This is a genomic window from Eudoraea sp., from assembly GCF_039969275.1.
Taxonomy (GTDB): Bacteria; Bacteroidota; Bacteroidia; order Flavobacteriales; family Flavobacteriaceae; genus Eudoraea.
The window spans coordinates 115,344-172,526 of record NZ_JBDVOC010000002.1; the positions used below are offsets into that span (position 1 = coordinate 115,344).

Consider the following 57,183-nt stretch of genomic DNA (forward strand, 5'->3'; position numbering starts at 1 on the left):
CCGTCTCCATGCAGACTGTATACCAGGTGTTCATCCTTATTTAATTTTTTTGCCAATGCAGCACCTATAGCAACAGACATGCCCTGTCCTAAGGAGCCGGAAGCAATTCGCACCCCAGGTAGCCCTTCATGTGTTGCAGGATGACCTTGCAGGCGAGAATTCAATAATCTAAATGTTTGTAATTCTTCAATGGGGAAGTATCCACGCCTGGCCAGTACACTGTAATAAAGTGGAGAAATATGGCCGTTTGATAAAAAGAACATATCTTCATCACGTCCATTCATATCAAAACCTTCTTTTAAGTCCATAACATCATTATACAAGGCTACCACAAATTCAGTACATCCCAAAGAGCCTCCAGGGTGACCAGAATTTACTTTATGCACCATACGTACAATGTCTCTGCGAACTTGTGAAACGAGGTCTTGTAATTCCTTTAATTCTGACATTTTATCTCTGTTTTATCAGTGTCAAATGTAATTGCAAACTTTTGCCTGTACAAGAGGAGTTATAAGATTTTATTAACGTTACAACCATTAATGGAACTTTATTTTTTTGTTAAGTATTTTATGCTAGTCAGTTGAGTATATTTGCCATTGAAATCTTGCTTTGAAGTTTAAATTAGAACATACAGATTCTGGATCACAGGCTCGTGCCGGAGAAATAATAACCGACCACGGTGTAATTAAGACTCCAATATTTATGCCAGTGGGAACGGCCGGGACGGTAAAAGGTGTACATCAGAGAGAACTTCGAGATGAAATTGATCCCGATATTATTTTAGGTAATACCTATCATTTGTTCTTAAGGCCAAGAATTTCGATTTTGGAACAGGCAGGCGGGCTTCATAAGTTCATGGGTTGGGATAGAAATATTCTAACAGATAGTGGGGGTTACCAGGTATACTCGCTGTCTGCCAACAGGAAAATAAAGGAAGAAGGTGTAAAGTTCAAATCTCATATTGATGGCTCTTTACATATGTTTACTCCCGAAAATGTTATGGAAATTCAAAGGGCAATTGGCGCTGATATTATTATGGCCTTCGACGAGTGTACGCCATATCCATGCGAGTACAATTATGCTAAACAATCTATGAACATGACTCACAGATGGTTAGACCGATGCATAGAACATTTGGACAAGCTACCCTTTAAGTATGGTTTTTCTCAGTCTTTCTTTCCAATTGTACAAGGATCTACTTTTAAGGACCTGCGTATTCAGTCTGCAGAGTACATCGCAAATGCAGGGGCAGAGGGAAATGCCATAGGCGGACTTTCTGTAGGAGAACCGGCGGAGGAAATGTACGCTATGACCGAAGTAGTATGTAATATTTTACCTAAGGATAAACCGCGGTACCTTATGGGTGTGGGAACACCAATTAATATTTTAGAGAATATTGCGTTAGGAATAGATATGTTTGATTGTGTTATGCCTACCAGAAACGCAAGGAATGGCATGTTATTTACGGCACATGGGACTATTAATATCAAAAATAAAAAATGGGAGAATGATTTTTCCATGATTGATGAGGAGGGAACTACCTTTGTTGATAAAGAATATACTAAAGCATATTTGCGTCATTTATTTGCAGCGAATGAATATTTGGGAAAACAAATTGCTACTATTCACAACCTTGGTTTTTATATGCGATTAGTTAGGGAGGCCAGAAAGCATATTTTGGAAGGAACTTTTTCAAACTGGAAAGATCAGATGGTTCAGCAGATGGATAAGAGGTTATAAGTATGACAATTATAGATAAATACATACTAAAACGGTATCTGGCCACTTTTGGAACGATGTTGTTGTTGTTTGTGCCTATTGGCATCATGCTTAATCTGGCTGAACAGATAGGGAAGATGATCGACAATGAAGCTCCTCTAAATGAAATACTAATTTACTATCTCAACTTTACGATTTACATTGGTAGTTTGTTGTTTCCTATCTTTTTATTTTTGTCTATTATTTTCTTTACCTCCAAATTAGCCAACAATACGGAAATAGTAGCTATTCTGAGTTCCGGAGTTTCATATAGCCGCTTTTTGCGTCCCTACTGGATAGGAGCAAGTATAATTGCGGTAATGATGTTTTTTATGGGAATGTTCATTGTGCCTAATGCGAGCAAGAGGTACAATGAATTTAAGTTTGAATATTTAAAAAGAGGTAGAAAAGACCGGGTAACCAGTAATATTTTTAACCAACTGAATGAAAATGATTTTATATATGTCAGTAGTTTTGATCCTGCAAGAAGAATAGGTTACAATTTTACTTTTGAACACTTTAATGATCAAAATCAACTGGATTATAAGATATCTGCAAGTAATATTCGTTGGGTACCAAAAGACAGCTTATATAGATTAACCTCATACACTAAACGGAAGATAAGGGCAAATACTGAGATTATTGAGAAAAAAAGAAGACTGGATACTTTGTTTATATTTAATATTGAAGACTTAACCCCGGTTTCCTATGTAGCCGAGACCAAAAATTTATTTGAACTTAATGAATTTATCGAGGTTCAGAAGAATAAAGGAGCATCAAACATTAACACCTATATTTTAGTAAAATACAGAAGGTGGGCACTACCAATTACCGCATTTATTCTTACCGTTATTGGGGTGGCTGTTTCTTCGGTGAAACGCCGTGGTGGGATGGGTGTAAACCTTGCATTCGGAATTGGAGTAGCCTTTATTTATATATTTTTTGATAAAGTTTTTGGTACTCTGGCTGAGCAATCTGGCTTTTCTCCTTTACTGGCCGTAATAATACCTAATCTGGTATTTGGTATTTTAGGATTTTATTTGCTTAAAAATGCCAAACGATAAGTTCAAAAACTACCTGCACCTTCACCTGATTGTATTTATTTGGGGCTTTATAGGGGTACTAGGAAAACTAATTTCAATAGATGCCATACCTTTAGTTTGGTATCGAATGTTAATTGCCTCTTCTTTAATTGCGATTTTTATTTTATATAAACGATATTCCCTCAGGGTCACCAATAAAACTTTATTGGCAATGTTGACGGCCGGTGTTATAATAGCTTTGCACTGGGTCACTTTTTTTAAGGCCATTAAAGTGTCTAACGTATCTATTGCACTGGTAACTATGTCTACTGGCGCATTGTTTACTGCATTTCTCGAACCAATATATTATGGCAGGAAAATGCTTTTGTATGAAGTGGTATTTGGCTTGATGGTTGTTTTTGGTTTATACCTTATCTATAACGTAAACTCGTCTTATAGTCTGGGTATGGGCCTCGCTCTTATTTCTGCACTCCTGGGATCTATATATACCTTAATTAACGGACAGTTAATTAAAACAAATAAGCCGTCAACAATATCTTTTTACGAATTAATGAGTGGTACACTTTTTATCTCAATTTATCTGGCAATAAACGGATCCTTCAATAAAGCCTTTTTTACGCTTCAATTCAATGACTGGTTTTTCATTTTTATCCTGGCTTCTGTCTGCACGGCCTATGCTTTTATTGCCGCAATAAGAGTTATGAGATTTATCAGCCCATATACCGTTATGCTCACTACAAATTTGGAACCGGTTTATGGCATTTTTCTGGCGCTTTTAATCTTTGGGCAAAGCGAAAGAATGAGCCCGCTTTTTTATATTGGAGCTCTCATAATAGTTACCACTATAATCGCCAACGGGATCTTAAAGAACAGGAGAAAATCAAAGCATGAAAATGGAACAAGAGGTAAGCTTTTGTGATGTGTATATTAATTTAATGTATAAGACGACATAAAATTTTATATTTGTTCAGACAATCAAACTAATGCTATCTTTATTAATGGCAAAAACCTTTCATAATGGAATATTTGGAATTTGAACTACCTATTAAGGAATTGGTAGAGCAATTGGAGAAATGCCAGATTATTGGCGAGGAGAGTGAAGTTGATGTAACTGAAACTTGCCGGCAAATTGAAAAAAAATTAGACGAAACACGGAAAGATATTTATAAAAATCTTACCGCATGGCAAAGGGTACAACTTTCAAGACATCCGAACAGACCTTATACTTTGGATTATATTAAAGCCATTTGTGGGGATACTTTTTTGGAATTACATGGTGATCGGAATGTGAAAGATGACAAAGCAATGATAGGTGGTCTGGGTAAAATTGGGGATCAAAGTTATATGTTTATTGGCCAACAGAAGGGATATAATACAAAGACCAGGCAGTACAGGAATTTTGGGATGGCTAATCCTGAAGGATATAGGAAAGCACTCAGGCTCATGAGATCTGCTGAAAAATTTGGAATCCCTGTTGTTAGTTTAATAGACACGCCCGGTGCCTATCCGGGTATTGAAGCAGAACAGCGAGGACAAGGGGAAGCTATAGCCAGGAATATACTTGAAATGACCCGCCTTAAAGTGCCAATTATTGTAGTGATAATAGGAGAAGGTGCTTCCGGTGGTGCCCTGGGAATAGGAGTAGGTGACAAGGTATTGATGCTCGAAAATACATGGTACTCTGTAATATCACCGGAATCCTGTTCTTCAATTTTATGGAGAAGTTGGGAGTACAAGGAAATTGCGGCTGAGGCATTAAAACTTACCGCGACAGACATGAAAAAATTAAAAATAATTGATGAGATTGTTCGCGAGCCAGCTGGTGGTGCTCATAGTAATAGAGAAAAAACGTTTGAAATTATAAAAAATAAAATTTCTAAGAATTATGATGATCTCAAAAAGTTATCACCAAAAGAATTAGTTACTGCCCGAATGAATAAATACGCAAATATGGGTGTATTCAACGGCTAATCAGCGTTTTTATCAGGATAAGGAAAATTCGGGGAATTCATTCTTCGGATTTTTTTCGTTATCAACACAATTTCGTAACTTATCAACATACAAATTGTTAATTAACGGTTGATATCCGAAAAGCTTAATTTAAAGTTAACTTAAGGTTAATTGCATACTTTTACACCCATGGAAAAACCTAGTCCAATTATTGGTCATAAAATAGGCAAGCCGGCAATCATCAACCTTGAGAAGGGTAAAATACCTCCTCAAGCTGTTGATTTAGAGGAGGTTGTGCTTGGCGCAATGATGATTGATAAGAAAGGTGTGGATGAGGTTATTGATATTTTACATCCTGATGCATTTTATAAAGATGCACATCGCTATATATACGAATCTATCTTTAAATTGTTCGAAAGTTCAGAACCGGTGGATTTATTAACCGTTTCTAGCCAACTACGGAAGGATGAGCGACTTGAGGCCGTGGGGGGAGATTTTTATTTAATAAAATTGACTCAAAAAGTAGCTTCATCTGCACATATTGAGTTCCATGCAAGGATTATTCTTCAAAAATATATTCAGCGTAGCCTAATTAAGATTTCAAGTGAAATTATTGAGGACGCTTATACAGATTCTACCGATGTTTTTGACCTTTTAGACAACGCGGAAGCAAAATTATATGAAGTTACCCAGGGGAATTTAAAGCGCTCTGCTGAAACAGCTCAAAACCTGGTGATTCAGGCAAAAAAGAAAATTGAAGAAATATCAAATAAAGATGGTTTAAGCGGAACTCCTTCCGGTTTTGATAAGGTAGACAAACTTACCTCTGGATGGCAGCCAAGTGATTTGATAATTATAGCTGCTAGACCGGGTATGGGTAAAACTGCGCTCACTCTGTCAATGGCTAGAAATATGGCTGTCAACTCCAATATCCCTGTAGCCTTTTTCTCTTTGGAGATGTCTTCGGTTCAATTAATTACCAGGCTGATATCCTCAGAAACCGGTTTGCCATCCGATAAACTTAGAACGGGAAGACTGGAAAAACATGAATGGGAACAATTAAATGTAAAAGTAAAAGCACTTGAAAAAGCTCCCTTATTTATAGACGATACGCCCTCACTATCCATTTTTGATCTTAGGGCAAAAGCGAGAAGATTAGCATCACAACATAATATTAAACTAATAGTTCTTGATTATTTGCAACTAATGACAGCGGGTGGCAGCCAAAAAGGTGGAAATAGAGAACAGGAAATTTCGACTATTTCGAGAAATTTAAAGGCACTGGCAAAAGAATTAAATGTTCCGGTAATTGCCTTGTCTCAGCTGTCAAGGGCAGTGGAAACGCGTGGGGGTAGTAAAAGACCTATATTGTCGGATCTACGGGAATCTGGTGCTATTGAACAGGATGCGGATATCGTTTCTTTCATTTATCGCCCCGAATATTATAAAATTGATGAGTGGGATGATGAGGAACGAACACCTACTCAAGGACAGGCGGAGTTTATAGTAGCTAAACACAGGAATGGTGGTTTAGATAATATTAGGTTAAAGTTCATTGCACAACTGGGTAAATTTGATAACTTGGATGACTTTGATTCGCCATTTGAGTTTCAGTCAAAGATGAATATAGATGGGGATAATCCATTCATTACAAAAAACCTTCCCAACGCCGAAGAGGCTTTTGGAAGTACTATGAATGAGGATCCCGATTTAGACCCGGATGACAATGATGTACCTTTTTAAAACCTGCTTACCCCAATTTAGAAAGCCTGCCACTACTACCTTTCTGATTATAATTCTATTTCTTTTTTTGACTTCCTTTCAATCCAGCGCTTCTACAATTCTAATACCAATGGATGCGGAAAGTCAGGAAAACCATTTAAAGGCCTACGGTATTACTTACTGGGTATTAACCAAACAACAAAAAGTACAATGGTTACTCAACTACAGGGGAGGTTCATTTTTATTACCTGATGGCGAAAATATCAGGAAAGAGTGCCAGATTAGGGGTGTTACCTATGAAATCTTGTCGGACGGACAGACGCAATCAATTCTGGATGGGATAAGTAGTCCGTCTAAGAATCAGGAAGCGGTGATTCTCGAGAAAGCACCAAAAATAGCGGTCTATTCACCCAAGAATAATCAGCCGTGGGATGATGCAGTAACCATGGCATTGACTTATGCTGAAATTCCTTATATCACTATTTATGACGACGAAGTGCTTGATAATAAACTTGTTTTATATGATTGGCTTCATTTACATCATGAAGATTTTACAGGGCAATACGGCAAATTTTATGGGGCTTACAGAGCAGCTCCATGGTATATTGAAGGGAAACAAGAAGCTGAGGCCTTAGCGGCAAAACTTGGATTCAGTAAGGTTTCAGAAGAGAAAAGAGCGGTTGTACTTAAAATAAGAAATTATGTAATAGGGGGAGGATTTATGTTCGCGATGTGCTCTGCAACGGATAGTTTCGATATTGCTCTCGCTGCGGATGGAGTTGATATTTGCGAACCTATGTTTGATGGGGATCCATCAGATGCTGATTATCAAAGCAAGCTGGATTTAAAAAAGACCTTTGCCTTTACTAATTTTACATTAGAAAGAAACCCATTACGCTATGAATTTTCATCTATTGATATGACCAGTAAACGGAGCAATGTTGCAAAGGAAACTGATTATTTTAGCTTGATGGATTTTTCGGCAAAATGGGACCCTGTTCCAACTATGTTATGCCAGAATCATACCTCCTTAGTTAAAGGTTTTATGGGACAGACAACGGCATTTGCCAGAGATGAAGTTAAGGCAACTGTTCTCGTTTTAGGGGAAAATAAAATTAATGGAGAGGCACGTTATATTCATGGTATAAAGGGTAAAGGATTTTTCACTTTCTATGGAGGACATGATCCGGAAGATTACCAGCATAGGGTAGGGGATCCTAAAACTGAATTGGAACTTCATCCAAATTCCCCAGGCTACCGACTTATTTTAAACAATGTTCTGTTTCCGGCAGCACGCAAGAAGAAACAAAAGACCTAATTTTTATCCTTTATTAGTTTTTTCAGGATATGCTCTACCCCAAATTCATCATTGCTCAAGGTGATGTAATTTGCTGCTTTTAAAACATTTGGGTGCGAATTAGCCATAGCAAAACTGTATTTGGCCCGGGCAAGCATTTCCAGGTCGTTATTGTAGTCTCCAAATACCAGAGTTTCTTCAGGACCAATGCCGTGTTGCTCCTGTATCTTCTTTAATGCAAAACCTTTATGCGCATTTATATGAGATAAATCTACCCAGTTTTCTCCGGAGACTTTGACTTTAAGTTGCCCTTCCAGGTGTTTTACAAGCGGATATATATATTTTTCCGAGCCCCCATAGTGATATACAGCAATCTTCATTATTTCGTCATCAAACTTTTGCAAATCTTCTAAAATTGCATATTTGGTATAGTATTCTTTAAGAGTATCGATAAATTTTGGAGAGTCACCATGTATATATGCGTTATGTTTGGCACATAATACGGGGAACGCACCGTCAATCTGACCCAAAATCCCCAGAATTGTATTTTTTGAAATTGAATCCAAGGGAGTTGAAATCAGTTCCTGGTCATTGTGTATAGCCAATCCACCATTCTCCGCGATGATAATTATTTCACTTTGTATTTGACTTAGTTTTTCGGCAATACTGTTGTATTGACGGCCACTGGCTGCCACAAAAAGGATTTCCTTTTTTTTCAATTCCTCATATAATTCAAAAAAATGCTGACTCACTTCATGTCTGGAATTTAAAAGCGTTCCATCCATATCTGTAACTACCATTTTAATTGCCGATAAATTCATATCTCCGGTTATTGAGCGCAAAGGTATTTTTTATGTTTAAATTACTAGTAAATTTCATAAAGTTTTACACTAACATATTATATTGAGATGAATATTTATCAAAAAGAAATACGGTTAAAACCCTATAAGCGAGGATTTCATTTAATTACGGAGATTATTAAAGAAAGTTTTCCGGAATTACAAGGGATTAAGATAGGGATCCTGAATGTGTTCATAAAGCATACATCTGCAAGTTTAACTATTAATGAAAATGCTGACCCCACGGTGCGTTCAGATTTTGAAGCACATATGAATATCATGGTACCGGAAGATGCGCCATATTATGTGCATACCTATGAAGGTTCAGATGATATGCCTGCACATATAAAAGCTTCTCTAATGGGGTCATCAATTCAAATTCCGATTAGCAGAGGAAAGCTAAATCTTGGCATTTGGCAAGGGGTATATTTATGTGAACACAGAAATAACGCTTCGGGTCGTAGTTTGATCCTCAGCTGTTTTGGCAGTTAACTTTTTGTATATAGTATAAAAAAAGCCCTGACGGTTTTAGTCAGGGCTTTAAAGCGAGAATTCTTTTTACTATTTTACCTTATCTACAATGGCTTTAAAGGTATCTGGGTGGTTCATGGCCAAATCTGCCAGTACTTTTCTATTAAGTTCTATTTTATTGGCTTTTACTTTACCCATAAATTGTGAATAAGTCATTCCATGTAATCTTGCACCTGCATTTATACGCGTGATCCATAGTGCACGGAAATTCCTTTTCTTATTTCTTCGGTCTCTATAAGCGTATACCATTGCTTTTTCCACCGCATTTTTGGCTACTGTCCAGACGTTTTTACGTCTTCCAAAGTAGCCTTTGGCTTGCTTCATCACCTTTTTTCTTCTGGCTCTGGAAGCGACTGAATTTACTGATCTTGGCATTTTTTTACATTTTTTGTAGTAGGCGGTTCAAAGAATTATTCTAAAAACACTTTTATAAGCCCAACTCCACGGTTAATACTAATTACCTAAAGGACAATTTATTTTAAACCTAATTGTCCCTTTATATTCGCAACATCAGAGTCATGTACTAATGTCGCATGCGTTAGCTTTAGCTTGCGCTTTTTAGATTTCTTTGTCAAAATGTGACTCTTAAAAGCGTGCTTTCTTTTAATTTTACCAGACCCTGTAAGCTTAAACCGCTTTTTGGCACTGGATTTTGTTTTCATCTTAGGCATTTTCTTCCTATTTGTTTATTAATCTCGCTTCTTTTCTTTCTTATTTTTTTGTCTTAGGAGCTATGAACATTGTCATTCGCTTTCCTTCAAGTCTAGGCATCTGCTCCACCTTGCCATATTCTTCCAATTCCTGCGCTAGCCTCAACAAGAGTATTTCACCCTTGTCCTTATAAACTATAGATCTTCCTTTAAAAAAAACATAGGCCTTTAATTTAGCACCGTCCTTAAGAAACTTTTCGGCATGTTTCTTTTTAAATTCATAATCGTGATCATCCGTATTGGGGCCAAATCTAATTTCTTTCACGATTACTTTGGTGGCTTTCGCCTTCATTACCTTTTCTCGCTTTTTTTGCTCGTAAAGGAATTTCTTGTAATCTATTATCTTACATACCGGTGGATCCGCTTTAGGGGAAATTTCCACCAAATCCAGACCCTGTTCTTCAGACAGAGAAATTGCTTTAGCAATGGGATATACTCCCACTTCAACATTATCACCTACCAAGCGAACACTTGGTGATGAAATTTTTTCATTAATATTATGAGGATTCTTGTTTTCCCTCCTAGGTTGGGGCCTAAATCTTCTTCGTATTGCTATGGCTTATATATTTAATTAAACTTTATTATTCTTAAAACGACTTTAATGTACTACTTATTTCCTTTTCGACCAAGTTTGCAAATTCTTTTAGACTAAGCATACCCAAGTCTTCACCCCCGTGCTTACGGACCGAAATTGTATTTTGTTCCTCTTCATTTTCACCTACGATAAGCATAAATGGTATTTTATTCATTTCCGCCTCCCGTATTTTCTTCCCTACAGTCTCGTTCCTAACATCAACGAGCGCGCGAATTTCGTCATTTTCCAATGAATTTAAAACTTTTTCCGCATATTTTTCATGTTTCTCACTTACCGGCAGAATAATAGCCTGATCTGGTGTGAGCCATAATGGAAAATTTCCTCCGGTATGTTCGAGTAACAATGCTACAAATCGTTCCATGCTGCCAAAAGGAGCCCTGTGAATCATAACAGGTCTGTGTGCCTCATTGTCACTGCCTTTATAAGTAAGTTCAAAGCGCTCTGGAAGATTGTAATCCACTTGAATTGTGCCTAATTGCCAGTTTCTTCCAAGGGCATCTCTGACCATAAAATCTAATTTAGGACCGTAAAAAGCGGCTTCACCTTTTTCAATTACAAAATCCAAGTTTTTTTCTTCAGCGGCGTTAATGATCGCTTTTTCCGCTTTATCCCAGTTTTCTAGCGAACCAATATATTTTTCAGGCTTTTCCGGATCTCTTAGGGATACCTGAGCGGTAAAATTTTCTAAGCCTAATGAGCCTAAAACATAGAGTGAAAGGTCAATCACATTAATAAATTCCTGATGTAACTGATCTGGCGTGCAAAATATATGCGCATCATCCTGAGTGAAACCCCTTACCCGTGTAAGTCCGTGAAGTTCGCCACTTTGTTCGTAACGATAAACCGTGCCAAATTCAGCAAAACGTTTTGGGAGTTCCCTATAGCTCAACGGTTTAGAATTAAATATTTCGCAATGGTGGGGACAATTCATTGGTTTCAACAAAAATTCCTCATCTTCCTTAGGGGTATGAATTGGTTGAAAACTATCTTCTCCATATTTATCATAATGCCCGGAAGTAACATACAAGTCTTTTTGCCCAATATGTGGAGTAATTACCATTTCGTAACCAGCCTTTTTTTGAGCTTTCTTTAGGAAGTTTTCAAGACGTTCTCGCAAAGCAGCACCCTTTGGAAGCCAAAGAGGCAAACCTTGTCCTACTTTTTTAGAAAATGTAAATAATTCCAATTCTTTACCTAACTTCCTATGATCTCTTTTCTTGGCTTCTTCAAGTAATTCCAGATATTCTGTTAGTTCTTTTTGCTTAGGAAAAGAAATGCCGTAAACACGTGTGAGTTGCGTTTTATTCTCATCGCCCCGCCAATAGGCTCCTGCAACATTCATTATTTTAATCGCCTTAACGATGCCCGTATTTGGGATATGACCTCCCCTGCATAAATCGGTAAAAGTATCATGATCACAAAATGTAATGCTGCCATCCTCAAGATTTTCAATTAGCTCTACCTTGTATTCATTACTCTGGTCTTTATAAAATTGCAACGCATCCTTCTTGGAAACTGAACGCATTTTAAATTCGTGTTTTCCACGGGCAATTTCCAAAGCTTTTTGTTCAATAGCCGGAAAATCTTTTTCAGAAATTGATTGCTCTCCAAAATCGACATCGTAATAAAACCCATTTTCAATAGCAGGGCCAATAGTAAGTTTGATTCCCGGGTATAACTCCTCCAGGGCCTGGGCTATTATATGTGAGGAAGAGTGCCAAAATGCTTTTTTGCCTTCCGTATTGCTCCAGGTATAAAGGACAAGTTTACCATCCTCATTCAAAGATGAAACCATTTCCACCACTGTGTCATTGAATTTTGCGGAAATAACATTCCTGGCCAAACCTTCACTAATGCTTTTAGCAACATCTAAAGGAGTAGTGCCTTTTTCATACTCTTTAACTGACCCGTCTGGGAGTGTTATTTTAATCATATGCTGGTATGAGGATTTAAGTTTGCAAAGATAGCATCTTAGGAATATGAAGGCAAAATATCCTTAATTGATTTTCATTAGATTTAAAAATCCTAATATTTTGTTGATTGACTATTTATTACTGGTAAAAATACCTTCCATCAGTATTTTAATACTATAAAAACCCATAGCTATGGCGCCAATGGCCAGAATGAAACCAACGACGAGTACAGGAAGGTAAAATGAATGTTCGGTATTTTTGAATGCCTGATACAATACAATAGGTGCAGTAAACATAAGTACAAGTGTATAGGCAAGGTATTTTATTCCTTTAATAATTAATTCTTTGTTCGTTTTCATATTTGGCCTATACCAGATTGATCTGGTTAAAAATAAGAATATTGCGCTATATTTATACAAAAAGGGTTGAATAAACAGATATGTACATTTCAGGAATCAACCAAAATTAAGATTAGATTTTCCATTGGAATTATTTAAATCTTCATTAAATAAAACATATGAATTTTCTACTGGTCCCCGATAAATTTAAGGGATCTCTTAGCGCGAAACAGGTGATAGCCGCAATTGGGAGGGGAGTTTCTTCTATTTTCCCCAAAGCGGAGATGTACAAGGTTACAGCTTCCGATGGGGGAGATGGTTTTCTTGATTCAGTAAGACATTATATGCAATTAGAAACCATTAAAGTTAATACCTTAGACCCTTTAGGAAGAAAAATAAATACCGAATATTTATTAAACAAACAAACAGCAGAGGCATATATAGAACTTGCTAAAGCCTCCGGACTGGAATTATTGAGAAATGAGGAACGTGACCCTTTGCAAACCTCAACAATTGGTACAGGGATTCAAATTAAAGAAGCAGTTTTAAAAGGGGCAAAAAAAATATATATCGGTTTGGGAGGTAGTGCAACTAACGACGCAGGTCTAGGTATAGCAGCGGCGCTTGGATTTTCATTCCAGGATGAATTTGGAAATTTACTGAAACCGATAGGAGGAAATATATCTAAGATTAATACTATAAACCCTTCCGAATTCCTAAAAGATTATAAAAATTTGGAGATTTATGCTGTGAACGATGTAGACAATCCATTATTTGGGCCAACAGGGGCAGCTTACGTTTATTCGGCCCAAAAAGGTGCGAATAAAGAAGACATAGAATTGTTGGATAAAGGATTGAAACACTTGCATGCGACTGTCAAAAAGGAAATGGGAAAGGACTATGCTGATATACCCGGATCCGGAGCTGCCGGCGGTGCGGCTTATGGTTTAAAGACGTTTTTAAATGCAGATTTCATAAGTGGCACCAATTTTATATTCGAGCTAGCTGGAATTCATAAAATTTTAAAATCCACTACTATAGATTTTATTATTACGGGAGAAGGCAAAATTGACGAACAGACCTTAAGAGGGAAATTAATACATGGGGTTTGTCAATTGGGTAAAAGTTACAATATCCCGATCATTGTAATTTGTGGAGTATCAGAGGTAAATGCAAAACACTTAGAAGAAATGGGGTATGTTGAGGTCATAGAAATACGGGATACTTCTATGCCACTTTCCTATAGTATAGATAACGCGTCTGGATTAATTGAACTGGCCATAGCCAAGTTTCTTAAGAATCAAATTAAAAGATAAGGACTACTATTGGATATATAGCTAACTACCATGCTATGATTAAAAAATGATTACATTATTGGATAACCAGGGTATCCTTATATTCCTGAACTATGGCAAAATACCCTAATGGAAATACATTGGGCTGCTCAACATTATCAAATAAATCCATATTATCAATATCTGTTATATCAAATACATTCCCCCGAACGGTGGCTACCGGGGTGGAAAAAATACCGGCATCATTAGTGGTTTGCTCAATCAGGAGATCCATATAGTTAAAAAAAGTTTGATCTGCCCCCATTAGTCCGATCTCTATTTCCGTATTAGGTTCAAAAATTTGGTCATAGAAGTATGAAAAACTAAATTGCTGTCCTTTGTAAAACTCATCTTCTGTGACCAGAAATTCGCTAAAACTAAAATCGAAGAGATAAAAACTATCTCTGTCAGGATCATCGGTAAACGTTATTATTATTTCTGTTTCATCATCATTGAAAAGTGTTCCATCTCCTTGAATTAATGAATCTATTGGGACTGCTGGCACATATTCTGTAGTCGCAAGATATAGCCTGCCCTCATGCCTGATTAATAGGTTAAAAACTAAATTCCTATCTAAGATGCTGGTAGGTATTCTTTGATCCGAGGAGAAATTAGGATCAGGTGTGTAAATGCCCGATCCGGGCTCTAATTCCGCTAAATTCGAGAAAAATGAATTAATGATTGTTCCATCTTCATATTCATCATATTGGATCAATACACTTTCTGCCGAGGTTGGCGTATTATTATTAAAAAAATCACTGCTCAAAGATAATTTAACTTCCACAGGTATATAAGGTTCATCTATATCGACCCGTATCAGTCCATCCACTACCAGCCTTGGTTCCTCATTGGGAACTTCGACTTCTATAACCTCTTCACATGAAACGTTTAGTGCCAAAATCGCCAGGAGAAAGATATATTTTTTCATAGTACAGATTAAAATTTAAAATTATAGGTTACTGATGGTACAATTCCAAAAATAGAAGTACGTACAGCCTCATTGACGCCGGTATCCTGATTTTCCCTGAAATTAATGGACGCCGCGTTCATCCGATTATATACATTGTAAATACTGAACACCCATTCGGACTTCCATTTTCTCCCTTCATTTTTCTTTGGAGTCAGCGTAGCAGATATATCCAGTCTGTGGTAGTCTGGCAAACGTTCCTGGTTGCGTAATCCATAATAGGGCACAACAATTCCCTGAAACTCAAACTGCCCTATAGGATAATTAGTAGGCTGTCCGGTTTGATAAATAAAATTGCTATTGAAAGTCCATTTCTTATTGAGTGTGTAACTTCCGTACACCGAAATATCATGTGTTTTATCATATGGAGTACTATACCACTGTCCCAGATTAATGCCTGTTTCCCTATTAGATCTGCCATTGTCTTCAACAGGAGGTCTTCCCGGAGTCCTTTGTTCTGACCGTGATAATGTATATGCAAGCCAACCCTGAAACTTCCCCAGGTTTTTTCTAAACAACAATTCAAGGCCATATGCCCGGGCTGTACCATTTAAAATTACCTGTTCAATAGCATTATTGGCAATTAAATTCGCCCCGTCTATATAATCTATTCTATTCTGTATGTCTTTATAGAAGACTTCTGTCTCAAATGAATAATCACCGTTTTTTATGTTTCTGAAATATCCAAGTGCATATTGATCCAGCAGCTGGGGTTTAATAAAAGGACCACTAGGTGTCCATACATCCAAAGGTGTAGGTGAACTGGTATTAGATAATAAGTGAAGGTATTGTGCTAATCTTGTATAGCTGGCTTTAAACGAATTATCAGAGTTCAGAGTATATGCCAATGAAATCCGCGGTTCTAAATTTGCAAACGAGGCCAGAGTTTCCCCTCTGTCTGGATTTATGGTTCCAATTGGTTCTGCTTCCCGATAGATAAGTAGAAATGGGTCAAAAATTACAGGATTATTATTTTCATAAACGTTTAATTCTTCTTGCCCCAGTCTCATAAAATAACTAAACCTTAAACCATATTCCAAACTTAAGTCCTCGGTCACACTATGTTCTACATCTATATATGCAGCAAATTCATTGGCATATTTTTCAATTAGTTGTTCTTCAACAATTCCAGATTCGGGGCTGTTTGGAACTATTTTTCCCGGATTGAATTTATAGTAGATATTATTTATTCCGTAATTGAGTCGTAGTTTTTCGCTCAGATAGTGTTTAAGGTCATACTTGACATTAAAATTCTGAATACCGGAATTCCATTTAAATCCAACAAAATCAAGTTCCAAACCGTAATAATAATCTGAGTAAATCAGAGAGAGGTTGGAAAATAATTTATTGGAGAAAAGGTGATTCCAGCGAAAGTTAACTACGCCATTACCATATGTGTTTATAAAACTATCTGAAACGCTAAAAACATCTCGCCCAAAATAACCAGAAAGATAGATGTTATTCCTTTCATTTATTTTATAATTAAGTTTAGCATTAAGATCATAGAAATATGCTTTATTCGCAACATCGAAAATGGGAAGAAACAGATGCGCGTAAGAGGCTCTGCCACCAATTAAAAAGGCGGCCTTGTCTTTTACAATTGGTCCTTCTGCCAGTAATCTGCTGGCTACCGCGCCGATACCTCCGGTCATATGAAACTTATTACTATTTCCCTCTTTTTGAAATATTTCAAGGACAGAAGAAACACGGCCACCATATCTGGACGGAATACCACCTTTAAATAATTTTACATCTTTTATAGCATCAGGATTAAAGACAGAGAAAAAACCAAACAAATGGGAGGAGTTAAAAATAGTAGCTTCGTCCAGTAGTATTAAATTCTGATCGGCTGCGCCGCCCCGTACGTTAAATCCTGAAGAAGCCTCACCCGCGCTGGTAACCCCTGGCAAAAGAAGCAGAGATTTTATTACATCTGCCTCACCCAAAATCACCGGAATTTTCTTTATAGTTTGCACAGAAAGCGTATTCACACTCATTTGAGGCTTGCGAATATTAATTTTTTCTACATCTTCAGTTACCACAACTTCATCTAATTGTTCAACCTCTTCAAACATTCCAAAATTTAATCTGAGATCCTGGGTTAGCGATATGGTTTGTACGATGTCCTGATATCCTAAATAACTCAGTCTAATTTGATAATCCCCTTCTGGAAGGGTTAATGAGTAAAAACCATAATCATTTGTAGTAACACCGGTATTTATTTCAGGGACCAGTAAAGTTACCCCAATTAAAGTTTCATTGCTCGAGGCTTCTGTGATTGTCCCACTTATGGTAAACTTTTGTTGTGAAAAGAGACAAATTGAGGAAAGAAAAAAGATGGTTATTACGAACAGTCGTAAGTGTTGGTACATTAAAGCAATTTTCCGCTAAAATATGCATTAAGATTAAAATCAAAACATTGTTAACAGTATTTTAAATCAAAGAGACCCCAACGGAATTTGTTGAGGTCTTTAGTCTTATTACTGAATTATAATCATATATGCTCTAATAATGAATTTAAGGTTTTACTTGGTCTCATGGCACTGTTTATAAGCACGGGATCGGGTTTATAATAACCTCCAATATCCTGAGCGGTTCCTTGTACCTCAATTAATTCTTCCACAATTTTTTGGCAATTTTTTTCAAGTGAACTACCCAGTTTAGTAAAAGTATTTTTAAGATCATTATCTTCTTCCTGATTGGCAAGAGCCTTGGCCCAATATAAGCCTAAATAAAAATGACTTCCTCTGGTATCTAATTCACCTACTTTTCTTGACGGCGATTTATCGTTATCCAAAAATTCTTCAGTGGCTTTATCCAGTGCTTTGGCCAAAACTAAAGCTTTGATATTATTATTTTTGTTTCCATAAAAGTCGAGAGATACGCTAAGTGCTAAAAATTCACCTAATGAATCCCATCTCAGATGACCTTCTTCAAGGAATTGCTCCACATGTTTTGGAGCAGAACCTCCGGCTCCGGTTTCAAACAATCCACCACCATTCATTAGTGGTACAATAGAAAGCATTTTAGCACTTGTTCCAACTTCTAGAATAGGAAACAGGTCCGTTAAATAGTCTCTCAATACATTCCCCGATACCGAGATGGTATCTTTGCCATCTTTAATCCGATTTAGTGTAAAATTTGTAGCTTCTACGGGCGACAATACTCTGATATCCAATCCTGAAGTATCACTTTCAGGAAGATATTTGTTTACTTTTTTAATCAGTTCTGCATCATGAGCACGCTCTTTATCCAGCCAGAATACAGCAGGGGTATCCGAAGTTCTTGCCCTGGATACAGCAAGTTTGACCCAATCCTGAATTGGGGCATCTTTAACCTGACACATTCTCCATATATCACCAGTTTCAACTTTATGTTTTAAGAGTTCTTCTCCGGTGAGGTTATCAATAACACTTACAAAACCATCCTTTTTAATTTCGAAGGTTTTGTCATGCGAGCCATATTCTTCTGCCTTCTGAGCCATAAGGCCAACATTAGGTACAGTTCCCATGGTGCGGGGATCAAAAGCTCCGTTCTTTTTGCAAAAATCTATGGTAGCTTTATAAATACCTGCGTAGCTACTGTCAGGGATTATGGCTTTGGTGTCCTGGAGTTTTCCTTCCGTATTCCACATTTGACCCGAAGTACGAATCATAGCAGGCATAGAGGCATCAATAATGATGTCGCTTGGTACATGGAGGTTAGTAATTCCTTTTTCTGAATTTACCATAGCAAGATCAGGACCATCTTGCAGAGCTTGCATTATATCTTCCTCAATTTCTGTCCTTTTATTTTCGGGAAGGGTTTCTAATTTTTCGAATAACATTTCGAGGCCATCATTAGAACTGATACCAATTTCCTCAAAAAGTTCTGTATACTTGCTAAACACTTCAGCAAAATAGACTTCCATTACATGACCAAAAATAATCGGGTCTGAAACTTTCATCATTGTTGCCTTCAGATGAACTGAGAAGAGCACTTCTTTTTCCTTTGCATCAACCAGTTGTTCTTTTAGGAAATTAAGAAGTGCTGTTTTACTCAATACTGTTGCATCAATAATCTCACCTTTCAACAAAGATATTTTTTCTTTTAAAGTTTTTACTGAACCGTCAGTAGCCTTTAAAACTATATTAACATCAGTGGCTTTTTCAATTGTTAGTGATTTTTCATTGGATTTAAAATCGCCATGTTCCATTGTTGCAACATGTGTCTTTGAGTTGGAATCCCAGGCACCCATGGAATGTGGATTTTTCTTAGCATAATTCTTTATGGGTACTGGAGCTCTCCTATCAGAATTGCCTTCACGTAATACAGGGTTTACAGCACTACCCTTAATACGGTCATATCTGGATTTAATTTCAAAATCCTTTTCAGTTTTTGGCTCATCCGGAAAATCCGGCAATTTATATCCTTTATTTTGAAGTTCTTCAATTGCCTCTTTTAACTGAGGAATTGAAGCACTAATATTTGGCAGTTTAATAATATTTGCTTCCGGAGTTTTTGCCATATTACCCAATTCAGTCAGATCATCCGGGGTTTGTTGGTTCTCGCCCAAAAAATCTGGAAAAGTTGCCAAAATCCTACTCGCCAGGGAGATGTCCTTTACTTCTATGGTTACACCAGCCGTTTTAGTGAATGCCTTTACAATGGGTAAAAATGATTGGGTTGCCAAAGCCGGTGCCTCGTCGGTTTTAGTGTATATTATTCTGGGCATAAATTAAAGTGAATTTGTTTAAAGCGCAGCAAATATACAATTTTAACAGGTCATAAAACCACCGTTTTTTAAACTTTAGTTTTAAGTTAATTTAGCTTATCAAGTGAAAGAAAGGTAAGGGGAAAATAATAAAAGACAAAAGCCATATCACTGTACAAGTACATTGACATGGCTTTTTAGAAATAGTTAGCAAACTTTTTGTTCTGTACCGGAGTACAGTACGGCAACCATTGATTGCATTTGACTAACTAAATCAACGTTTGAAACTTTCTTTGTTCTTAATTTTTCAACCAAGCAACACATGAAGGCTACTTCTCATCGTTTTAATTCACCTATCTTAAACATAAAACCTAAGTTCTAAATTTAACGTAAATAAACCCACATACCTCTGGAAAACTACAGCTCTCCTTCGTTACGCTCATCTCTTGTTAAAATCTGGTAATAAATTACCCTAATCTAATTTTAAGACTAAACAATAATATACAGAACGTCAACTCTATAATGATTTTAATGATTTACCCTAGACAGGCACATCCCTTAAACCATAAAATAAATATACATCATTTTTGAGCAATAATCAAATTTTATAAGAAATTTAAAATCAACAGTTTATGAACTTATTTTATAAACAATTGTTCATAACCCCAGGATTATTGTACTTTCAATATAGGCTATTCCTTATTTCATAAAACTCAAATCGGCCCCAAATGAGGCCGATTAAAAAAATAGTTTTCATTCCTTTTTCAAGGTTCTGATTCCCCCCCGTCAATCTTAGACTTTTTTAACTGTCGCTGTATTTTCTTGATAGCAGATTCAATAGATTTTTCGGGTTCTATGATATTGTATTCTCCCCAGAAATCAGGATCTGTAAAACCAACAGCAGCCTCACTAAGAATAATGGAAGATTTTAATCGATCCTTAACTTTAGGAACCTGACCATCAATATTTTTTTCCCAATCCGTTACCGCCATTTCTGCGCTCATACTATAAACGGAATTGAAAAGCTTTTTATCCCAGTTGATTTTAAACTCTAAAAGAACGTTACTATATCCATAATACCATTTTCCGTTTTTTTCCCTATAATCCACTCTATAGGCAATTTCCATGGGATAAACTCTGGCATTGCGGGGTTTTTTTCTAACAAACATCCTACTAGCCTTTTCCTTATCTGTAATATTTAAAGAATAAATGGCACTGGTAAGAATCTTGTTTTCGGCGTCGATATATAAATTTCCCATATAAAGAGGATCAATTATCCCAGGACGTTGTTTAAATTTTATTACGTAAATCAATTTGTCATTAATCCTTGTTGTTCTTTCAAAACTAAAGTCATAATCCTCCATGGTAACTTCATTAAAGATATATTCCGGATACTTCATAATATCTACATAAAGAGCATTAAACGGCCCTCCCTGTAGTTTGAGTGCCAAGGTGTCCAGTTTGCTGTAATCTGTACTTTTTCTGGCTTTATAGAGTTGTACAGCATCTTTTTGCCCTGAGGAATAGGGAGATTTATAAATGTTCACCACTGCCTCAGAAAGAGATACATTTCTCTTTCGTTTTTTAATAGTTTCCCTGTAAAATGCTGTCATAAGCGTGGGATCCCCAAAGTAATTCTCTCCTTTTTTTCTCAGTGTCTCCTTTACCAGATTACGGGCACTTTTAGGAATAACAACATCAACTTCATCTAATTTAGTGATTGAGACAGCCAAGGCAATTTTATTATTATTTTCCTTCAATTGATCTAAAGGAATTACGGTAGTTTTATATCCTAAAAAAGCTACAATAATATTACCCTGTTTGATGCTTTTTGGGATTTTTAATAAAAATTTACCCTCGGTATTTGTTATTGTGCTAATATTACTTCCTTCCAGGGTTAAGGTGGCAAATACAAGTGGTTTGTTATTCTGACCGTCAACTACCTCTCCTTTTAACTGTTTATATGATGTATCTTCCTGAGGACTAACCTGGAAGAATGTGGATGCCTGGAGTGTTGCAGGCAATGCCATTAACAAAATAATTCCCGTTAGTGTAGATAAAAGAACATTTTTGTATTTGCGAAATAATATATTTTTCATGATCTAGGTTTTTTTATGAGTATTAATTGCAAAATTATAACCCATTTTACTCTAATTTAATGATTTTGATCATCTTATATTGTTAATATATCATAATGTTTTTTGAAAAATAGTGCCTGATAAATTTTTCAAGACAGATAACTTTTGCATTGAAATATGTCGATTTCATACTCAAAACATAATTTATTTCGCTTGAGCTTTAATATTTGCGAAGAATCCAATAATACCGGTAATTATGATAAAAACGTAAGTCGTCAAGTTATTTAACACGCTATTGGAGGTCATTTTCTTTCAGCACAGGCACTACCAGTAAATTGGACTTGTTCCCAGGTATTTTTCAGCTATGGGTAAATAATAATCCTTAATCTCTTCCAGATCATAGGTTTTATTACATTTGGTATAGAGATCATATTTATTGAAATCTCTTATCCAACCTAAATATTCTTTGTCTTTATCACAAAGTAGAGTAGTATAACTTCCTCCGCTATGCCATGGGTAGAAGGAATGATACCTTATCATGGCCATTCCGGCTTCGGGGATTAGGTTTCCTTTATGGTGCTGTAATACCTGAAATAGATATTCATCATGTCCCCATGCAAGAGTAAGATTATCCAGACCACAATGCTCTTCATATATTCCTAATTCAGAATTATATCTGGAATCTTTCATATCCGCATTGAGCTGATTGAATTCGGGGTATACACAAGATTCCGGCAGCGCACAACCAACTACAAAAACATCACCAACCATTCCCCATTGTTCATTCTGACTTGTTCCATCTTCATCACTTCCCCAAAGAAACATTACTTTCCCTAAATCGTGTATCAGGCCAACCAATTGCATCCAGTCTGGTCGCTTATCCTCTCTTATCGCCTCGGCACTTTGAATAAGATGCTGTACGTTAGGTAGATCCAAATCAGGATCGCTTACATCAATCAGGTCATTTAAATGTATCATAGCATCCCATAGGTTCATGGGCTTATTAAACTTCAGATATTTTTGATGCATTCCTAGAACATATTCATAGGTTTGTTTTTCCCGCATTTTGCGATAATGTCCTCGCACTGCGGCATTTACATCAATAGCATTATAATTTCTAAATACCTTTTCCATACTAAACATTTCCAAGTAAAAGGTACAAAATAATAGTGAATATTACTAAAAACAGACTAAAAGGCACTGCAAATTTCCACGGTTTAAGGTTTAATATTCCTGCATCTTTAATGACAAAAGTTTCCTTGTTTGGAAAGAACCGTGATATTAAAAGCATCACACAAATATTTAGTACAAATTCAATTCCCCATATATGAACAAAATGCAGATCAACTTTCAGAATAAAGTAACTCATGACATAAAATAGCAAACCAAAGAACAGGCCGGCTTTTGCTCCTGTAGCGGAAACATTTGGCAGTAAAAATCCCGCTATAATAACACTTGCAATCGGGATAAAGAATATGCCGTTAAGTTGCTGCAATAATTGATAAAGTCCTTCAGGGGCATTGGCTACATAAGGAGCTATTCCAATGGCGAAGATCGCAAGTATAGCTGAGGTCCATTTGCCTATACGTACTAGTTTTTTTTCCCCGGCATTTTTTTGGATATAGCGTTTAAAAATACCCAGACTGAAAACTGTGGCCGCACTATTTAAAGCACTGTTAAAAGTAGTGAGTATGGCCCCCATCATAACTGCAACAAAGAATCCTGTTAACCAGTCTGGTAATACCATTTTCACAAGATTAGGGTAAACACTATCAGGATTGTCATAAAATTCCTCCCCAAAATAGTAGAAACCAATAAGGCCTGGAAGCACTATTACCAAAGGAACCAGGATTTTCAACAGCCCTGTAAACAACAATCCTTTTTGAGCCTCCTTAAGATTTACAGCCCCGAGCACCCTCTGAATAATTGACTGGTGCATGGTCCAGAAATAGATCTGATTTATCATTAAACCTGTAAAGATTACTTCAAAGGGCAATATGGCCGACCGAGATCCTGGCCCAACCCCCGTTTCGTGGCTTATAACATTAAATTTACCCGGGTTTTTCTCAAAGACTTTGCTTATTCCTTCTGCCAAATTTCCATCGCCAATACTCCAAAGTGCCAATATAGGAACAAGTAAACCGGCCAGAAGGAGGCCAAACCCGTTTATGGTGTCTGTATATGCAACCATTTTAAGACCGCCAAATATGGCATAAAGAGCACCTATACCTCCAACAATTAGTATAGTTATCCAAATTCCTTCTTTCTGATTTACATTAAGCAGTTCTGAGATTTCAAATATAGCTTCTATATTTAATGCTCCGGTATAAAGTACTATAGGCAAAAGAGTGGCTACAAAAGATATTATAAGCAATAGTGCTACCAGAGTTCTGGTAAGGCCATCAAATCGTTTTTCCAAAAATTCAGGAATGGTTGTCAGACCCATTTTTAGGTACCGAGGTGCAAAATATAAAGCCGCAATTACAAGCGCCAAAGCCGAGGTAACCTCCCAAGCTATTATGATGGCCCCATTTTTATAGGCTGAACCATTCATTCCAACAAGATGTTCGGTGGAAATATTAGTCAAAAGCAATGATCCGGCTATAATCACTCCTGTAAGAGATCTTCCTCCCAGAAAATAACCGTCTTTGGTATTTAATTTATCCCGTCGAAGTTTCCAGGTAGCATATAAGGCAACGAAGCTCGTAAAAAGAATGAAGGTCAGAAATGTCATCGCTTTAAAAATAAGCAATACCATTTAAAAGGGTATGCCCTCTCCTAATAAAATGGAAAAAGGGCATAGTAATTATCCTTTTTTATATGACGAAAATATTATTATTTAGGAAAGTTATTATCAGCCTTTACTTCTTCCATTTGCCTTACATGTCGTTCAGTATGGCCAGACATGAACATAAGTATTTGAAAGGCATCAACGGTGCCAAAAGGCAATTGCCCGTAATGATTTCTCAAATCATCATCTGTAGTCTCCATATAGACTATGTGTTCTACTCTTTTTGATTGGAATGCTTTCAGGCTTTCTTCATAGGATCCGAATTTTCCGGATGGCTCAAAAGGTTCAGAGGTTTTTACTTTGTTATCACGATTTCTAATTAATGCCATAAGCTCTTTATCAGTCATTTTTACATCTGCGCGCTTAGACGGATCAGCAGGAGTTTTTAAGGATTCCTGAAGCATTTGGTCAAAGGCATTTTCGGAAATGGCCAGATGTTCAACACATTCGGCAATGGACCATGATTCAGAGCTACTTTTGAAATTCAACTGTTCCTCACTTAGTCCGTTAAGGGTTTCCAGCATATGAACTTGTGTTTTAGTCAATTCAAGAGCTCCTATTACTCTTTCCTGATCCGTAATTTTAGAACTTGAGAGACTAAAACTAAGCAATAAAAGCGCAATTATTGGCAGAAGAATTTTTTTCATTTTTTTGTTATTTAAAGTGTTTAATTGAATCGATAATAATCATCCTGATATCTCGGATATATTTTACTTACAGATTTCTACATTTCACAAAAGGACCAATGGTATATATAGCATTATTGAGCATCAGATAATGTCCTGTTTCCTCATGAATAAATAGTCCCATTAAGGTGCAAATCCTTTCAGCAAATTAGTGAAATCCTTAAGAAATCCATTACCCCCTAATACTTTATTTTTACTCTGACCTTCTATTGCCTCTAAAAACATTAACTTTCGGATCTATTGGGTTACCCGATGCCCTGCGCAAAGCCACTATCTGCCCGCTATGCCAAATAGCATCCTCAATAGGCCCGTTTATCTGATTCCAGAAAGGGTTTTCAAATGTGCCTGATTTGGATTTAAAGATCACCAGATGTTCATTTAGATCTTTAACAGTAATAAAAATTTCACTGGCTTTTTTAAAATTTAATAAAGTGCGCTTTCTTTTTTCCTGGAAAGAAAGTGCTTCTTCCCTGGGTTGTGTTCTATCATTTATTTCCTTTACTGCGGAGTTGTACACGACGCGTGATAAGCTATAAAGGTGATCTAAGGTTTCATCAATAGTTCTATTGCTTTCCGAAGGCTTATAGGCCAGGTCTTCAGGCCGTAATCCTTCAGTTGCCCAATAATACCTAAATCCCAAACCATCTATCATTCGGGCAACTACAGTTCCTGCCGTATAACTATCCGGATAGTCCGGAATCTGATAATAAGGCAGGTCCTGAGGGTACTTTTCCTGTGCATTCATAACGGTAATAAAAAATAAGGCCATAAGAGTATTTTTTAATTTCATATTCTTCCTGATTAATATTGATGAAATGCATCAGATACAAATTCTAATACCACTGGTAGTGATGCTCTCCAATAGGTCCAGCTATGCCTGCCATCCCGGACTCTGTATTCATGAGGAATATCTTTTTTCTTCATTGCAATATGAACAAGACTATTTCCTTCATATAAAAAATCATCATCTCCACAATCAATAAACCACCTAACCGACTTAATGTCTTTAGCCGGCATAGACTCAACCAAAGAAATAGCATTATGATGTTTGAAATAAGTTTTAATTTCTTCTTCAGAATAGGTTTCTCCTCTTTCTTTTAAGCGTTCTTTTAATTTATCAATTGTAAGTGGACCAACGGAAGCACTTAAAGGGCAGGCCGAAGAGAATAACTCCGGATGATGTAAAGCGTACATAAAAGAACCACCGCCCCCCATAGAAAGGCCTGCCACAGCACGAAATCGCTTTTCCCCTTTAATACGATAATTAGCTTCCACATAAGGCATAAATTCTTCAAAAAAGAAATCTTCATAGCGCCAGTCCCCTCTGTTAAAATATCCTCTCTTTCCAGTATTTGCATCGGGCATTACAATGATCATTGGGGTAGCCTTACCTTCGCGAATAGCCTTGTCTGTAATATGTAAAACTTCTCCAAATTGTACCCAACCGGTTTGGTCATCACCTCCTCCGTGTAGTAAATAGAGTACTGGATAGCTTCGTTGCGAGGAATCATAATCCGGAGGTAAGTAAATTGCAAATTTCCGCTGACTCTTCAATATTTTACTGTCCAAAGTAAGTTCGTCCAAAACTTTACCGTTTTGACTAAAAGCCAATGAGCTAATTATGAGATAAAAAGTTAGAAAAAGGATAGTGTTTTTCATTTGGATAGTTATTAAGTTAGGAAATTTATGTTAGTCGATCTTTGCCCATTCTGGGAAAACGCCTTCTACAATATCAAAAATAAAGGTACCGAAATAATAAGTTATCACAGATACCAGGATAATCCCAATAATATTTAGGAAAAAGCCGGTTTTAGCCATCTGAATGACAGTAATACGTTTACTGCCAAAAACTATAGCATTGGGAGGCGTAGCTACTGGTAACATAAACGCAAGGGAACCTGCAATTGTAGCCGGAAGCATAAAGAGTAGGGGGTTGGTTTCTATGCTCACGGCCAGGCCGGCAAGAATGGGTAATAAGGTTTCTACAGTTGCTGTATTAGAAGTAATTTCGGTCAAAAAAGTTACAAGGAAACTTATGCAAATAATTAGAATCAGAGGATGCATGCCTCCTAACCATTCCAATTGATGTCCAAACCACAGGGACAAACCAGATTCTTTAAACCCGCTCGCCAGGGCAAAACCGCCGCCAAATAGTAATATTATTTCCCAAGGAATCTCTTCTGCGGCTTTCCAATCCATAAGGAAAGTACCAGGTTGCGTTTTAGATGGAATCATAAAAAGGACAACCGAAACAAAGATGGCCACTGTGCCGTCATTAAAAAACTGTGGATAATCAAATAAGTTTGACCATCCGGGTATCTTGAATTCACCTATCATTATATCCGCCCTGAAAAACCAGAGCAATGCAAGGGAGGCAAAAGCAATTATCAATACTTTTTCTTCAAAGTTTTTCTTTCCCAGTTTTACATAATCCTTAAGAATTTCATTCTTACTCAAACTTTTCCAATTCTTTTTTCTCTTAACAAAAATTAGGTATAAGTACCCGAATAAGACGAAGAATAAAACCAGGGATATTGGAAAGGCATAAAAAAACCAGGTTGCAAAGGAAATCTCTGGGGCATTAGGAAAGTAAATATAAAAGATTCGAGCGAACGAAAGGTTCGGTGGTGTACCTACAAGAGTAGCAATTCCTCCTATAGAAGCGCTGTAGGCAATGCAAAGTAAAAGGCCTACAGCAAAGTGCTTTACCAAGGTTTTACCATTTATCTCCTCCAACTTGGTAATTATTGATAAAAGTATTGGGACCATTAGCATTGCTGTAGCCGTATTAGATATCCACATAGAGAGGAAAGCAGTGGCAAACATAAACCCCAATAAAATTCTGCCCGGACTACTACCGATAATTCGAAGAATTTTTAATGCAATTCGCTTGTGTAACCCCCATTTTTGGATAGCTAAGGCAACTAAAAAACCTCCAATAAATAAAAATATGACGTGATTAAAATAAGTAGCTGAAACTTCCCGGCCATTCATGATTCCAAGTGCAGGAAAAAGCACAATAGGCAGGAGAGAGGTGATGGCGAGGGGAATTAGCTCGGTTACCCACCAAAGCGCCATTAAGATTGCTACCGCTAATGTATTAGTAATAGCCGGGTTATCCGGGTCTAATTCTACAAAGAATATCAAATAAGCTGAGATAAATGGGGCGAGAACAGACAAGGCATATCTGGCCGATTTACCCGGATTTTCAGCGATAAATTTTCTGCCCGTTGGCATGGCTTTACCTTTTTAAACTAATTTACGATATTGATAAGCCAATAGTAAATTCTTATACGAATTCTTAGCTTGTTTTTAAATAATCTGACAATCTTAAAGACAGGGCAACCAATGTAAGGGTTGGATTTGGAGCGCCTGCAGTACTAAAACAACCAGAACCAGCAATAAAGAGGTTAGAAATACCATGTACTTTACAATTTGCATCTACCACCCCTTTTTTGCGATCTTCACTCATTCGAGTAGTGCCCATATGATGCCAACCTCCACCTAACTGTTCTGGCATTGAATGGTCGTTTTTATCCCAGAGAAATTCCTCTAATTTTATTCTTCCAACGCTTGCCTTACCCATTTGTTCACCAAGGATGTGGTACATTTTTCTGATACTGTATTTGTCCAGCTCGGTTAATTCCCAATGCAGTTGGGGTCTTGGCACACCCAATGCATCCTTTTCACGAGAGAGCATTATTCTGGAATTGCGGTTCGGGGCCTGTTCCATGCGCGTGAATAATTCAAAAGCCCTATTCCCATCATCCTTCCGGGCATAGTTTTTCTCTCTGGATTCTCTGAAATTTGCGACTAATTTATCGAAGGATTTCCTTGGATCTTCATTGCTCCAGACATCAATGAGAGGTGTTTGCTTTTTTGCTATTGCCAGTGGTGTTAGGGAGGCAGAACCGTTTAGAATACCAGCTTCCTCTTGAATACCTTTGGAAAGAGCTAATTCTGCCCTTGGTTTACGAGTGCTGTAATCAAAAGTGTATAGCTCGGTTGAAAATGGTTTTTTGAGCCATAATTCGGCAGACTTAATTTCCAGATGTTCCATAAAATAACGCCCAACAAGATCTTTGTCATTGCCTATGCCTTTTTTGGCCTGTCCTCGTGATGCCAGTAGCATCCTTGCATTTTGTATGGCACCACATGCTAAGACAAAATTTTTAGCTCTTACCTTATGGGTTTTTCCATTATGATTTTTTACTATCAATTGCTTTATGCCGCTAACTTGATCATTTGCGATAATATTCGTGAGATTGGCATAAGTGTAAAGATGTATATTAGCAGATTTAACAATGGTTTCCTTATAGGTCTTACCAAAACGGGTAGGGGGGCTAAATTGCCACATCTTTGACCAGATAACATCTTTGTCCAGTGGAAAAGGAGTGAGTCCAGGGTACTTTTCCTGCCAATATTGCAGGTCGTAATTATAAGAATCTAATTCAAATAACTTTTGCGCTTTACCGTAAAAGGGCACAAGATCGTCTAGAGCTATGGGCCAGCCGCTATCCGGCACCCAACTTCTTATTTTAAAATCTATAGGATCAAAAGGCGCGCACATACCTCCCCAATGACCTGTTGTCCCTCCAAATAAGTGCAGCCTGCATGAGCGCAAAGGATAATACCTCTGTCCCGTTGAGTTTCCGGAATACAGATCCTGAATTTCACTGTTGTATTCAAAACCTCCACCTTCCAGAAGGATTACTTTTTTACCACTTTTATTCCAGTCCAGAGCCATACTAATGCCAGCCGCACCAGCACCAACAATGCAGAGATCTCCTTCAATTATGGTGTTGTTATCAAGTTCTCTGGCATCTATATGCATAAATTCTAATTTGCTTCAGACATTGATAAAAAAGCACATTGCCTGGCTTCTGTTCTTGAAAGCAGCCATCCATCAACAAGAATCGTGTTTCCCGTATTAAAATCTTCCACCACTTTAGATTTTAAACTTATTTTTAGGTCATTGTCAATCATTCCTGCATCTTGAACCATAAGTTCTTTCAAATATCTTTTATCATTCTCATTGGTTAATTTCATATAAGTATTTCCGATCTGAATTAAAGTCTTACGATCGCAGATTTCTGAAAGATCTATAGGATAGCTAAGTACTTTAGTTGTAGCGGATTTAAACTTAAAATACCAAACTGAAATTAGGCTTAGAAATAAAGCAAAAATCGATACTAACAGAAATTTTCTTCTTTTCATTTTGGTTTATGTCTGCAGAAATTATTTTTAATAATTAATTGGAAACACTAATATTATTAGCTTAAAAAAAACCCTTTTATTGATTTTTTAAGTGTAAGCTAAAGGTAATAAAAATGACGATTTAAGTTCTATTTTAAACCTACTTCCAACCTAATAGATCAGGTATTTAAAACGTTCAATACCCTTTCAGGAGTAAATGGTAAATGCCTGAGGGGTTTACCGGTTAATTTGAGGAATGCGTTGGCAATAGCACAAGCAACTAATGGCGTCCCGGATTCGCCTACGCCACGGGGTGGTTCTCGAGATTCAATTATTGCGGTTTCTATGCTCTCAGGAATATCTTCCATTCGTAATATTTGGTAGTCATTGAAGTTAGATTGTTGTACCTGTCCATTTACAATAGTCAATTGTTCTTTAAGCACACTGCTAATACCCATTATTATACCACCTTCCATCTGTGCTTTAACATTGTCTGGTTGTATTACGATACCCGCATCATTGGCACTCCAAAAATGATGTACAGTAATTTTACCTGTTGTTCTATCAACAGAAATTTCACAAACACCTGTACTAAGTGTTCCACTGCGCTCCAAAAAAGCGATACCTTTTGCACGGGTAGCATCAATTGCAGAATTCCAATCAGATATTGCTATTGCTTTCTCTAGCGTTGCCAATGCCCTTGGTGACTTAGCCAGCAACTTTCTTCTTAAATCGGCCGGATCTTTCTCGAAATAGGTAGCTATTTCATCGACCATACATTCTATTGCAAATTTGTTTGGTCCATGGCCTACTGAGCGCCAGTGTTTTAGCCTAATTCCTTCAGAAACTTCCCGCCATTCGGCATATATATTGGGAATATCGTAATAATCTATTCGAATACCACCGGCAACCAAATTACCCCCATCCCCAACAACACAATGTGAAAAACCTGTAATATTCCCCTGAGCATCCGCAGCCGCACTTAATCGTTGTAAAGTCAACGGTCTGTATGCACCATAGCTGACATCGTCTTCACGAGTCCAAATTAATTTGACAGGTCTGGGAGCAACCTCCCTGGCCAAACCTGTTCCTTCCAGCACAAAATCGGTCATACTCCTTCTTCCGAATCCTCCTCCCAAATACTGCAGATTTATTTTTACATTTTCTGCCGGAATCCCGAGGTACTTTGGAATGCCAAGTTTAGAATCGAAACCCTGCTGACTTCCAACCCAAACCTCTGCTGATTTCTCATCTACCCCAACCTGTACAACAGCATTTAGGGGTTCCATTTGTGCGTGATAGACATAATCATTTTTAAAATCGGCCATAAAATTTTTATCAGCTGATTTAATGGCGCTATTAATATTCCCTTCATCTATAATCACTTTTCCGGATGCTTTATCTGAAACTATTTGTTCATATTTCTTATAGCATTCCTGAGAATTGAAACCGCTTGAAAGAGTTTCACTCCAACTTATATTTAGCAATTTTTTGGCAGCCAGAGCCTGATCCAAGGTTTCTGCAATAATTCCTATCGCATAATCAAAACGGACAAGTTTTACTACTCCATCAAGTGCTAGAATTTCTGATTCATTATTTAGTTTCGGGCTTGCACCATGTACTTTTCCACGCTCCAACACGCCATAGAGCATTTGAGGTAATTGAATGTCTATTGCAAATTGAGCTGTTCCCTTTACTTTTTCGGGAATATCCAATCTGGGCTGATCTATTCCTATAAATCGATAGTTTTTACGATCCTTAAAATCTGATTCCGAGAATTCCGGTAAGCTATCGGGCATAATCAGGTAAGGAATCAAGTCTTCATAACTAATTCTCTTGCTAGCCTGATTGTCAAATACCTCACCATTAGCCGTGCTAAGTTCTTTTAGAGGGACTTTCCAATGTTTTGCTGCACTATGCATTAAAATATAACGGGCCTGAGCTCCGGCTTGTCTCATAATAGAATAATAACCATAAGTAATCATGCTGCCTGCTGTTAACATTACCTTTCTATTTGGACTCCATTTATCCGATCCGTAAATATCAGACTCCTGCGGCGAGAATTCTACTGAGACCTTAGACCAATCTGCATCCATTTCTTCTGCAAATATGGCAGGTAATGAGGTCATAGATCCCTGACCCATTTCTGCTGCGGGATTGTAAATAATAATCCTGCCATCATCGGCTAATTGTACCCATGCAGTGAGTGGGTGCTTTTGTATAATTCCCTGCACTTCCTTTTTATTTCCGCAAGAAATCATCTGAGGCAGAATGCCGGAAACACCTATAAATAAAGCAACCCCACCAGAGGTTTTAAGAAATTCTCTTCTGCTTACTGCCTTATTCATTGGTTCCACTAAGATTTTAATTCATTAGTCTTTTTAAGTTTTTTGCAAGGTTTTTTCTGCTGCTATTTCTATGGCTTTTACAATGCGCAAATAAGTGCCACACCGGCATAGATTTCCATTCATATATGTTTTTATCTCTTCCCTTGTTGGACTGGGGTTTTTGGCTAGCAGGGTCGCAGCCTGCATGATCTGTCCGGATTGACAATATCCGCATTGTGGGGCTTGAGCTTCTATCCAGGCTTTCTGAATCTCATGACCACCATTTAGAGACAAACCTTCTATCGTAGTAATTTTTTGATTCTTTTTCAGACCACTAATAGGCAAAGTGCATGATCTCATAGGTTTGCCGTCCACATGTACAGTGCACGATCCGCATAAGGCTATACCACACCCATATTTTGTTCCTGTGAGTCCAAGATGCTCACGTAATACCCAGAGTAAGGTAGTCTCCTCCTTTATATCAACATTGTATGTTTTGTTGTTAATGTTTAACGAATAGCCGGCCATAATTTTTCAATAAAAGTATAGGCATAAATTAGTAAAAAGAAGTTAAATATGATGTGAGGAATACTATTATTTTTCTGTTCTGTATCTGTCAATAAAACGAGTCAGTATTTTTTTAGGTATTGGAGTATCTGATTTACGAATAGCCTCGATTAGATTTTCAGCTTCTTCGGGGGGGAAATACCCCGCATATTTATAAACTTTGACACGCAGAATAAATTCATCTACATCGGCTTCCGGATGAAACTGGGTTGCATATATATTATTTTTTAACCGAAACATCTGAACCGGACAAGCATCTGAAGAAACCAGAAGAACGGCTCCGGGAGGAACAGTGTCACAGGCTTCTTTATGCCCTACCATAGCGGAAAAATTCTTTGGAAGGCCTTTTAAAAGGTGATCTTTAGCCCCTTCGTCTGTAACCCAGACATCAACACTTCCCAGGGTTTCTGCATAGGTTCCAGAAATAGTTGCCCCGCAATAGCTGCCTAAAAGTCCATTTCCTGAACAAGCTCCAAGAAATGGAAAATCCTGAGGAATCACCTTATCAAAAAGTTTATTAAAAAATTCTTCAACACTTTTTTGAACGACACTTTTTTTTTCTTCCGGGATACTCACATCAAATGGGCTGCCGCCGGCAATTATTGCAGCGTAGTTATCTAAATTAATATCTTCTACGTTACCTTGTTCAACCCTAATACGATGGACTTCTTCATGCGACAATCCTCCAAACCGCAAAATAGCTTCAAATTCACTATCGGAAGCTTCATTTTCGGGCCGTAATTGCAGAATTAGAAATTTTTTCACGGAATCCTTTTTTTATCTTTCTATACAGATCAATGGACTGTTTTTTCTTTGCTGAGTATAATAAGGGTTATAAAGATAAACTCTTAACGCACACCATGTACATTCATTTCCAGGGTATATACGGAATTCATGGCAGTAACAAATAGGATATTCTGATCAGGCCCTCCAAAAGTAACATTCGCCGTCCATTTTTGGGGCACCGGTATTTGAAGTATTTCTTCTCCTTTTTTATTAAAAACTGTTACCCCATTTCCGGTCAAATAAACATTACCCTGATTGTCTATTGTCATCCCGTCTGAACCCAGTTCCGTAAATAGTGTTTTATTGCTGAGGTCACCATTTTCTAATATGGTAAAGCTATATGTTTTTTTATCGCCAATGTCTGCGATATAAATCATTTTACCATCCGGAGCTCCTATTATTCCATTGGGTTGTACCAAGTCATCGGCTACAATTCGCAGCTCTTTCATGTCTGGTGTCAAATAGTAAACACGTTCTTTTTCAATTTCTTTTTCTTTGCGTTCCCAATATGGCCGTTGATAATAGGGGTCAGTAAAATAAATGCCTCCCTTTGCATCTACCCAAAGGTCATTAGGCCCATTGAGTTTTTTCCCTTCAAATTCGTCGACCAATACGGTCCTTTTTTTTTCTTTATTTATTTGCCAAAGTTCAAATTTTTCATCGGCGCAAGCCAAAAGACTGCCATCGTGATTAAAATAGAGGCCATTTGCTCTACCGGCATTTTCCATATAAACAGAAACCGAATTATCTGACGCAGTCCATTTTATAATTCTGTTATTAGGCTGATCGGTGAAGTACACATCGCCATTTTTATCTGCTGCCGGGCCTTCGGTAAATTTGTAATCTGCGGCAATCAGAGTAAGATTCGCCTGATCAGCCACGAGTTCTTGTTTTTGGGATTTACATCCCAGAGAAATTAGTAAAATAAGGATTGTGTTTAAATGTTTCATCCACTTGTTTTTAACAGGATAATTAGAGTTAATTTCCAGTCCATCCGGGTCCGCGAATGACCTTGCCTGGAAAAGCACCTGTATGTTCTTCATCTTTAAGTACCTGGGTTCCATTTACAAAGACATGTTTCATACCAGTCGCATATTGATGTGGTTTGGCAAAAGTAGCGTTGTCTTTAATTGAATTGGCATCAAAAACCACCACATCTGCATAATATCCCTCTTTTAATGCACCCCGTTTCTTAAGTGCTAAATTAGTTGCCGGGAGAGATGTAAGTTTATAAATAGCTTCCTCCAATGGAATTACTTTTTCATCACGAACAAAATGACCTAATAATCGCGCAAAGGATCCATACGCCCTTGGATGTGTACTTTGTTCCAAAAATACGCCTTCATTTGTATATGATCCTGCATCAGAACAGATAGCCATATAAGGAAGCGCCAATTTTTTTTTAATATTTTCTTCAGACATTGAAAAGTAAACCACCTGTATTCTGCTATCGTCTTCCTTAATTAAGTCAACCACAGCCTCGCCGGCGGTAATATTTCTATCCTTAGCTATTTCAGCCAGGGTTTTGCCTATGAGGTGCCTCATTTGTTTATTTCTGAAACCAACTAATAGGATCTTTTCCGGTGGTACATGAAATTTTATTTCCTGAATCATTCGCTTTCTTTTTGCTGATTGCGATATCAGTTCCATTGTTTTGTTATGCCCACCTTCTTTGGCCCAGGATGGCAATAAAATATTGAGACCAGTAGAACTGGCATTGTACATGTACATATCGGTGGTTATTGGCAGTCCTTGTTTACGCGCGTTATCCACTAACTGTATTGCGCTGTCCAGTAAATGCCAGTTTGCGGTACCGGAGGCTTTAAAGTGATATATTTCAGAGCGTATACCTGCTTCCTCAGAAATAGTAATTAGTTCCTGAACAGCATCTAAAAGATTTTCTTCTTCATCCCTGATATGGGAAACATACATGCCACCATAGTCTGCCGCAACTTTCGCTAATTCAATAATTTCTTCCGTTTTCGCATGTCCGCTTGGCACGTAAATCAAAGAAGTAGACAGACCTACTGCCCCTTCCTCCATAGCTTGTTTTGTGAGCTCCTTCATTTTTTCCAGTTCCTCCATGTTTGGGGATCTGGTTTCGTAATTCATGACATATTCCCTTAAGGTTCCGTTCCCAACAAAAGAAGCAATATTGGTAGATATACCTTTATTTTCGAGATATTCCAAGTATTCTCCAAGGGTACTCCAATTAATATCATAATTGATATTTTGTTGTGATTCTTTCATTTCCAGTTTCATAGCCTCGTTTAATGGACCCATGGAATGCCCTTCACCCATAACTTCAAGGGTTACCCCTTGTCTGATATCCCCTTGCGATCTTCCATCTTCAATCAGGGAAACGTTGGCCCAGCTTAGCATATTTATAAACCCGGGAGCAACGGTGAGCCCGGTTGCATCTATTTCCCTCAAACCAGCAACATTTTTTAAATTGCCAATGGCAACTATGGTATCCGAGTTAATTGCAATGTCTCCTTTAAATGACTGTCCTCCTGATCCATCCACTATTATACCATTTCTAATAAGCAGATCATAGGATTCAGACTGCTTACAACCCATGAGTGCAATAAGTGCGGTAAAGGCAAGTGAAATCGATTTTAATTTCATTATATACTTCTTTTTATTTTTCTCGTGCATTTCAGCTAAATAATTTAAAAATACCCAAAATACCTACACCAAGAATACTCAAAATGCTAATCCACAGTGTAAGATCATATAAAAACCCCGGTTTAAATAGAGGTTGTGCTCTTAAATATCTAAAATGGATCACTGCATAAACTACTAGAAAAAGCAGGAAAGACCCAACAATACCGCCAGTTAAGACCATTAAAACAGGTAACTTAATAAATATAAAAAGTAAGGCCCATAATAAAGGTATTACCCATGCAAGGATTGCGATCGTACTTTTTCTTTGTTTAAAGTTAGAGAAACTTATCCATCCTATTTGCCCAAATATATCGGTAATCTGTCTGGTCCATGCCGCCAAAGCAGCGAATAGGGTGGAGAATAAGGTGATAAACGCTCCAATAAGAAACGCTGATTTTGCATGAGGCCCTAAAGATTCGGTATACATAGCAGACAGAGTCTCTATCATTGCATAACCTTCAGGCACAAAACCCTGAGCATGAAGAACAGCTGCGCCAAGTAAATAGAAAGCGGCTGTAACAGAAGTATATATGCACATGGCAATAATCGCATCCAATTTCATAACTTTTAGCCAGCCCTGGGCCCTTAACTTCCATTCTTCAGAATTATCATTCTTGCCTGTAAAAGCCGCGTAGCCTTTTTCAAGGCACCAATAGTTGTAATGAATTATCTCATCTCCACCAACCCCTGTTATCCCAAAAGCTCCTATGGCAACCGCTACGGCTTCTTTTGGCAAATTAAATTGAAGGCCGCTCCAAATGCTTTCAAAAGATATCTCATAGGGCGTAAACTTGAGAAAATAGAGCGAAGCAAATGTGAAAATTGTAAAGAACCCTATCATGCTTAGAGAAAATTTTTCAATAAAAGAATAATACCCCCTGTAAATCATCAAGGCAACGATTATTGCAATTCCAAAGCAAAAGACCGGAACACCAATTCCCGGGATGGCTATGTTTAATATTATAGCTACGCCCCCTACAATGCCTCCAACTTGCAAAAGTTTTATGATCATTACAGCTAATACCGTCCAGACTGTCCACCTGGCTTTGCCATAAACAGGACCCGGAAGCTTATTAAATGCCTCCATAGCTGTTTCCCCAGTCAGGATTGTATGTTTTCCAAATTCTAATTGGACAGCAACTTTAACAATACAGCTAATAATAATGACCCAAAATGTAATGAACCCGGCTTCTGCACCTAAAGTGGTTGTCGCTATTAATTCTCCTGAGCCAACAATGGAAGCTGAAAGTATAAAGCTGGGTCCCAAAAATTTCAAACGCTCTTTTAAAGTCGAAGGAGGTTGTTTTATTTTATCTGGGGAAAGTAAATAGGGATCTGATAATACAGACATGCTTAATTAATTTGCCAGGTGAATAAAGTTCTATGAAAGTTTATTTAAATATGCCATGTTATGTTTCATGCTTTCTAGCGGGTTGATAGAATATTCTTCCTGCTCTATGAAGATATGCTTTACGCCTGAAGCTTTTTTATGAGTCATCATTGCGGGAATATCGAGGCCACCTTTGCCAAATTCTGTGCTTTCTTTTTTATTCATGTCCATATCTTTAAGGTGCCATAAGGGAAATCTTCCCGGATATTTCTTAAAATAGTCCAAGGGGTCCTTGCCAGCCACAATTACCCAACCGAGATCTAATTCCATATGAACCAGATCTGCTTCGGTATTTGAGAGGAGAACATCATAAAGAACTTGGTTACTTTCGGTTTCAAATTCATATTCATGATTGTGATAACCAAATTTAAGATTCAATTTTTTACAGGCCTCACCTGCCTTATTAAATTCTTCAGCCACCTTCTTATAATTGTCTACATTTTGTCCTTTACTGGGCATTGATGAGCAGATAAGATACTCCTGCCCGGATTCTACTGCTTCTTCCATGGTTTGCTGCCACTTATCATCTAAATGCACATGTCCGCTCTTTAGGTTCATATTCAGGTCATTACAGACAGATTTCATCTCCGTGGGACTAAGACCGTAGTAGTGGCCTTTCTGACTTCTGGCTGTTTCAATCTCTTTGAAACCAAGAGAAGCAATTTGTTTTAATGTACCAATTGCATCCTTAGCCATGTCATTGCGAAATGAATACAATTGAACTCCAAAATGTTGTGTTTTAAGCGGTGCATAAGTAAAGGAAGGTAGAAGCATTGAGCCGGCCGTAATAGCCACGGATTGCAGTAAAAAATCTCTTCTGGATTGCATGGTTTTCTTGTTTTGTTTAAGGTAGTTGAATTCTTCTAAATTAGTCTAAATTTTCCATACACCTTTATCAATGGTATTTGTATTTTTACCCAAATGCTCGTTCTATGAATAAAAGAGAATTACAACTTAAGGCCTTTGATCGTTTACTTACTATTATGGATGAGCTCCGGGAGCAATGTCCATGGGATAAAAAACAGACACTGCAAACATTAAGGCACCTTACCATTGAAGAGACCTACGAATTGGGTGATGCAATCCTGGAAAATGACCTTAAGGAAATAAAAAATGAGCTCGGAGATCTTTTGTTACATATTGTTTTTTATGCAAGAATAGGATCTGAAACTAATAGTTTTGACATTGCAGACGTCGCTAATTCTATTTGTGATAAACTAATTAACCGGCACCCACATATCTATGGTGACGTTTCTGTTTCAAATGAAGAAGATGTAAAAAGGAATTGGGAAAATATTAAACTAAAAGAAGGTAAAAAAAGTGTTCTTGAAGGGGTTCCAAATAGTCTTCCCGCATTGGTCAAAGCAAATAGAATTCAGGAAAAAGTTGCTGGTGTTGGATTTGATTGGGAACGACCAGAGCAAGTGTTTGAAAAGGTTAAAGAAGAATTGTCAGAACTGCAGGAGGAAGTGAATGCCGGGAATAAGTATAAATTGGAAGCTGAATTTGGAGATGTGCTTTTCTCTTTAGTGAATTATGCCAGATTTTTGGATATTAACCCAGAAAATGCCTTGGAAAGAACTAATAAGAAATTTATTAAACGCTTTCAATATTTGGAAGGGAAAGCTAAAGAACACAATAGGACACTTAAGGATATGTCACTTGCCGAAATGGATGTCTATTGGGAGGAGGCTAAGAAAATATAAGCTTTGCTGAGGGCAACATCATAAAAATGCCCACCTATCATGATTTTCAGTCATTTACTCTGTAAACGGCATGATCAGAGATTCTACAATTATCTAATTAAACCAATCCTAAATCCTATCTTTGCTGCTTCAAAAAACAGCCAGTTTTGTTGCAACAGTATACCAGAGAATTCAGATATAATATTAGACTAGCCGTACCTGTTATACTAGGAATGCTTGGGCATACTTTTGTTGCCTTTGCGGATAATATTATGGTTGGGCAATTGGGAACCGCAGAATTGGCAGCGGTTTCTTTGGGAAATAGTTTTGTCTTTGTAGCAATGTCATTGGGGATAGGGTTTTCTACGGCAATTACACCATTGGTTGCTGAGGCTGATGGTGCGGGAAACAAAGCTGGTGCCAAAAGCGCATTAAAACATGGGTTAGTACTTTGTACTGTACTTGGATTAGTACTTTTCGGACTAATTCAATTAGGAAAACCTTTGATGTTTTTAATGGACCAACCCCCTGAGGTGGTAGCGCTGTCCATACCTTATTTGGATCTGGTAGCCTTTTCATTGGTCCCTCTGGTTATGTTTCAGGCTTATAAACAATTTTCGGAAGGTTTGTCTCAAACCAAATATCCTATGTATGCCACTATCGTGGCCAATGTGGTCAATATCATACTTAATTATTTGTTGATTTTTGGAGCATTTGGTTTTCCCAAACTTGGAATTATTGGTGCTGCCATAGGGACTCTTGCTGCACGAATAATTATGCTCATAATGCTTTGGTATTTATTAGAAAAAAAGAAAAAATTTCATGACTATGTTACCGGATTTAATTTCAAGAAGATAGAAAAAAGAGTAATGCGAAAAATCATTCATCTTGGATTTCCATCTGCTTTGCAAATGTTTTTTGAGGTGGCGATATTCACGGCAGCCATATGGCTGAGTGGGGTCTTGGGTAAAAATCCCCAGGCCGCAAACCAGATAGCTTTAAATCTTAGTAGTATGACATTCATGTTTGGAATGGGGCTTGGCGTTGCAGCAATGATACGTGTAGGAAATCAGAAAGGTCTTAAGAATTTCACGGAATTAAGACGAATTACTCAGTCTATTTTTCTCCTGACATTTATATTGGAAGTTGTCTTTGCAATATTTTTCCTTCTGGGACGACATTGGTTACCAACTATTTACCTGGATGTGAACGACCCGGCTAACCAGATGGATAATATGGAAGTAATTTTACTTGCATCAAAATTACTTCTGGTCGCAGCATTTTTTCAGATTTCAGATGGTCTTCAGGTTGTTATACTTGGTGCTTTACGGGGAATACAGGACGTAAAAGTTCCAACCTTTATTACTTTTATTGCTTATTGGTTGATAAGCTTTCCTATATGTTATTACCTGGGTTTGCATACAGAATTAAAAAGTATAGGAATATGGATAGGATTGTTGTCGGGCTTAACAGCATCTGCAATTATGTTGTATATTCGATTTAACAAATTGACCAAGCAACTCATAAGTTCTTAAGAATTTTTCATATATCTGTTCTTATACAGTTCATTGATAAATTTCATTACCCGATAAATAAAAATCGAATTGAATTATGCAATTTCCTAAATTTTTACTTGGTGATAATACCGATTACCCAACCGCTATCTTTATTATACATGCCGAATATCCGAGATTTATATTAAACCTCGAAAATGATGAGGTGGAATGGCTAGAAGATTTCACGGCTGAAGATGAAAAAGAATTGTCTTCCGAAGCAGAAAGTTTAATTGAAGCTGCTACCACATTTTATGATAGGGAAATAAGCAGATACGAAGATTAATATGTTGGAAGAATTAGTACGGCTCGACAAGGAAGTGTTCATTTTTCTGAACAACTTAGGAAGTTCAGAATGGGATGGTTTTTGGATGTTTCTTACCAATAAGTGGAGTGCGATTCCCTTGTATTTGTTTTTGCTAATACTTTCATTTAAGCAATATGGGGCTAAAAAGATGATTTTTCTGGTAGTCAGCGTGGTTTTATTGATTACAGTTACGGATCAGTTATCCAATTTTTTTAAATATGGTGTTCAACGCTTACGTCCCTGTTATGATCCTGAAATTAGCGAAGTAATGCGGCTTGTCAAAAGTTATTGCGGTGGAAGATTCAGCTATTTTTCAGCACATGCTGCCAATACTTCTGCGCTGGCAGTATTCTTTGCTATTCTTTTTAGCTCTAGCTATAAATATGTTGGCATCTTTTTAATTGTTTGGGCCGCTTTGGTTTCCTATAGCAGAATATACATTGGAGTTCATTTTCCATTGGATATTATAACAGGAATGACCGTAGGAGCGCTCTTTGGGTGGCTATTTGCGAAGTTATATATCTTTGCAATTCACAAATATCGTATATGATCTCAAATACGAAGTACTGGTTTTTTCTCTTACTGATTATCCTGGCTTATCTGGCGGGAATGTTTGTAACACTTTTTGAATATGATTCCGCTCAGTTTGCTGTAATGGCAATGCGAATGGTACAGGAAAACGACTTTATAAATTTGTTCAAGGGTCCGGAGGAATACCTTGATAAACCTCATATGCACTATTGGCTGGCAGCCCTTTCCTTTAAAATTTTTGGTCTTTACGACTGGGCCTACCGGATTCCCGGTATTCTGGCCACTTTGTTAGGAGCCTATAGTTGTTTTGGTTTAGGTAGGCTCCTATATAATAGGGAGGTAGGCAAAATAGCCTCACTTATTTTTATGACGGCGCAAACCATTATGCTGTCTAATATTGACGTACGGACTGATGCCGTTCTTACAGGCTTTACCGCTTTTGCCATTTGGCAACTGGCAACCTATATAGAAAAAAATTCCCTGAAGCATTTACTTCTGGGTGCCTTTGGTGCCGGAATTGCTTTTTCAACTAAAGGGCAGATTGCACTTTTAGTTATAGGTCTTCCAATACTTTGTCATTTAGGTTATAACAATAAATGGAAATTGCTATTCAGTTGGAAGGTATTAGTTGCATTGGCAGTTTTTGGATTAACTATTTCACCTATACTTTACTCCTATTACCTGCAATTTGATCTGCATCCGGAGAAAATTATCCGAGGAAAAGATCACAGGAGTGGTATACTCTTTATTCTCTGGGAGCAAAGTTTTGAACGATTAAGCGGAGAGGGTGTAGGAAAGAATAGCAGTGATTATTTTTTCTTTTTCCACACTTTTTTATGGGTATTTCTTCCATGGACAATATTTGGTCTTGTGGCCTACTGGACACGGGTCAAGGCACTTTATAAAACTAAATTCAAGAGGGATTCGGGCCTGGAGTTTCTTACAATTGGAGGTATTACTTTAATTTTTCTAATAATAAGTTTTGCACAATTTAAATTACCACACTATTTAAATATAATGATACCATTGTTTGCGGTACTTTCGGCTTCCTTTATGCAAGATTTAATCAATTCTGCAAAAGAAAAAAAGATGAAAGTATTTCTTGGTCTGCAAACTTTCATTCTGAGTTTAGTGTGTATTACCTCAATCCTGATTTGTTTTTTTGTTTTTAAAATTTCAAACTGGTATGCCTATGTGTTATTATTATCGGCTCTTGTACTAATAGGATATTTATGTTTGATGAAGCAGGAATACAGTCTTCGACTAATAACTATCTCTCTATATAGTTCACTTCTACTAAATGCTGTATTGAATTTACATTTTTATCCATCTTTATTAAAGTATCAGGCAGGTTCTACTATATCTGGTATAGTGGCGGAAAATGACATACCTGTAGAGCAGATTTACAAAATTACCTTAAGGTCTTCATGGGCCCTGGATTTTTACAACCAACACCCTGTTAAAATTACTGAGGCGTCAAATTTACCCGATCTGGGAGCTGTATGGGTATATGGTACAGATGAAGATCTTATAAAGCTAAAAGAATCCGGTTTGGAATGGGATAAACAATATACTGCTGACCAATTTAGGATAACGCGTTTGCAGGCAAAATTCTTAAATCCTGCTACGAGGAAGCAAGTGATAAACAATATGCATTTAATTCACCTGCTCGAGTAAAGACATTAGGTCAATTCCAATTTTAATTCTGGTTTTTTAAAATGGTAATAAATTCCTGAAAGTGAAACTATGGCGGTTATAATAAAAAATAACATGCTAATACTTACAGAAGTATTCTCTTCTAATCCTAGCCAAAGCGCTCCATAGTAGAAAACAACCTCCCTGCTACCTATTCCGCCGATGGTAAGTGGTAATACAGAAACAATAGAAGATATCAGGAATATAAATAAGTAAGCAATAGTATTCCCCTCTATATCTAAGGCTTTTAAAATAAATAGAACACTAATTAATTGCGCAAGTTGTACCAAAGCCGAAAAACCCAGGGATTTCCAGAAAACAGGATAAACGAATGAAAAAAACCTTTTATTAAAAAGCCAAAAAACAAGAATACTGAGGATAATAGCTATGCCAAAAAGGAATTTATAAGGATGTAATTGGTCTTCGCTTAAGAACACAGCGAGTACACAAGCGATAACAAAGATTAGCAAAAGTCCATTAAGCCGGTCTAAAACAAGAATAGAAACCACACTCTTTGTCTTTACATCATACTTCTTTTTTAATACATACCCCTTATAAGCGTCTCCCCCAATCCCACCAGGCAGGAACAGATTATAGAACATGCCCAGGAGGTAAAGTTTCATATTGCTTAACTGAGTAAGAAATATTTTAATTTGATGTATAAATAGGTTTAGACGAAAGGCTGAAAATGCTTTAGATAGGATGAAAAACAAAAGTGCTATAAACAGGTACCCTAAATGACTACTCTTAAGTATCTCCCAAACCTCTCTGAATTGGATTTTTGTAAACACAAAATACAGCAAAACAAAGCTAAAAAGGATTTTAAGGAGGGTAATCCCTTTTTTACGATTATTGGCCACCTATAGATATACTTTTAATTCTGTAGGGTCTTTTGTTTTGCGATTCGTAATATGTTCGAATAAGCAATTCCATAACTATTCCTATGGTAAATAGCTGAATTCCGGCCAAAATGAACATCATTCCGAAAATGAGCAGAGGCCGGCTACCAATGTCTTGCCCATAAACCAGTTTTACGATGAGCAGATAGATGTTAATAAAGATTCCCAATATGATTAGTAGTACTCCCAGAATACCAAATAAATGAATGGGTCGTTGGAAATATTTCCTTATAAAAAGAAGTAACATCATATCAGCCACCACTTTAAAAACACGTTCCAGTCCATATTTGGAAACTCCGGCATTCCTTGCATGATGTTTCACGGGAACCTGTTTTATCTGAGCACCTTCCAAATGTGCCAACAAAGTAATGAAGCGATGCATTTCACCATAAAGGTTCAAATCCTTTGCAATATCTCTTGTAAATACTTTTAGAGCACATCCGTTGTCCTTGATATCTAACTTGGTTACACGTCTAACCATGAAATTAGCGATCTTGGAAGGGATTTTCTTAACCAAAGAATCCTTTCTTTTTTGCCGGATTCCTGTAACAACATCATATTCGCCGCTCACAGCATACTCCAACATTTTAGGAATATCCTGAGGATCATTCTGCAGGTCACCGTCCATGGTTATGATGTATTCCCCTTCAGCATAATCTATACCTGCTGCCAATGCCAAACTTTGGCCGTAGTTCTTTTTTAGTGAGATAAGATGAACTCTGGGATCTTTCATCTCTTTTACCTTTTTGCGGGTAAGGTCTGTAGAAAAATCATCCACATATATAATCTGATAGATATAACCCTGCAGACTCTCGTTAATTTTAGATGTAAGAAGTACTACGTTTTCTTCTTCATTGTAGAGCGGAATAACTATAGATAAAAGGGAGGCGGTAACCGGGTTCATTGTGGTGGATAAATGTTCGGACAAATTTATGCTTTTTATTTAAGTTCTTTCTTATAGGATGCCATAAGTACTTCGGCAGCCCGAAAAGGAGAGATTTTATCTTCAGCAACCTTCTCTAACATAGATTCCAGATTCTTTTTAACTGCAGAAGCCTGGTAGAATTGCTGCTTTAAAAGTTCATCTATGGTCTGCATGAGCCAGTATTTATTCTGATTTTGCCTGTTACTTTCAAAATACCCATAGTCTTTTGTAGTGTCCAAAAATTGCACAATTATATCCCAAATTTCAATAATCCCTGTTTTTTCAATTGCTGAACAAGTGCTGACCTGAGGGGCCCATCCATTTTCTTTAGGAGGATAGAGCTGCAAGGCCCTTTCAAATTCCACTTTTGCCCTTTGTGCCTTTTTTAAATTATCTCCATCTGCCTTATTGATAACAATAGCATCGGCCATCTCCATAATCCCTCTTTTTATTCCCTGAAGTTCGTCTCCGGCACCGGCTAACTTTAAGAGCAAAAAGAAATCAACCATACTGTGCACGGCAGTTTCACTTTGCCCAACCCCAACAGTTTCTACTAAGACAATATCAAAACCGGCAGCTTCGCATAGGATTACAGATTCTCGGGTTTTACGGGCCACTCCTCCCAGGGATTCACCCGAAGGTGACGGCCTTATGAAGGCGTTAGGATCTTTAACCAGCTCCTGCATGCGTGTTTTATCACCAAGGATACTACCTTTACTGAGGGTACTTGTTGGATCTACCGCCAATACGGCAACTTTCTTGCCACGACTTGTAAGGGTTTTGCCAAAGACTTCAATAAAGGTACTCTTACCAACACCAGGGACTCCGGTTATGCCAATTCTAATGCTTTTGGATTCCTTTGAGAGGCAATTCTCAATTAAGGCATATGCTTTCTTGAGGTCTTCATTTCTGGTGCTTTCCACTGTAGTGATAGCCCTTGCCAAAATGGCTTTGTCGCCATTAAGGACTCCTTGGGTAAGATCCTCAACGGAGAGCTTCTTTTTGCGGTGCTTTTTTACCAGGAGGACTCCTTTTATATCTTTATTTGGTTCCGTACTCAATGTTCTTTGTTAATAGGTACCCGGACCTTGGTTTTATCCCAATCGATACTGAAGTATAATTGACCTGTGTCTTCAAAATCCATAGTCAAACTTTCAACTGTTTCCACCAAATTAATAACTGGTACCTGGACATTAACGACATCTTCAGCAGGAATCCTTGTTGTTTCTTTACCACCGCTCATAAGTGTAACCCCCCATTCAGGAATATTCTTATTAAAGATTACCTGCCAACTATCTTTACCCGGGATTGTCCAAATTGAATAGGTGCCAGCTGGAAGTTCTTTATCGATGATATAAATTTTAGAATTAGTGGTAAAAGTAGTAGGTTCATTGGCACCGGTTCGCCATACGGCATCGTAAGGAACCAGTTCACCAAAAATTACCCTTCCCTTTTTAAAAGGACTGCTGTATTTTAGTGTAAGGTCCATACCATTTTCAGTATAAACAATGGTCTTTTGAGGACTGTTCTTCTTTGTTTGTTCTTTTAGATATGGCATTGCCACGAAATAAAAAAGTAAGGCTAATGCCGCCAATACGATCAAAATCCATTTTAATACTTTCATATTATCGAAGTGTTGATTAGTTTGTCTAAGTTACTAAATCAAAAGTAAAAATTGCCTGGTTGTAGTAGGTTTCTCCGGGATTTAGGATTGCCGAGGGAAATGACTTAATGTTGGGTGCATCGGGATGGTTTTGAGTTTCAAAACAAATAGCCGCAAATTCTGGTGGAGTATAAACAACCACGGCAGGTTGATTGCTTTCAACTTTCATCAATATACCCGAAACCGGGGAATATAGTTCGGCCACTTTTTTAGCATCTTCTGAAATCACATACGGAGTATCCAGCCGTATTTTTGCTATCTCCTTTTTTGTAAGAAAGTTATAATCCGTATCCACAACTGAAATAAGCTTTCCCGTTGGTAGTAAATTTTCATGGGTTTCTAATATTTCAGGACATTGTAATTGGAGCTGATAGTGATCAATGGAATTGATATTATCCAGGCAAAAGTAAGAATGGTTTGTCAAATTTATAACCGTAGTTTTATCTGTTACTGCCTCATGAACTATATGCAGTGAATTTTCAACCAGTCTATATGTCACACTGGCCTTTAGGTTTCCCGGATAGCCCTCTTCCATGTGAGGACTTTGATAACTCAATTTAACAAATGGTTCTTTATTGTGTTCAATGGTATCAATAGTCCAGTATTTTTTTCCGAAGCCACTCTTTCCACCATGCAGATGCACCCCATCTTCAGAGTGTAAATTATAGGTATCACCTTTAAGTTTGAAGCTTCCATTTGAAATCCTTCCGGCAAATCGCCCAACACATGCGCCCAGAGATATTTGATCTTCCAAATAATTATCCGGATTCTCAAAACCAACTGCCAAGTTCAGCGTATTTCCTTCCCGGTCTTTAAACAGGATTTTTTGAATAATTGCTCCGTAATCAAGGACACTCAAGGATATAAATTCGTTTTTAATTGTAACTTGTTGCAAGGTTGACTATTTAAAAATTTCTTAAAAATACTTGTTTTTTGCAACATGCAATATTTTCTCTCGTCCTTAAGATAACAACAACTAACACCTAAATTGGAAACTGGCCAAATGTTTCAAATAGATCTGGTAGAGCGTTGCAAAGACAACGATCGAAAAGCGCAAATAAAGCTTTACAGGCAGTATTGTGATGGTATGTATTATGTGGCTAAACGATTCGTAAACGATCCCGATGATGCGGAAGATGTGCTGCAGGAATCTTTTATTAAGGCGTTTCAAAAGATAGACCAGTTTAAAGGTGAAGTCACATTTGGTGCATGGTTAAAGCGAATTGTAATCAATAAAAGTATAGACTTTCTCAAATCTAAAAAGGAACGCTTTCAGGAACTTAATGAGAATAGTATACATATTGTTGAGGATGATGACTGGTCTGTAGAGGACGGAATATCAATTGATGAGGTAAAAGAAGCAATAAATCAATTGTCAGAAAAATACCGGCTTGTAGTAAAGCTTTTTCTAATGGAGGGATATGATCATAGTGAGATCTCTGAAATATTGAATTTGACAGAAACCACAAGCAGGACCCGATTGTTAAGAGGAAAAGGACATTTAAAGGAATTACTAAAAGAAAAACGTTATGGCACAGGATCTTAGAGAATTGTTTAAGGAGGAGAAGGCTAAAAAACACCCAATGAAAGATGGGCACGAAGAACGATTTTTAGAATTATTGGATAAAGAGTTGCCTGTACAAAGAAAATCAACGTTTTATTTTATAAAAATTGCGGCCTCGGTATTAGTTCTTTTTAGCCTGGGGATTTATACCTATATAAATTTTAAAAGTGATACACTACAACAGCCGGCAGTTGTTGAAAATGAAACCGAGAATACAAAAGCTCAGGGTTATTCTCTTGGGGATCTTTCCCCGGAATTAAAGAAAATAGAAAATTACTATGTAGCTAATATAAACCTGGAATTATCTCGTTTGGAAGTTTCTAATGAAAATAAGGCAATGGTAGATGATTATATGCGCCGTTTGTCCGAGTTGGATGAGGAATACAAAAGGTTAAATATAGAATTGAATGAAATTGGTCCAAATGATCAAACTATTACCGCTCTAATTAAAAATTTACAGTTAAGGTTACAGTTGTTGCAGAAGTTAAAAGAAAAATTAAATCAATTAAAATCATCAGAAAATGAACAAGTTACATCAAATATTGTTTAAAAGTTTTGTCCTGAGTCTTTGCCTTTTTACAGCTGGCAGCTATGGACAAGTTCAGTCTAAAAAGTATAAAGAGACATTTGTAGTAGGAGAGGATGCTGTTGTTAATATCAACACAAGTCATGCAGATATTGAATTTACAACCTGGAAAAAGGATCAGGTAGTAGTTGAAGCCACCATTGAACTTGAAGGCGCTACCCCCGAAGAAGCGGAAGCGTATTTTAGTAACGGAGGTATCAAAATCCTTGGTAACAGCCAGGAAATAACAATAAAAACAGGCGGGGAAAATGCGTGGATTTTAAGAGGAGCGCATGGTGATGCCCATAATATTGTTGTGGAAATTCCCGAGATCCCGGAAATAGAGCCTCTTTTTCTTGATATACAAATCCCTGATATTCCGGAAATACCAAAAATTATTATGGAAATGCCGATGCCCCCTATGCCTCCCATGCCTCCAATGCAATTCAAAAGTTTTGATTATGAGGCGTATGAGAAAGATGGTGAAAAGTACCTGAAAGAGTGGTCTAAGGAGTTTGAACAGAATTTTGATGAAGAGTATCAAAAGGAAATGGAAGAATGGGGCAAAGAGATGCAGTCCAGGGTTGAAGAACGCGAAGAAGCTCGGGAAGAAATGATGAAGGGAAGAGAAGAAATGGGCGAAGAAAGGGAAGAAATGAGAAGAGAAGCTATGGAATTAAGGCATGGAGCTCAGGAACTAAGACGTGAAGCTCAGGAAGAAAGACGAGAGGTTATGGAGGAGCAGAGAAGAATTACACATGAACAACGTGAGGTTCATAAGAATGTTATTATTTCCAGGCAAGGGAAAGATAGCCCTAATATTTTTTATCGATCTTCAGATGGAGAAGAAAAGAATTATAAGATAAAAAAGACCATCAAGATTAAAATGCCAAAATCCACTAAGCTCAAAATGAATGTACGACATGGAGAGGTTAAGCTGGCAGAGAATACACGAAACATGAATGCAACCTTGTCTTATGCAAGGTTGCTTGCCTCCACTATAGATGGTGAGAAGACAAATATTGTGGCTTCCTATTCTCCGGTGTCAGTACAAAGATGGAATTATGGGAACTTAAATATCAATTTCTCAGATGAAGTGGCTTTAAAGGACGTAAATGTACTGACTTTAAATACTACTTCCTCTTCTGTTACTATAGATCGTTTACTTAAAAGTGCACAAATTAAAAATGACCTTGGCGCCTTAAGGATCAATACAATTGCTAATGATTTTAACGATTTGGATGTATCCATACAGAATGGTGAATTGGTATGTAAATTACCCGTTACTCCATTTAGTATTACTATAGACGGTACTTCTTCTGATTACTCCGGGCCATCAGATTTAAAATTGGTATCTGAAAAAAACGGAAATAGCTTTGTTCACAGCGGGTATTATTTGCAAAAGAATTCCGGGAAGTCAGTGGTGATAGATTCCAGATATAGCGACATCCTGCTTCAACAATAACTACTCCTTTAACTTCATAGTCCCTAATTTATCTGCATTAATGCACCCCTGATCTTTATCCTCCTCAACAACAAAAGAAAATCCAATAAAGTTTTCCCTTTCTTACTTCCGTCATTTTTCATATAGCTTAGCATGAAACCAATGTTTTATTGCATAAATACCTTTCTTATAGGACCCTTAAAGACTATATTGATTTCAGGGTAGTTGCTATTTCAGTTTTTTGGACCCTTGATATTTGAACGTCATCTTTTTGGTTTGTCACCTTTCACCATAGCTTGCAGAGATGGTTCTAAGCTAGGAGTCTGCAGGTAAATATTTCATAAGCCTTAAGTTCGGGTAGTTAGCGAATTATAAATTCAATTCATTATTCCATTGAACTATTTTGTTGTTATACATAGCGTCTAAACCCATTTGAACACATGCAGCAGCTTTAGCGCCTGTAATAACATTTGAAGTGGGAACTGTATTGTCTAGTATATTGTTCTTAAAGTCAATTAATGCCTGAGTACTAGGTTCTGCATGCTCTATATCAAGTGGAATGCCTTTACCTTCATCCCATTTGATGGTAGCTCCTGAAACTCCGTCAACTTCCTGAATTTCTTTTTTGTAGTTCCCTTCCGGAAAGAACCATGCATTGACATAATCAAGGATTAGTGTTCCTTTATCTCCCATGACTTTTATTTGGTAATCATCTTTTGAATTACTGGTTAAACATGTAAAAGTAGCTTTTACACCATGGGGATAACTATAGATAAGGTGCACATTATCAAAAGTTTCACGACCATCTTTCCAGTAGTCAATTCCTCCCACACCTAGTACTTGGTCTGGAGTTGCATTTAAAACCCAATTAGCGAAATCAATCTGATGTGAACATAATTCAGCAACCAAACCACCAGAGTATTCACGATACATTCTCCAGTTGATAGCTCGTTCTAGATTAGAGTCGGTTACCGGTCTTCTCCAGTTTCCATTGCGGTTCCATTGACAGTCAATAGCGGTTACTTTACCTACTTTTCCATTCTGGATAAGTTCTACCACATGCCTATATAAACGTGAACTATGGTATTGATGTCCGGTTTGGAAGATCTTATCTGAATTATTTACTTTATCTCTTAACTGGATTATGCCATCAAATCCTTTGGCCATAGTTTTTTCACAAAAAACATGCTTACCGGCATCAATTGCATCAATTGCTATTTGTGAATGAGTATTAAAAGGAGTTGCAACCAGGATAGCATCTATATCTTTCTGCTCCAGAAGTTTACGATAATCTGAATATCCTTTGGCTTTTCCAGACGTATTTGCAATGCCTTTCTGAAGTTTGAATGGCAAAATATCGCAACATGAAATCACGTTTAACTCCGGAATATCATTCATAATATTTATCAGTCCGGCCCCACGATCTCCCGTACCTATCACGCCAAAGTTTATAGTATCTGCAGCTTTCTTAGGATAGGCTATACCAGATTCCATAAAACTTGTAGTACCTAAGGCTGCTGTTGCCAAACCACTTTTGATAACAAATTCTCTCCGCTTCATACTTAAATTTACCTATAGTTTTGGTTCCCAACCATTTTCATATTCCCTTTTCCAGGCGGCCATTGCTTGCTTATTATTTAATATTTTACCTGTCTTGGTATCTACTTTAAGCGTTTCTCCTGCATCCTGGGCCATATTCCCTAAATGACAAAGCATAGTAGTTATACTTGCATCCGCTATGGGAGAGTTTTGCTTTTCATCTAACCGAATGGCGTTAAAGAAATTTGCAATATGCATGCCATCCAGATCACCTGCGCCCATTGTATCTATTGTAGCACTACCTCCTGTTTCAAATTCAAATTTTATGGGACGGCCATCTAAGTCATATAATTTATAACCTTCTCTGCTTAGTTCTATAGTACCTTTACTACCATAAATGGTTGCACCTCTTCCTGGCTGTTCCGGTTTTATTACTCCACGGCTATGTCCATTCCAGGTTATAAATTTATTATCGCTAAATGTATAAGTCACTTGTTGGTTATCTGGAAATTGCCAATCGTCTTCATAGGCATATTTTCCTCCAAAAGATGTAACAGTCTCAGGGAGATCTACCCCCAGTGCCCATCGGCAAATATCGATTTCGTGGGTGCCGTTGTTGTGAATTTCACCCGTTCCCCAATTACGAAACCAATGCCAATTATATGGATGAATATTATCTTTATATACTTTCCTCGGTGCCGGTCCCTGCCAGAGATCCCAATTTAAGGTTGATGGTACGGCTATATCAACGCCATTACCTATAGATGAGCGGCTATTGGAATAATAGGCTTCTCCCTTATAAACATTTCCAATAATACCGTTTCTAATATCCCTAACGGCGGTAATAGAAGTCCTAGCGGAACGCTGTTGGTTACCCATCTGTACTTTCTTGCCGTATTTTTTCTGTGCTTCAACCAATAGGTCATTCTCGTAGGGATTATGACTACATGGTTTTTCAACATAAACATGTTTTCCTGCCTGTAAGGCCATTATTGCCATTGGGGCATGCCAATGTTCAGGTGTTGCTATAAATACAGCATCAACATCTTTATCTTCCAGCATTTTTCTGAAATCTTTTTCCACTTTAGGGATGTAACCAATTTTTTCCTGACACCAGATATTATGTGCTTCAATAATGGTATCATCCACATCGCAATTGTAAATGATCTTTACATTTGGACTTTTTGAAATACCCATGGTAAGAGCTTTAGCACGGCTTCGCACTCCAATAACGGCTACTTGTAATTGATCATTGGCACCTAAAATACCTGCATTAAGGCTTCCAGGCAGGGCAAAAGCTCCTAATGTTATGGCAGTGCCTCCAACAGTGGTTTTTTTAATAAATTCTCGTCTTGTAGTCATGGTTTATTCGCTTAGGATTGGTCTTATTTTAATATTCTTAAATGCAACACGATCACCGTGGTCCTGTAACAGTATATGGCCCTGGTCTGATTCTCCGAAATTTGGCCAGATCTTGTATTTACTCTCTGAAACCAATTTTTTATAAGCGTCACTTTTTCGTTCGTATTCCAGAACTTTCATGCCATTTAACCAATGTTCTACATGGTTATCTTTGGAAAGGATGCGCGCATGGTTCCATTCACCAATTGGATTTACAGGTTTATCAGGATCAACCATTATGAGATCATACAGAGACGCCATTGTTCTGCTGCCTTCGTGATTGCCTAATTTGGCATCAGGATGATTGTCATCATCCAGAATTTGGTATTCCAGGCCAATTGATGATCCGGGGCCTTTGTTAAGGTCGGTATCCACAAAATATTTTATACCACTGTTGGCTCCTTTTGTAAGTTTGAAATCTACTTGTAACTCAAAATTGCCATAAAGGTCATCGGTCACAATATCGCCGCCAGCTGTAGATTCTTCCCCACCTGATGATAACACTATAAGCTCACCATTTTCTATAATCCAGCCTTCTGAAGGGAAGTCATCGAGGCGTGCTCCCCGCCATCCGTCGGTTGTACTACCATCCCATAGGAGTTTCCAACCATTTTTTTCTTCGTCAATGCCGAGATGGTTTTTAGTAATAATTGGTGTAAGCGTGCTTTTCCTTGTGTATTTAGCAAGGCTGTCTGTGAGGATTCTAATGTTTTTCCATTGAATTTCTGTGCCTGCCTTTTGGTCCTTACCTATGCTGTGTACCTGAAGGCCAATAAAGCCGCTACTGGTTTTATCGTCTATCAGATAGGAGGCGGGTACATCATTTATCCAGGTTTTAAGAGTATCTCCAAGGGCTTCAATCCTATAATGATTCCACTCATTTTGCTTGAATGCCTGTTGGGCCTTTGGATTATTATCCATTGTATTTAGCCACCCCCTTCTGGCCTCGTCGTAAATTCCCGCGCTCCATGCCCTGTCCGAAGGATCTATCTCTATCTGGTAACCATGAACACGGCCATTCCTGTAATGAGGGAAGCTATTGCTTCGGATTTGAATCCCGGAATTCATAGTGGAATCTACTTTATAATCTAATTCCAGGATAAAATCGCCATACATCCTGTCTGTAGTTAAAAAAGTATTAGGTGTATCATGTACGGTACTGCCAACAATAATTTCATCCCTTACCATATAATTCGCTTCTCCCCCTTTAATAGTCCAGCCATTAAGAGTTTCCCCATCAAACAAAGGAATCCAAGGTGTACTGTCCTTTTTGGAATCTGAACACCCCAGGCATAAGAGTATTATTAGAACTAAAGTCGTTTTTTGAAAATTGGAGCTTTTGATATGTTCCATTTGGAGTTAGATTTGTGTTTATCCCTTAAATATAGGTGGTAGCCTCCACAAATAAAAAAAGCAACTTAAAAAAGTTGCTTTTTTTTTAATTGCCTAAATTTTATAAAATTACTCTAATGCACTTCCTTTTTAAGATAGTCCGGAAAGTTCTTTTTAAATCGGTTTAACCTCGGAACGGATACCTGACGGACGTAGGAGTTATTAGGATTTTTCTTTTCGTAATCCTGATGGTAGTCTTCAGCATCGTAAAATTTGGAAAAAGCAGTGACTTCCGTGACAATAGGATCATTGTAAATGCCACTTTCTTCCAATGCAGCCATATAGGATTCTATAATTTTCCTTTCTTCGGGATTTTTATAGAAGGCTATGGAACGATATTGTGCTCCCCTGTCAGGTCCCTGACGATTAAGGCTGGTTGGATCATGGGATCCAAAGAATACCTGGACCAGTTCTATATAGGATATCTCATTTGGGTCATAATATACTTCTACTGCCTCGGCATGGGAAGTTTTTCCATAGCTTACCTGCTCATAGGTCGGATTTTCTTCAGTTCCGCCAGAGTAGCCAGAGATTACTTCCTTAACTCCTTCTACGCTCTCGAATATCGCTTCAACACACCAAAAACACCCACTTGCAAAATAGGCAGTTTCATATTTTTGAAGATCTTGTTTGGAATTTTTTTCCGTCAAAATTACTTCTTTGGCGGGCTCCTTTTTATTCTTAATTTTAGATTCGCAACTGGTGGTGAACAAAGTTAAGGCTAGTAAAATACCTGCTTTCAGAAATTTCATTTTTCGAATTTATTTCAAAAATCAATAAATCTTTCTGTAAATGAGGTTAAAGACCTGTTAATTAATGCCTTTGAGTATTTCAGAAGCTGTGGTTTCACTAACATTAGACGAATTTCTATGACTTTGCTTGAAAAAGTACTTCTGAAGTGTTCTGAGGGGCTAATAGCTATTTTAGACCGGGAGATTCCCACTGGAAAATATATTCCGCTTGATTTATCAGTATTGAACAGAGACTTGGAAACCCTGGATATTAGTAATCCATCTGTTTGCCAGGGGTATATTGACAAAACCCTAAACGGTAACTCCTCTTCGGTAGCATATGGCGGGTATTTGGAAAGGCGGAATTTATACAGTAAGAGTCCTGGCTTTGTTGTTAAAGGAGAAGAAGAACGCAATATTCATCTCGGAATTGATCTTTGGGCTAAGGCTGGCACTAAAGTAATAGCACCCTTAGGAGGAGTTGTGCACAGTTTTAAAAACAATACCGTATCGGGAGATTATGGCCCAACTATTATTTTAAGGCATGAATTGGATGGCATACAATTTTATACACTTTACGGGCATTTATCGATAGAATCACTCCAAGGGTTATATAAAAGCAAAGAATTCAGGGCCGGAGAAGTATTGGCAACTCTAGGCGATACTTCTATTAATGTGAATTATGCCCCCCATCTTCACTTCCAAATCATAAAGGAAATAGGTGACTTTAAGGGAGATTATCCCGGGGTTTGTGCGCAAAAAGACCTTCACACCTATCAAAAAAATTGCCCTGACCCCAATTTATTGCTAAAAATCACCCCCCCTTTTATCGGTTAAATACACAATAAATCGCTAAGGTGTTTTAGGGGTTAGACCCGTTCATCGACACTTTTTTGCACTTAATCCAAGTTTTTGTCAGATACCGAAAAATAAGGGTTTTTCGACGAATTACAACCGGGATGAGATGCGTATTGGGCGTTTTATATATATAAAACGCCCCAAGTGATGAAAACGATTGTAACTTTAATTTTTGTTCTTTTTATCGGAGTAGCTGTTCAAGCTCAGGATTCTAAAGTTGATACCAAAGTAGAAACAATAGAAATGAGTATAG

52 protein-coding genes (1 of these 52 cut by a window edge) are annotated in these 57,183 nt (G+C 37.5%); 17 read left to right on the top strand and 35 right to left on the bottom strand.

From position 1 onward, the window contains the following. Window positions 1–449, bottom strand: partial view of a transketolase gene (locus tag ABJH90_RS00595; RefSeq protein WP_348139617.1) — the 5' portion only. The gene continues 397 nt to the left of window position 1, outside the view; the window shows 449 of its 846 coding nt (coding positions 1–449); the start codon lies at window positions 447–449; its stop codon lies beyond the left edge, outside the window. 160 nt (window positions 450–609) lie between these two features. Between ABJH90_RS00595 and tgt the strand changes: the two genes are divergently transcribed. From tgt to ABJH90_RS00625, 6 genes are all read left to right on the top strand, one after another. After that, window positions 610–1,740, top strand: coding sequence for a tRNA guanosine(34) transglycosylase Tgt (gene tgt, locus ABJH90_RS00600; protein ID WP_348139619.1), 1,131 nt, complete (start codon window positions 610–612; stop codon window positions 1,738–1,740). A gap of 2 nt (window positions 1,741–1,742) precedes the next feature. Continuing rightward, window positions 1,743–2,822 carry an LptF/LptG family permease gene (locus ABJH90_RS00605; protein WP_348139621.1) on the top strand — a complete coding sequence of 360 codons (1,080 nt, stop codon included), beginning with the start codon at window positions 1,743–1,745 and terminating at the stop codon, window positions 2,820–2,822. Then, window positions 2,809–3,720, top strand: coding sequence for a DMT family transporter (locus ABJH90_RS00610; RefSeq protein ID WP_348139623.1), 912 nt, complete (start codon window positions 2,809–2,811; stop codon window positions 3,718–3,720). The genes ABJH90_RS00605 and ABJH90_RS00610 overlap by 14 nt, the downstream gene beginning before the upstream one ends. 98 nt (window positions 3,721–3,818) lie before the next feature. Beyond that, window positions 3,819–4,772: an acetyl-CoA carboxylase carboxyltransferase subunit alpha gene (locus tag ABJH90_RS00615; RefSeq protein ID WP_348139625.1), complete on the top strand. Its 954-nt coding sequence runs from the start codon at window positions 3,819–3,821 to the stop codon at window positions 4,770–4,772. Between the two features lie 168 nt (window positions 4,773–4,940). Then, a complete protein-coding gene (gene dnaB / locus ABJH90_RS00620) occupies window positions 4,941–6,494 on the top strand; it encodes a replicative DNA helicase (RefSeq protein WP_348139627.1) in 1,554 nt (517 codons plus the stop codon). After that, complete coding sequence (locus ABJH90_RS00625; RefSeq protein WP_348139715.1) at window positions 6,481–7,791, top strand: asparagine synthetase B; 1,311 nt, start codon at window positions 6,481–6,483, stop codon at window positions 7,789–7,791. The genes dnaB and ABJH90_RS00625 overlap by 14 nt, the downstream gene beginning before the upstream one ends. Here the strand turns inward: ABJH90_RS00625 and ABJH90_RS00630 are convergent. Then, window positions 7,788–8,591 carry an HAD family hydrolase gene (locus ABJH90_RS00630; RefSeq protein ID WP_348139716.1) on the bottom strand — a complete coding sequence of 268 codons (804 nt, stop codon included), beginning with the start codon at window positions 8,589–8,591 and terminating at the stop codon, window positions 7,788–7,790. The two genes, ABJH90_RS00625 and ABJH90_RS00630, sit on opposite strands and share 4 nt — an antisense overlap. A gap of 87 nt (window positions 8,592–8,678) precedes the next feature. Between ABJH90_RS00630 and ABJH90_RS00635 the strand changes: the two genes are divergently transcribed. Further along, window positions 8,679–9,101, top strand: a complete 423-nt coding sequence (locus ABJH90_RS00635) for a secondary thiamine-phosphate synthase enzyme YjbQ (RefSeq protein ID WP_348139629.1) — start codon at window positions 8,679–8,681, stop codon at window positions 9,099–9,101. Window positions 9,102–9,170: 69 nt separating this feature from the next. Here ABJH90_RS00635 and rplT read toward each other — a convergent pair whose 3' ends face one another. The 5 genes from rplT to ABJH90_RS00660 all read right to left on the bottom strand — a co-directional run bounded on the left by rplT (window position 9,171) and on the right by ABJH90_RS00660 (window position 12,717). Continuing rightward, complete coding sequence (gene rplT / locus ABJH90_RS00640; RefSeq protein ID WP_348139631.1) at window positions 9,171–9,515, bottom strand: 50S ribosomal protein L20; 345 nt, start codon at window positions 9,513–9,515, stop codon at window positions 9,171–9,173. Window positions 9,516–9,613: 98 nt separating this feature from the next. Continuing rightward, the gene (gene rpmI / locus ABJH90_RS00645; RefSeq protein WP_348139633.1) at window positions 9,614–9,811 is read right to left on the bottom strand and encodes a 50S ribosomal protein L35; all 198 of its coding nucleotides are present in this window, start codon (window positions 9,809–9,811) and stop codon (window positions 9,614–9,616) included. A 40-nt stretch (window positions 9,812–9,851) separates the two neighbouring features. Then, a complete protein-coding gene (infC, locus tag ABJH90_RS00650; RefSeq protein ID WP_348139717.1) occupies window positions 9,852–10,400 on the bottom strand; it encodes a translation initiation factor IF-3 in 549 nt (182 codons plus the stop codon). 37 nt (window positions 10,401–10,437) lie between these two features. Next, complete coding sequence (thrS, locus tag ABJH90_RS00655; protein ID WP_348139635.1) at window positions 10,438–12,378, bottom strand: threonine--tRNA ligase; 1,941 nt, start codon at window positions 12,376–12,378, stop codon at window positions 10,438–10,440. 111 nt (window positions 12,379–12,489) lie between these two features. Then, on the bottom strand, window positions 12,490–12,717 hold the full coding sequence (locus tag ABJH90_RS00660) for a DUF6095 family protein (RefSeq protein WP_348139637.1): 228 nt from the start codon (window positions 12,715–12,717) through the stop codon (window positions 12,490–12,492). A 158-nt stretch (window positions 12,718–12,875) separates the two neighbouring features. On the opposite strand from ABJH90_RS00660, the gene ABJH90_RS00665 reads away from it, so the two are divergent. Further along, entirely contained in the window at window positions 12,876–14,012 is a 1,137-nt protein-coding gene (locus tag ABJH90_RS00665; protein ID WP_348139639.1) for a glycerate kinase, read from the top strand. Window positions 14,013–14,067: 55 nt separating this feature from the next. Here ABJH90_RS00665 and ABJH90_RS00670 read toward each other — a convergent pair whose 3' ends face one another. The 19 genes from ABJH90_RS00670 to ABJH90_RS00760 all read right to left on the bottom strand — a co-directional run bounded on the left by ABJH90_RS00670 (window position 14,068) and on the right by ABJH90_RS00760 (window position 39,006). Continuing rightward, the gene (locus ABJH90_RS00670) at window positions 14,068–14,958 is read right to left on the bottom strand and encodes a DUF4249 family protein (protein WP_348139641.1); all 891 of its coding nucleotides are present in this window, start codon (window positions 14,956–14,958) and stop codon (window positions 14,068–14,070) included. Between the two features lie 8 nt (window positions 14,959–14,966). Continuing rightward, window positions 14,967–17,369: a TonB-dependent receptor gene (locus ABJH90_RS00675; RefSeq protein WP_348139643.1), complete on the bottom strand. Its 2,403-nt coding sequence runs from the start codon at window positions 17,367–17,369 to the stop codon at window positions 14,967–14,969. A gap of 122 nt (window positions 17,370–17,491) precedes the next feature. Further along, on the bottom strand, window positions 17,492–19,711 hold the full coding sequence (locus tag ABJH90_RS00680) for an NADP-dependent isocitrate dehydrogenase (protein WP_348139645.1): 2,220 nt from the start codon (window positions 19,709–19,711) through the stop codon (window positions 17,492–17,494). A 743-nt stretch (window positions 19,712–20,454) separates the two neighbouring features. Then, on the bottom strand, window positions 20,455–21,792 hold the full coding sequence (locus tag ABJH90_RS00685; RefSeq protein ID WP_348139718.1) for a carboxypeptidase-like regulatory domain-containing protein: 1,338 nt from the start codon (window positions 21,790–21,792) through the stop codon (window positions 20,455–20,457). Window positions 21,793–22,092: 300 nt separating this feature from the next. Continuing rightward, entirely contained in the window at window positions 22,093–22,902 is an 810-nt protein-coding gene (locus ABJH90_RS00690) for an inositol oxygenase family protein (RefSeq protein ID WP_348139647.1), read from the bottom strand. Between the two features lies 1 nt (window position 22,903). Continuing rightward, on the bottom strand, window positions 22,904–24,526 hold the full coding sequence (locus ABJH90_RS00695) for a solute:sodium symporter family transporter (protein WP_348139649.1): 1,623 nt from the start codon (window positions 24,524–24,526) through the stop codon (window positions 22,904–22,906). Window positions 24,527–24,603: 77 nt separating this feature from the next. Further along, the gene (locus tag ABJH90_RS00700; RefSeq protein WP_348139651.1) at window positions 24,604–25,206 is read right to left on the bottom strand and encodes a DinB family protein; all 603 of its coding nucleotides are present in this window, start codon (window positions 25,204–25,206) and stop codon (window positions 24,604–24,606) included. Window positions 25,207–25,438: 232 nt separating this feature from the next. After that, the gene (locus ABJH90_RS00705; RefSeq protein WP_348139653.1) at window positions 25,439–26,035 is read right to left on the bottom strand and encodes a hypothetical protein; all 597 of its coding nucleotides are present in this window, start codon (window positions 26,033–26,035) and stop codon (window positions 25,439–25,441) included. Window positions 26,036–26,046: 11 nt separating this feature from the next. Then, on the bottom strand, window positions 26,047–26,904 hold the full coding sequence (locus tag ABJH90_RS00710) for an alpha/beta hydrolase-fold protein (protein WP_348139655.1): 858 nt from the start codon (window positions 26,902–26,904) through the stop codon (window positions 26,047–26,049). A 30-nt stretch (window positions 26,905–26,934) separates the two neighbouring features. Then, window positions 26,935–28,482 carry an SLC13 family permease gene (locus tag ABJH90_RS00715; RefSeq protein ID WP_348139657.1) on the bottom strand — a complete coding sequence of 516 codons (1,548 nt, stop codon included), beginning with the start codon at window positions 28,480–28,482 and terminating at the stop codon, window positions 26,935–26,937. Between the two features lie 64 nt (window positions 28,483–28,546). Further along, window positions 28,547–30,079 (bottom strand): GMC family oxidoreductase, encoded by a 1,533-nt coding sequence (locus ABJH90_RS00720; protein ID WP_348139659.1) that lies wholly within the window; start codon window positions 30,077–30,079, stop codon window positions 28,547–28,549. Between the two features lie 5 nt (window positions 30,080–30,084). Continuing rightward, window positions 30,085–30,462: a hypothetical protein gene (locus tag ABJH90_RS00725; protein ID WP_348139661.1), complete on the bottom strand. Its 378-nt coding sequence runs from the start codon at window positions 30,460–30,462 to the stop codon at window positions 30,085–30,087. Window positions 30,463–30,620: 158 nt separating this feature from the next. Beyond that, entirely contained in the window at window positions 30,621–32,789 is a 2,169-nt protein-coding gene (locus ABJH90_RS00730; protein ID WP_348139663.1) for a molybdopterin cofactor-binding domain-containing protein, read from the bottom strand. 33 nt (window positions 32,790–32,822) lie between these two features. Then, window positions 32,823–33,296, bottom strand: coding sequence for a (2Fe-2S)-binding protein (locus ABJH90_RS00735; RefSeq protein ID WP_348139665.1), 474 nt, complete (start codon window positions 33,294–33,296; stop codon window positions 32,823–32,825). A 66-nt stretch (window positions 33,297–33,362) separates the two neighbouring features. Beyond that, complete coding sequence (locus tag ABJH90_RS00740) at window positions 33,363–34,100, bottom strand: glutamine amidotransferase (protein WP_348139667.1); 738 nt, start codon at window positions 34,098–34,100, stop codon at window positions 33,363–33,365. Between the two features lie 83 nt (window positions 34,101–34,183). Then, window positions 34,184–35,164: an SMP-30/gluconolactonase/LRE family protein gene (locus ABJH90_RS00745; RefSeq protein ID WP_348139669.1), complete on the bottom strand. Its 981-nt coding sequence runs from the start codon at window positions 35,162–35,164 to the stop codon at window positions 34,184–34,186. Beyond that, on the bottom strand, window positions 35,100–36,749 hold the full coding sequence (locus tag ABJH90_RS00750) for a D-aminoacylase (RefSeq protein ID WP_348139671.1): 1,650 nt from the start codon (window positions 36,747–36,749) through the stop codon (window positions 35,100–35,102). Before ABJH90_RS00750 ends, ABJH90_RS00745 begins: the two co-directional genes overlap by 65 nt. 31 nt (window positions 36,750–36,780) lie before the next feature. Next, window positions 36,781–38,139 (bottom strand): Nramp family divalent metal transporter, encoded by a 1,359-nt coding sequence (locus ABJH90_RS00755; RefSeq protein WP_348139673.1) that lies wholly within the window; start codon window positions 38,137–38,139, stop codon window positions 36,781–36,783. 30 nt (window positions 38,140–38,169) lie between these two features. Continuing rightward, window positions 38,170–39,006 carry a sugar phosphate isomerase/epimerase gene (locus ABJH90_RS00760; RefSeq protein ID WP_348139675.1) on the bottom strand — a complete coding sequence of 279 codons (837 nt, stop codon included), beginning with the start codon at window positions 39,004–39,006 and terminating at the stop codon, window positions 38,170–38,172. 104 nt (window positions 39,007–39,110) lie between these two features. Between ABJH90_RS00760 and mazG the strand changes: the two genes are divergently transcribed. The 5 genes from mazG to ABJH90_RS00785 all read left to right on the top strand — a co-directional run bounded on the left by mazG (window position 39,111) and on the right by ABJH90_RS00785 (window position 43,931). Next, on the top strand, window positions 39,111–39,884 hold the full coding sequence (mazG, locus tag ABJH90_RS00765) for a nucleoside triphosphate pyrophosphohydrolase (protein WP_348139677.1): 774 nt from the start codon (window positions 39,111–39,113) through the stop codon (window positions 39,882–39,884). A 146-nt stretch (window positions 39,885–40,030) separates the two neighbouring features. Then, the gene (locus ABJH90_RS00770) at window positions 40,031–41,398 is read left to right on the top strand and encodes an MATE family efflux transporter (protein ID WP_348139679.1); all 1,368 of its coding nucleotides are present in this window, start codon (window positions 40,031–40,033) and stop codon (window positions 41,396–41,398) included. A gap of 76 nt (window positions 41,399–41,474) precedes the next feature. Next, window positions 41,475–41,702, top strand: coding sequence for a hypothetical protein (locus tag ABJH90_RS00775; RefSeq protein ID WP_348139681.1), 228 nt, complete (start codon window positions 41,475–41,477; stop codon window positions 41,700–41,702). 1 nt (window position 41,703) lies between these two features. After that, on the top strand, window positions 41,704–42,273 hold the full coding sequence (locus ABJH90_RS00780) for a phosphatase PAP2 family protein (protein ID WP_348139683.1): 570 nt from the start codon (window positions 41,704–41,706) through the stop codon (window positions 42,271–42,273). Continuing rightward, the gene (locus ABJH90_RS00785; protein WP_348139685.1) at window positions 42,270–43,931 is read left to right on the top strand and encodes a glycosyltransferase family 39 protein; all 1,662 of its coding nucleotides are present in this window, start codon (window positions 42,270–42,272) and stop codon (window positions 43,929–43,931) included. The genes ABJH90_RS00780 and ABJH90_RS00785 overlap by 4 nt, the downstream gene beginning before the upstream one ends. 5 nt (window positions 43,932–43,936) lie before the next feature. Here the strand turns inward: ABJH90_RS00785 and ABJH90_RS00790 are convergent, their stop codons facing one another. From ABJH90_RS00790 to ABJH90_RS00810, 5 genes are read right to left on the bottom strand one after another with little or no spacing between them, the layout of a single operon-like run. After that, entirely contained in the window at window positions 43,937–44,809 is an 873-nt protein-coding gene (locus ABJH90_RS00790; protein WP_348139687.1) for a lysylphosphatidylglycerol synthase transmembrane domain-containing protein, read from the bottom strand. Continuing rightward, window positions 44,799–45,752, bottom strand: a complete 954-nt coding sequence (locus ABJH90_RS00795) for a glycosyltransferase family 2 protein (RefSeq protein WP_348139719.1) — start codon at window positions 45,750–45,752, stop codon at window positions 44,799–44,801. Before ABJH90_RS00795 ends, ABJH90_RS00790 begins: the two co-directional genes overlap by 11 nt. Before the next feature lie 35 nt (window positions 45,753–45,787). Next, a complete protein-coding gene (gene meaB / locus ABJH90_RS00800) occupies window positions 45,788–46,834 on the bottom strand; it encodes a methylmalonyl Co-A mutase-associated GTPase MeaB (RefSeq protein ID WP_348139689.1) in 1,047 nt (348 codons plus the stop codon). Then, window positions 46,831–47,397: a DUF2911 domain-containing protein gene (locus ABJH90_RS00805; protein ID WP_348139691.1), complete on the bottom strand. Its 567-nt coding sequence runs from the start codon at window positions 47,395–47,397 to the stop codon at window positions 46,831–46,833. The genes meaB and ABJH90_RS00805 overlap by 4 nt, the downstream gene beginning before the upstream one ends. 25 nt (window positions 47,398–47,422) lie before the next feature. After that, on the bottom strand, window positions 47,423–48,331 hold the full coding sequence (locus ABJH90_RS00810) for an aldose epimerase family protein (RefSeq protein ID WP_348139693.1): 909 nt from the start codon (window positions 48,329–48,331) through the stop codon (window positions 47,423–47,425). A 108-nt stretch (window positions 48,332–48,439) separates the two neighbouring features. On the opposite strand from ABJH90_RS00810, the gene ABJH90_RS00815 reads away from it, so the two are divergent. From ABJH90_RS00815 to ABJH90_RS00825, 3 genes are read left to right on the top strand one after another with little or no spacing between them, the layout of a single operon-like run. After that, window positions 48,440–48,982: an RNA polymerase sigma factor gene (locus ABJH90_RS00815; protein ID WP_348139695.1), complete on the top strand. Its 543-nt coding sequence runs from the start codon at window positions 48,440–48,442 to the stop codon at window positions 48,980–48,982. Then, the gene (locus ABJH90_RS00820) at window positions 48,966–49,550 is read left to right on the top strand and encodes a hypothetical protein (RefSeq protein ID WP_348139697.1); all 585 of its coding nucleotides are present in this window, start codon (window positions 48,966–48,968) and stop codon (window positions 49,548–49,550) included. The genes ABJH90_RS00815 and ABJH90_RS00820 overlap by 17 nt, the downstream gene beginning before the upstream one ends. Beyond that, on the top strand, window positions 49,522–51,030 hold the full coding sequence (locus ABJH90_RS00825) for a hypothetical protein (RefSeq protein ID WP_348139699.1): 1,509 nt from the start codon (window positions 49,522–49,524) through the stop codon (window positions 51,028–51,030). The genes ABJH90_RS00820 and ABJH90_RS00825 overlap by 29 nt, the downstream gene beginning before the upstream one ends. A 348-nt stretch (window positions 51,031–51,378) precedes the next feature. Here ABJH90_RS00825 and ABJH90_RS00830 read toward each other — a convergent pair whose 3' ends face one another. From ABJH90_RS00830 to msrA, 4 genes are all read right to left on the bottom strand, one after another. Beyond that, the gene (locus ABJH90_RS00830) at window positions 51,379–52,569 is read right to left on the bottom strand and encodes a Gfo/Idh/MocA family oxidoreductase (RefSeq protein WP_348139701.1); all 1,191 of its coding nucleotides are present in this window, start codon (window positions 52,567–52,569) and stop codon (window positions 51,379–51,381) included. 12 nt (window positions 52,570–52,581) lie between these two features. Further along, window positions 52,582–53,910: a Gfo/Idh/MocA family oxidoreductase gene (locus ABJH90_RS00835; RefSeq protein WP_348139703.1), complete on the bottom strand. Its 1,329-nt coding sequence runs from the start codon at window positions 53,908–53,910 to the stop codon at window positions 52,582–52,584. Window positions 53,911–53,913: 3 nt separating this feature from the next. After that, complete coding sequence (locus ABJH90_RS00840) at window positions 53,914–55,302, bottom strand: DUF1080 domain-containing protein (RefSeq protein ID WP_348139705.1); 1,389 nt, start codon at window positions 55,300–55,302, stop codon at window positions 53,914–53,916. Between the two features lie 113 nt (window positions 55,303–55,415). Next, window positions 55,416–56,093: a peptide-methionine (S)-S-oxide reductase MsrA gene (msrA, locus tag ABJH90_RS00845; RefSeq protein ID WP_348139707.1), complete on the bottom strand. Its 678-nt coding sequence runs from the start codon at window positions 56,091–56,093 to the stop codon at window positions 55,416–55,418. Between the two features lie 117 nt (window positions 56,094–56,210). Between msrA and ABJH90_RS00850 the strand changes: the two genes are divergently transcribed. Further along, window positions 56,211–56,909 (top strand): peptidoglycan DD-metalloendopeptidase family protein, encoded by a 699-nt coding sequence (locus ABJH90_RS00850; protein ID WP_348139709.1) that lies wholly within the window; start codon window positions 56,211–56,213, stop codon window positions 56,907–56,909. Window positions 56,910–57,183 lie beyond the last annotated feature (274 nt).

What these genes read in the sequence shown, in the direction of transcription:
- ABJH90_RS00775 (WP_348139681.1), top strand. Translation starts at nt 41,475, where the DNA reads ATGCAATTTCCTAAATTTTTACTTGGTGATAATACCGATTACCCAACC.
- ABJH90_RS00630 (WP_348139716.1), bottom strand. Translation starts at nt 8,591, where the DNA reads ATGAATTTATCGGCAATTAAAATGGTAGTTACAGATATGGATGGAACG.
- ABJH90_RS00670 (WP_348139641.1), bottom strand. Translation starts at nt 14,958, where the DNA reads ATGAAAAAATATATCTTTCTCCTGGCGATTTTGGCACTAAACGTTTCA.
- ABJH90_RS00625 (WP_348139715.1), top strand. Translation starts at nt 6,481, where the DNA reads ATGTACCTTTTTAAAACCTGCTTACCCCAATTTAGAAAGCCTGCCACT.
- ABJH90_RS00720 (WP_348139659.1), bottom strand. Translation starts at nt 30,079, where the DNA reads ATGCATATAGATGCCAGAGAACTTGATAACAACACCATAATTGAAGGA.
- ABJH90_RS00725 (WP_348139661.1), bottom strand. Translation starts at nt 30,462, where the DNA reads ATGAAAAGAAGAAAATTTCTGTTAGTATCGATTTTTGCTTTATTTCTA.
- msrA (WP_348139707.1), bottom strand. Translation starts at nt 56,093, where the DNA reads ATGAAATTTCTGAAAGCAGGTATTTTACTAGCCTTAACTTTGTTCACC.
- ABJH90_RS00745 (WP_348139669.1), bottom strand. Translation starts at nt 35,164, where the DNA reads ATGAAGAACATACAGGTGCTTTTCCAGGCAAGGTCATTCGCGGACCCG.
- ABJH90_RS00695 (WP_348139649.1), bottom strand. Translation starts at nt 24,526, where the DNA reads ATGGTATTGCTTATTTTTAAAGCGATGACATTTCTGACCTTCATTCTT.
- ABJH90_RS00815 (WP_348139695.1), top strand. Translation starts at nt 48,440, where the DNA reads ATGTTTCAAATAGATCTGGTAGAGCGTTGCAAAGACAACGATCGAAAA.
- ABJH90_RS00835 (WP_348139703.1), bottom strand. Translation starts at nt 53,910, where the DNA reads ATGACTACAAGACGAGAATTTATTAAAAAAACCACTGTTGGAGGCACT.
- ABJH90_RS00795 (WP_348139719.1), bottom strand. Translation starts at nt 45,752, where the DNA reads ATGAACCCGGTTACCGCCTCCCTTTTATCTATAGTTATTCCGCTCTAC.
- ABJH90_RS00755 (WP_348139673.1), bottom strand. Translation starts at nt 38,139, where the DNA reads ATGTCTGTATTATCAGATCCCTATTTACTTTCCCCAGATAAAATAAAA.
- ABJH90_RS00680 (WP_348139645.1), bottom strand. Translation starts at nt 19,711, where the DNA reads ATGCCCAGAATAATATACACTAAAACCGACGAGGCACCGGCTTTGGCA.
- ABJH90_RS00705 (WP_348139653.1), bottom strand. Translation starts at nt 26,035, where the DNA reads ATGAAATTAAAAAATACTCTTATGGCCTTATTTTTTATTACCGTTATG.
- ABJH90_RS00715 (WP_348139657.1), bottom strand. Translation starts at nt 28,482, where the DNA reads ATGCCAACGGGCAGAAAATTTATCGCTGAAAATCCGGGTAAATCGGCC.
- ABJH90_RS00820 (WP_348139697.1), top strand. Translation starts at nt 48,966, where the DNA reads ATGGCACAGGATCTTAGAGAATTGTTTAAGGAGGAGAAGGCTAAAAAA.
- ABJH90_RS00730 (WP_348139663.1), bottom strand. Translation starts at nt 32,789, where the DNA reads ATGAATAAGGCAGTAAGCAGAAGAGAATTTCTTAAAACCTCTGGTGGG.
- ABJH90_RS00785 (WP_348139685.1), top strand. Translation starts at nt 42,270, where the DNA reads ATGATCTCAAATACGAAGTACTGGTTTTTTCTCTTACTGATTATCCTG.
- ABJH90_RS00830 (WP_348139701.1), bottom strand. Translation starts at nt 52,569, where the DNA reads ATGAAGCGGAGAGAATTTGTTATCAAAAGTGGTTTGGCAACAGCAGCC.
- ABJH90_RS00750 (WP_348139671.1), bottom strand. Translation starts at nt 36,749, where the DNA reads ATGAAATTAAAATCGATTTCACTTGCCTTTACCGCACTTATTGCACTC.
- ABJH90_RS00615 (WP_348139625.1), top strand. Translation starts at nt 3,819, where the DNA reads ATGGAATATTTGGAATTTGAACTACCTATTAAGGAATTGGTAGAGCAA.
- ABJH90_RS00675 (WP_348139643.1), bottom strand. Translation starts at nt 17,369, where the DNA reads ATGTACCAACACTTACGACTGTTCGTAATAACCATCTTTTTTCTTTCC.
- ABJH90_RS00605 (WP_348139621.1), top strand. Translation starts at nt 1,743, where the DNA reads ATGACAATTATAGATAAATACATACTAAAACGGTATCTGGCCACTTTT.
- ABJH90_RS00660 (WP_348139637.1), bottom strand. Translation starts at nt 12,717, where the DNA reads ATGAAAACGAACAAAGAATTAATTATTAAAGGAATAAAATACCTTGCC.
- ABJH90_RS00760 (WP_348139675.1), bottom strand. Translation starts at nt 39,006, where the DNA reads ATGCAATCCAGAAGAGATTTTTTACTGCAATCCGTGGCTATTACGGCC.
- dnaB (WP_348139627.1), top strand. Translation starts at nt 4,941, where the DNA reads ATGGAAAAACCTAGTCCAATTATTGGTCATAAAATAGGCAAGCCGGCA.
- rpmI (WP_348139633.1), bottom strand. Translation starts at nt 9,811, where the DNA reads ATGCCTAAGATGAAAACAAAATCCAGTGCCAAAAAGCGGTTTAAGCTT.
- thrS (WP_348139635.1), bottom strand. Translation starts at nt 12,378, where the DNA reads ATGATTAAAATAACACTCCCAGACGGGTCAGTTAAAGAGTATGAAAAA.
- ABJH90_RS00805 (WP_348139691.1), bottom strand. Translation starts at nt 47,397, where the DNA reads ATGAAAGTATTAAAATGGATTTTGATCGTATTGGCGGCATTAGCCTTA.
- ABJH90_RS00610 (WP_348139623.1), top strand. Translation starts at nt 2,809, where the DNA reads ATGCCAAACGATAAGTTCAAAAACTACCTGCACCTTCACCTGATTGTA.
- ABJH90_RS00840 (WP_348139705.1), bottom strand. Translation starts at nt 55,302, where the DNA reads ATGGAACATATCAAAAGCTCCAATTTTCAAAAAACGACTTTAGTTCTA.
- ABJH90_RS00825 (WP_348139699.1), top strand. Translation starts at nt 49,522, where the DNA reads ATGAACAAGTTACATCAAATATTGTTTAAAAGTTTTGTCCTGAGTCTT.
- ABJH90_RS00710 (WP_348139655.1), bottom strand. Translation starts at nt 26,904, where the DNA reads ATGAAAAACACTATCCTTTTTCTAACTTTTTATCTCATAATTAGCTCA.
- ABJH90_RS00780 (WP_348139683.1), top strand. Translation starts at nt 41,704, where the DNA reads ATGTTGGAAGAATTAGTACGGCTCGACAAGGAAGTGTTCATTTTTCTG.
- ABJH90_RS00665 (WP_348139639.1), top strand. Translation starts at nt 12,876, where the DNA reads ATGAATTTTCTACTGGTCCCCGATAAATTTAAGGGATCTCTTAGCGCG.
- mazG (WP_348139677.1), top strand. Translation starts at nt 39,111, where the DNA reads ATGAATAAAAGAGAATTACAACTTAAGGCCTTTGATCGTTTACTTACT.
- ABJH90_RS00635 (WP_348139629.1), top strand. Translation starts at nt 8,679, where the DNA reads ATGAATATTTATCAAAAAGAAATACGGTTAAAACCCTATAAGCGAGGA.
- rplT (WP_348139631.1), bottom strand. Translation starts at nt 9,515, where the DNA reads ATGCCAAGATCAGTAAATTCAGTCGCTTCCAGAGCCAGAAGAAAAAAG.
- ABJH90_RS00690 (WP_348139647.1), bottom strand. Translation starts at nt 22,902, where the DNA reads ATGGAAAAGGTATTTAGAAATTATAATGCTATTGATGTAAATGCCGCA.
- ABJH90_RS00735 (WP_348139665.1), bottom strand. Translation starts at nt 33,296, where the DNA reads ATGGCCGGCTATTCGTTAAACATTAACAACAAAACATACAATGTTGAT.
- ABJH90_RS00850 (WP_348139709.1), top strand. Translation starts at nt 56,211, where the DNA reads ATGACTTTGCTTGAAAAAGTACTTCTGAAGTGTTCTGAGGGGCTAATA.
- ABJH90_RS00700 (WP_348139651.1), bottom strand. Translation starts at nt 25,206, where the DNA reads ATGAAAAAAATTCTTCTGCCAATAATTGCGCTTTTATTGCTTAGTTTT.